General features: G+C 65.3%; 48 protein-coding genes and 3 pseudogenes (2 of these 51 running past the window's edge). 31 read left to right on the top strand and 20 right to left on the bottom strand.

Features of this window, described 5'->3' with window-relative positions:
- Together ACFLEY_RS38220 and ACFLEY_RS38215 are read left to right on the top strand one after the other, a co-directional pair.
- Window positions 1-2,041: the 3' portion of an ABC transporter permease gene (locus ACFLEY_RS38220; RefSeq protein WP_211433665.1), read on the top strand. Its footprint begins 323 nt before the window's first position; the window shows 2,041 of its 2,364 coding nt (coding positions 324-2,364); its start codon lies beyond the left edge, outside the window; its stop codon occupies window positions 2,039-2,041.
- A 2-nt stretch (window positions 2,042-2,043) separates the two neighbouring features.
- A complete protein-coding gene (locus ACFLEY_RS38215) occupies window positions 2,044-3,282 on the top strand; it encodes an efflux RND transporter periplasmic adaptor subunit (protein WP_060908964.1) in 1,239 nt (412 codons plus the stop codon).
- A gap of 171 nt (window positions 3,283-3,453) precedes the next feature.
- On the opposite strand, the gene ACFLEY_RS38210 is transcribed toward ACFLEY_RS38215, so the two are convergent.
- Together ACFLEY_RS38210 and ACFLEY_RS38205 are read right to left on the bottom strand one after the other, a co-directional pair.
- Window positions 3,454-5,748 (bottom strand): MHYT domain-containing protein, encoded by a 2,295-nt coding sequence (locus ACFLEY_RS38210; protein WP_060912715.1) that lies wholly within the window; start codon window positions 5,746-5,748, stop codon window positions 3,454-3,456.
- A gap of 189 nt (window positions 5,749-5,937) precedes the next feature.
- Window positions 5,938-6,501, bottom strand: a complete 564-nt coding sequence (locus ACFLEY_RS38205; RefSeq protein ID WP_011090707.1) for a TetR/AcrR family transcriptional regulator — start codon at window positions 6,499-6,501, stop codon at window positions 5,938-5,940.
- A gap of 116 nt (window positions 6,502-6,617) precedes the next feature.
- Here ACFLEY_RS38205 and ACFLEY_RS38200 point away from each other — a divergent pair, with 116 nt between their 5' ends.
- The 3 genes from ACFLEY_RS38200 to ACFLEY_RS38190 all read left to right on the top strand — a co-directional run bounded on the left by ACFLEY_RS38200 (window position 6,618) and on the right by ACFLEY_RS38190 (window position 9,275).
- Window positions 6,618-7,274, top strand: coding sequence for a glutathione S-transferase (locus ACFLEY_RS38200; RefSeq protein ID WP_396604371.1), 657 nt, complete (start codon window positions 6,618-6,620; stop codon window positions 7,272-7,274).
- A gap of 257 nt (window positions 7,275-7,531) precedes the next feature.
- Window positions 7,532-8,218 (top strand): class I SAM-dependent methyltransferase, encoded by a 687-nt coding sequence (locus tag ACFLEY_RS38195; protein ID WP_211433666.1) that lies wholly within the window; start codon window positions 7,532-7,534, stop codon window positions 8,216-8,218.
- 13 nt (window positions 8,219-8,231) lie between these two features.
- Window positions 8,232-9,275 carry a zinc-binding dehydrogenase gene (locus ACFLEY_RS38190; protein WP_060908962.1) on the top strand — a complete coding sequence of 348 codons (1,044 nt, stop codon included), beginning with the start codon at window positions 8,232-8,234 and terminating at the stop codon, window positions 9,273-9,275.
- A 37-nt stretch (window positions 9,276-9,312) separates the two neighbouring features.
- Here the strand turns inward: ACFLEY_RS38190 and ACFLEY_RS38185 are convergent, their stop codons facing one another.
- From ACFLEY_RS38185 to ACFLEY_RS38165, 5 genes are all read right to left on the bottom strand, one after another.
- Complete coding sequence (locus ACFLEY_RS38185) at window positions 9,313-9,441, bottom strand: hypothetical protein (RefSeq protein WP_257787567.1); 129 nt, start codon at window positions 9,439-9,441, stop codon at window positions 9,313-9,315.
- A gap of 99 nt (window positions 9,442-9,540) precedes the next feature.
- Entirely contained in the window at window positions 9,541-10,569 is a 1,029-nt protein-coding gene (locus tag ACFLEY_RS38180; protein WP_082755496.1) for an alpha/beta hydrolase, read from the bottom strand.
- A 267-nt stretch (window positions 10,570-10,836) separates the two neighbouring features.
- A complete protein-coding gene (locus tag ACFLEY_RS38175) occupies window positions 10,837-11,859 on the bottom strand; it encodes an LLM class flavin-dependent oxidoreductase (RefSeq protein ID WP_060908961.1) in 1,023 nt (340 codons plus the stop codon).
- Between the two features lie 183 nt (window positions 11,860-12,042).
- The gene (locus ACFLEY_RS38170; RefSeq protein ID WP_060908960.1) at window positions 12,043-12,504 is read right to left on the bottom strand and encodes a hypothetical protein; all 462 of its coding nucleotides are present in this window, start codon (window positions 12,502-12,504) and stop codon (window positions 12,043-12,045) included.
- Between the two features lie 85 nt (window positions 12,505-12,589).
- Window positions 12,590-12,739: a hypothetical protein gene (locus tag ACFLEY_RS38165; RefSeq protein WP_162494168.1), complete on the bottom strand. Its 150-nt coding sequence runs from the start codon at window positions 12,737-12,739 to the stop codon at window positions 12,590-12,592.
- A gap of 273 nt (window positions 12,740-13,012) precedes the next feature.
- On the opposite strand from ACFLEY_RS38165, the gene ACFLEY_RS38160 reads away from it, so the two are divergent.
- Entirely contained in the window at window positions 13,013-13,633 is a 621-nt protein-coding gene (locus ACFLEY_RS38160) for a DUF2865 domain-containing protein (protein ID WP_211433667.1), read from the top strand.
- Window positions 13,634-13,856: 223 nt separating this feature from the next.
- On the opposite strand, the gene ACFLEY_RS38155 is transcribed toward ACFLEY_RS38160, so the two are convergent.
- The 3 genes from ACFLEY_RS38155 to ACFLEY_RS38145 all read right to left on the bottom strand — a co-directional run bounded on the left by ACFLEY_RS38155 (window position 13,857) and on the right by ACFLEY_RS38145 (window position 17,446).
- Window positions 13,857-14,540, bottom strand: a complete 684-nt coding sequence (locus ACFLEY_RS38155) for a class I SAM-dependent methyltransferase (RefSeq protein ID WP_396604370.1) — start codon at window positions 14,538-14,540, stop codon at window positions 13,857-13,859.
- 26 nt (window positions 14,541-14,566) lie between these two features.
- The gene (locus ACFLEY_RS38150; protein WP_060908958.1) at window positions 14,567-15,025 is read right to left on the bottom strand and encodes an Rrf2 family transcriptional regulator; all 459 of its coding nucleotides are present in this window, start codon (window positions 15,023-15,025) and stop codon (window positions 14,567-14,569) included.
- A gap of 399 nt (window positions 15,026-15,424) precedes the next feature.
- Window positions 15,425-17,446 carry a YgiQ family radical SAM protein gene (locus tag ACFLEY_RS38145; protein ID WP_060908957.1) on the bottom strand — a complete coding sequence of 674 codons (2,022 nt, stop codon included), beginning with the start codon at window positions 17,444-17,446 and terminating at the stop codon, window positions 15,425-15,427.
- A 296-nt stretch (window positions 17,447-17,742) separates the two neighbouring features.
- Here ACFLEY_RS38145 and ACFLEY_RS38140 point away from each other — a divergent pair, with 296 nt between their 5' ends.
- A complete protein-coding gene (locus ACFLEY_RS38140) occupies window positions 17,743-17,907 on the top strand; it encodes a hypothetical protein (protein WP_171901136.1) in 165 nt (54 codons plus the stop codon).
- Between the two features lie 6 nt (window positions 17,908-17,913).
- Here the strand turns inward: ACFLEY_RS38140 and ACFLEY_RS38135 are convergent, their stop codons facing one another.
- Complete coding sequence (locus tag ACFLEY_RS38135) at window positions 17,914-18,594, bottom strand: GntR family transcriptional regulator (protein WP_060912713.1); 681 nt, start codon at window positions 18,592-18,594, stop codon at window positions 17,914-17,916.
- 26 nt (window positions 18,595-18,620) lie between these two features.
- Window positions 18,621-20,033, bottom strand: a complete 1,413-nt coding sequence (locus tag ACFLEY_RS38130; RefSeq protein WP_060908956.1) for an FAD-binding oxidoreductase — start codon at window positions 20,031-20,033, stop codon at window positions 18,621-18,623.
- Window positions 20,034-20,211: 178 nt separating this feature from the next.
- Between ACFLEY_RS38130 and ACFLEY_RS38125 the strand changes: the two genes are divergently transcribed.
- The 10 genes and pseudogenes from ACFLEY_RS38125 (at window position 20,212) to ACFLEY_RS38080 (ending at window position 33,397) form a co-directional block, all read left to right on the top strand.
- Window positions 20,212-20,472, top strand: coding sequence for a dihydrodipicolinate synthase family protein (locus tag ACFLEY_RS38125; protein ID WP_396604369.1), 261 nt, complete (start codon window positions 20,212-20,214; stop codon window positions 20,470-20,472).
- Window positions 20,473-20,509: 37 nt separating this feature from the next.
- Window positions 20,510-21,639, top strand: a protein-coding gene (locus ACFLEY_RS38120; protein ID WP_129557681.1) for an IS3-like element ISRj2 family transposase whose coding sequence is annotated in 2 segments (ribosomal slippage) — window positions 20,510-20,762 and window positions 20,762-21,639 — 1,131 coding nt in all. Because the reading frame shifts where the segments join, the coding sequence is not laid out codon by codon here.
- Between the two features lie 143 nt (window positions 21,640-21,782).
- A pseudogene (locus tag ACFLEY_RS38115) lies at window positions 21,783-22,463 on the top strand (dihydrodipicolinate synthase family protein); the annotation flags it as partial.
- Between the two features lie 213 nt (window positions 22,464-22,676).
- On the top strand, window positions 22,677-24,998 hold the full coding sequence (locus ACFLEY_RS38110; protein WP_060908955.1) for a TonB-dependent siderophore receptor: 2,322 nt from the start codon (window positions 22,677-22,679) through the stop codon (window positions 24,996-24,998).
- A 2-nt stretch (window positions 24,999-25,000) separates the two neighbouring features.
- The gene (locus ACFLEY_RS38105; protein WP_060908954.1) at window positions 25,001-26,197 is read left to right on the top strand and encodes a PepSY domain-containing protein; all 1,197 of its coding nucleotides are present in this window, start codon (window positions 25,001-25,003) and stop codon (window positions 26,195-26,197) included.
- A 75-nt stretch (window positions 26,198-26,272) separates the two neighbouring features.
- Window positions 26,273-27,506: pseudogene (locus tag ACFLEY_RS38100) on the top strand (rhodanese-like domain-containing protein).
- A gap of 297 nt (window positions 27,507-27,803) precedes the next feature.
- On the top strand, window positions 27,804-29,048 hold the full coding sequence (serA, locus tag ACFLEY_RS38095) for a phosphoglycerate dehydrogenase (protein ID WP_028175507.1): 1,245 nt from the start codon (window positions 27,804-27,806) through the stop codon (window positions 29,046-29,048).
- Window positions 29,049-29,159: 111 nt separating this feature from the next.
- Window positions 29,160-30,179, top strand: a complete 1,020-nt coding sequence (locus tag ACFLEY_RS38090) for a patatin-like phospholipase family protein (RefSeq protein WP_038966094.1) — start codon at window positions 29,160-29,162, stop codon at window positions 30,177-30,179.
- A 3-nt stretch (window positions 30,180-30,182) separates the two neighbouring features.
- On the top strand, window positions 30,183-31,637 hold the full coding sequence (locus ACFLEY_RS38085) for a GntP family permease (protein ID WP_060908952.1): 1,455 nt from the start codon (window positions 30,183-30,185) through the stop codon (window positions 31,635-31,637).
- A gap of 98 nt (window positions 31,638-31,735) precedes the next feature.
- A complete protein-coding gene (locus ACFLEY_RS38080) occupies window positions 31,736-33,397 on the top strand; it encodes a tannase/feruloyl esterase family alpha/beta hydrolase (protein WP_060912711.1) in 1,662 nt (553 codons plus the stop codon).
- A gap of 60 nt (window positions 33,398-33,457) precedes the next feature.
- Here ACFLEY_RS38080 and ACFLEY_RS38075 read toward each other — a convergent pair whose 3' ends face one another.
- Window positions 33,458-33,985: an Hsp20/alpha crystallin family protein gene (locus tag ACFLEY_RS38075; RefSeq protein ID WP_028175511.1), complete on the bottom strand. Its 528-nt coding sequence runs from the start codon at window positions 33,983-33,985 to the stop codon at window positions 33,458-33,460.
- A 212-nt stretch (window positions 33,986-34,197) separates the two neighbouring features.
- Here ACFLEY_RS38075 and ACFLEY_RS38070 point away from each other — a divergent pair, with 212 nt between their 5' ends.
- A complete protein-coding gene (locus ACFLEY_RS38070; RefSeq protein WP_074077605.1) occupies window positions 34,198-34,677 on the top strand; it encodes a host attachment protein in 480 nt (159 codons plus the stop codon).
- 18 nt (window positions 34,678-34,695) lie between these two features.
- Here ACFLEY_RS38070 and ACFLEY_RS38065 read toward each other — a convergent pair whose 3' ends face one another.
- Window positions 34,696-36,309, bottom strand: a complete 1,614-nt coding sequence (locus tag ACFLEY_RS38065) for an MDR family MFS transporter (protein WP_060908951.1) — start codon at window positions 36,307-36,309, stop codon at window positions 34,696-34,698.
- Window positions 36,257-37,504 carry an HlyD family secretion protein gene (locus ACFLEY_RS38060; RefSeq protein WP_060908950.1) on the bottom strand — a complete coding sequence of 416 codons (1,248 nt, stop codon included), beginning with the start codon at window positions 37,502-37,504 and terminating at the stop codon, window positions 36,257-36,259. Before ACFLEY_RS38060 ends, ACFLEY_RS38065 begins: the two co-directional genes overlap by 53 nt.
- Before the next feature lie 91 nt (window positions 37,505-37,595).
- Between ACFLEY_RS38060 and ACFLEY_RS38055 the strand changes: the two genes are divergently transcribed.
- From ACFLEY_RS38055 to ACFLEY_RS38025, 7 genes are all read left to right on the top strand, one after another.
- Window positions 37,596-38,249, top strand: a complete 654-nt coding sequence (locus tag ACFLEY_RS38055; protein ID WP_060908949.1) for a TetR/AcrR family transcriptional regulator — start codon at window positions 37,596-37,598, stop codon at window positions 38,247-38,249.
- A 51-nt stretch (window positions 38,250-38,300) separates the two neighbouring features.
- A complete protein-coding gene (locus tag ACFLEY_RS38050; protein WP_060908948.1) occupies window positions 38,301-38,774 on the top strand; it encodes a MarR family winged helix-turn-helix transcriptional regulator in 474 nt (157 codons plus the stop codon).
- A gap of 12 nt (window positions 38,775-38,786) precedes the next feature.
- Window positions 38,787-39,557, top strand: coding sequence for an enoyl-CoA hydratase (locus ACFLEY_RS38045; protein ID WP_060908947.1), 771 nt, complete (start codon window positions 38,787-38,789; stop codon window positions 39,555-39,557).
- Window positions 39,558-39,680: 123 nt separating this feature from the next.
- Window positions 39,681-41,762: a methyl-accepting chemotaxis protein gene (locus ACFLEY_RS38040; protein WP_060908946.1), complete on the top strand. Its 2,082-nt coding sequence runs from the start codon at window positions 39,681-39,683 to the stop codon at window positions 41,760-41,762.
- A gap of 124 nt (window positions 41,763-41,886) precedes the next feature.
- The gene (locus ACFLEY_RS38035; protein WP_211433668.1) at window positions 41,887-42,828 is read left to right on the top strand and encodes a dihydrodipicolinate synthase family protein; all 942 of its coding nucleotides are present in this window, start codon (window positions 41,887-41,889) and stop codon (window positions 42,826-42,828) included.
- A gap of 375 nt (window positions 42,829-43,203) precedes the next feature.
- On the top strand, window positions 43,204-44,604 hold the full coding sequence (locus tag ACFLEY_RS38030) for a selenium-binding protein SBP56-related protein (protein ID WP_060908945.1): 1,401 nt from the start codon (window positions 43,204-43,206) through the stop codon (window positions 44,602-44,604).
- 83 nt (window positions 44,605-44,687) lie between these two features.
- Window positions 44,688-45,278 (top strand): hypothetical protein, encoded by a 591-nt coding sequence (locus ACFLEY_RS38025; protein ID WP_082755489.1) that lies wholly within the window; start codon window positions 44,688-44,690, stop codon window positions 45,276-45,278.
- A 3-nt stretch (window positions 45,279-45,281) separates the two neighbouring features.
- On the opposite strand, the gene ACFLEY_RS38020 is transcribed toward ACFLEY_RS38025, so the two are convergent.
- The 3 genes and pseudogenes from ACFLEY_RS38020 to ACFLEY_RS38010 form a co-directional block, all read right to left on the bottom strand.
- Window positions 45,282-45,980: a DUF1045 domain-containing protein gene (locus tag ACFLEY_RS38020; RefSeq protein ID WP_060908943.1), complete on the bottom strand. Its 699-nt coding sequence runs from the start codon at window positions 45,978-45,980 to the stop codon at window positions 45,282-45,284.
- An 18-nt stretch (window positions 45,981-45,998) separates the two neighbouring features.
- Window positions 45,999-47,191: pseudogene (locus tag ACFLEY_RS38015) on the bottom strand (alpha-D-ribose 1-methylphosphonate 5-triphosphate diphosphatase).
- The gene (locus ACFLEY_RS38010; RefSeq protein WP_060912709.1) at window positions 47,188-47,847 is read right to left on the bottom strand and encodes a chloramphenicol acetyltransferase; all 660 of its coding nucleotides are present in this window, start codon (window positions 47,845-47,847) and stop codon (window positions 47,188-47,190) included. Before ACFLEY_RS38010 ends, ACFLEY_RS38015 begins: the two are co-directional and overlap by 4 nt.
- Before the next feature lie 188 nt (window positions 47,848-48,035).
- On the opposite strand from ACFLEY_RS38010, the gene phnC reads away from it, so the two are divergent.
- The 4 genes from phnC (at window position 48,036) to phnE (ACFLEY_RS37990) (ending at window position 51,650) form a co-directional block, all read left to right on the top strand.
- On the top strand, window positions 48,036-48,845 hold the full coding sequence (gene phnC / locus ACFLEY_RS38005; protein WP_011090670.1) for a phosphonate ABC transporter ATP-binding protein: 810 nt from the start codon (window positions 48,036-48,038) through the stop codon (window positions 48,843-48,845).
- Between the two features lie 64 nt (window positions 48,846-48,909).
- Window positions 48,910-49,845: a phosphonate ABC transporter substrate-binding protein gene (phnD, locus tag ACFLEY_RS38000; protein WP_060908941.1), complete on the top strand. Its 936-nt coding sequence runs from the start codon at window positions 48,910-48,912 to the stop codon at window positions 49,843-49,845.
- Between the two features lie 75 nt (window positions 49,846-49,920).
- Window positions 49,921-50,805, top strand: coding sequence for a phosphonate ABC transporter, permease protein PhnE (gene phnE, locus ACFLEY_RS37995; protein ID WP_060908940.1), 885 nt, complete (start codon window positions 49,921-49,923; stop codon window positions 50,803-50,805).
- The gene (gene phnE / locus ACFLEY_RS37990) at window positions 50,802-51,650 is read left to right on the top strand and encodes a phosphonate ABC transporter, permease protein PhnE (RefSeq protein ID WP_396604368.1); all 849 of its coding nucleotides are present in this window, start codon (window positions 50,802-50,804) and stop codon (window positions 51,648-51,650) included. Before phnE (ACFLEY_RS37995) ends, phnE (ACFLEY_RS37990) begins: the two co-directional genes overlap by 4 nt.
- A gap of 62 nt (window positions 51,651-51,712) precedes the next feature.
- Here phnE (ACFLEY_RS37990) and ACFLEY_RS37985 read toward each other — a convergent pair whose 3' ends face one another.
- Window positions 51,713-53,272, bottom strand: a complete 1,560-nt coding sequence (locus ACFLEY_RS37985) for a winged helix-turn-helix domain-containing protein (protein ID WP_211433669.1) — start codon at window positions 53,270-53,272, stop codon at window positions 51,713-51,715.
- A 508-nt stretch (window positions 53,273-53,780) separates the two neighbouring features.
- Here ACFLEY_RS37985 and pcaB point away from each other — a divergent pair.
- Together pcaB and ACFLEY_RS37975 are read left to right on the top strand one after the other, a co-directional pair.
- Window positions 53,781-55,142 carry a 3-carboxy-cis,cis-muconate cycloisomerase gene (gene pcaB / locus ACFLEY_RS37980; protein ID WP_011090665.1) on the top strand — a complete coding sequence of 454 codons (1,362 nt, stop codon included), beginning with the start codon at window positions 53,781-53,783 and terminating at the stop codon, window positions 55,140-55,142.
- A gap of 113 nt (window positions 55,143-55,255) precedes the next feature.
- Entirely contained in the window at window positions 55,256-56,512 is a 1,257-nt protein-coding gene (locus tag ACFLEY_RS37975; protein WP_060908937.1) for an aminopeptidase, read from the top strand.
- A 60-nt stretch (window positions 56,513-56,572) separates the two neighbouring features.
- Here ACFLEY_RS37975 and ACFLEY_RS37970 read toward each other — a convergent pair whose 3' ends face one another.
- Window positions 56,573-56,989, bottom strand: partial view of a hypothetical protein gene (locus ACFLEY_RS37970; protein WP_060912708.1) — the 3' portion only. 138 nt of this gene lie beyond the right edge of the window; the window shows 417 of its 555 coding nt (coding positions 139-555); its start codon lies off the right edge, out of view — the gene reads right to left on this strand; the stop codon is at window positions 56,573-56,575.

Below are 56,989 nucleotides of genomic sequence, written 5' to 3'. Positions count from 1 at the left end.
CCTACCTGACAACGCCGAGCCGCACCTCAATCGGCTGTACATCCGTTCTGGACGGCTTCCGGAGCCGGGGCGGACAGAGGAGGTCGTCGTCAACGAGCCGTTCGCGCGGGCGCATGGGTTCTCCGAAGGGGCGCGGTTCTCGGCCATTCTGAACGGCAAGAAGCGTGAGCTCGTCATCGTCGGCACGGCCCTGTCCCCCGAGTTCGTTTACACCGTCGGCCCGGGCGACCTGATGCCGGACGACCGCCGCTTCGCCATCGTCTGGATGTCGGAGAAGGCGCTCGCAGGCGTCTACGATCTCGACGGCGCCTTTTCGGCAGTTTCGGTCAAGCTGCAGCCCGGCGCCGCCGAGCGCGAGGTCATCTTGCAGCTGGATGCCTTGCTCGATCCCTACGGCGGCCAGGCGGCCCACGGGCGGAAGGACCAGACCTCGCACGCCTGGCTCGATCATGAACTCGACATGCTCAACAACATGAGCCGCACGCTGCCGCCGATCTTCCTTCTGGTATCCGCGTTCCTGGTCAATCTCACCCTCAGCCGGCTGGTCGCTCTGGAGCGCGAGCAGATCGGCCTCCTGAAGGCATTGGGCTACACGGACGGCAGCATCGTTCTGCACTATTTCAAGTTCGTCGCCATGATCGTGGCGGCGGGAATCGTCCTGGGCAGCATCGTCGGGACCTTACTGGGACTGCGCGTCACGGGGCTGTTCGGCGACTTCTTCCACTTCCCGTTCCTGGTGTTCGCGAAGGCGCCGGATCTGTATGTGATCGCCGGCGCGCTCAGCGCTGCCGCCGCGGCGATCGGCGCGTTGCGGGCGCTGCGCGAAGTCGTGAAGCTGGCGCCCGCAGTCGCCATGCAACCGCCGGCCCCTCCGGTGTACCGGCGGCTGCTCCCGGCGAGCATTCAGCTCGACGAAGTCGTGTCGCAGCCGACGCTGATGATGATCCGCAACATCGCGCGACACCCGGTCCGGGCCGCGTTCACGGCGCTTGGGATGGCGCTGGCCACCGCGATCCTGGTCGTCTCGCTGTTTACCCGGGACACGATGGAGCAACTGATCGACGTGACCTACTTCCTCGCCGACCGGCAGGACGCGACCATCGGTTTCGCGGAGAAGCGGATCGAGAACGTCGTGGAGCAGGTGAACCGGCTGCCCGGCGTTCTCGCCGCCGAGCCGTTCCGCGAGGTGCCCGTCCGGATCCGCCATGGCAACGTCGAGCGCCGGATCACGATCAGCGGCCGGCCCGCCGGTGCCGACCTGAGGCGCATCATCGACGTCGACCTCCGGCCGGTCGCGCTTCCGGAGACCGGCCTCGCGATCTCCGGCATGCTCGGCCACATCCTTGGGGTCGCGGCCGGCGATACCGTCGAGCTCGATCTGCTCGAAGGCGCCCGACGTACCGTCACGATGCCGATCGTGGCGACCGTCGAGGACTATTTCGGCATCAGGGGCATGATGGATATCGACGCACTTCGGCAGGTCATGCGCGAGGCCCCGGTCGTCACCAGCGTCAACCTCAGCCTCGACGAGAACCGGAAGGAGGACTTCTACGCGGCCGTGAAGTCCATGCCGACGGTCGCCGGTGTGGCGCTGCAGCGCGTCTCGCTCGCGAACTTCCGCAAGACCGTCGCGCTACTCATCACCACGATGGCGAGCATCTACACCGGGCTCGCCGCCGTGATCGCGTTCGGCGTCGTCTACAACAACGCCCGGATCTCGCTGTCGGAGCGGGCGCGGGAATTGGCGAGCCTGCGCGTCCTCGGCTTCACGCGCGGCGAGGTTCTGCGCATCCTCCTGCTTGAGCTCGCCATCCTGACGCTGGTCGCCCAGCCGCCCGGGTGGGCGATGGGCTACGGGCTCGCGTGGGTCATGAAGACGAACCTGGCCGGAGAACTGATGCGCGTCCGCCTTGTCGTCGAGCATTCGACCTACGTCTTCGCCACGTCCGTGGTGGTGCTGGCCGCTGTCGCCTCCGCGGTGGTCATCCGCGAACGCATCGATAAACTGGACCTCGTGGCGGTCCTCAAGACGCGAGACTAGCCATGTCGGCAAACTGGACCAAACGTATCATCGGTGCTGCGGCCCTGGCCGGGATCGCGGGCGGACTGGCGTGGTTCGCATGGCCCCGGCCGGTTCTGGTCGATCTCGCGACCGTCGCGAAAGGCCCGATCGAAGTCACGGCGGACGACGACGGCAAGACGCGCGTCCGCCACGTCTACACCGTCTCGGCGCCCATCGCAGGCAAGGTCCTGAGGATTTCGCATCCGTTCGGCGAGCAGGGGCCGTCGCTTCACGTCGGCGACGAGGTCGTCGCCAACCAGACCGTCATCGCCTTGATGCAGCCGACACTGCCGGGCTTCATCGACGTGCGCTCCCGCGACCAGCTTCAGGCGGAAGTTGCGGCCGCGGACGCAGCCATCCAGCAACAGGAAGCCGAGGTACAGCGGATCGGAGCGGCGCTGGACTTTTCCAGGACCGAGTTCCAGCGGGCGCAGACGCTGTTGCGGACGCAGTCCACCTCGGCCCAGGCCTTCGATAAGGCGAAGTTCGACGTAGCCACGAACGAGGCCGCCTTGGCGAGCGCCAAGGCTCAGGTCGACATGCGGCGTGCGGTACGCACCAGCCTGGCTGCCCGGTTGATGGATCCAGCCAACGCTGCCCCGTCGGCGGAGCCGACCTGTTGCGTCCGGGTACTCGCGCCGGCGAGCGGACGGGTGCTGAAGATCGTCCAGGACAGCGAGGCGACGGTCCTGCCAGGGACGCCGCTAGTCGATATCGGCAACCCGCTCGATCTGGAGGTCGTGGCCGACCTGCTCTCGACCGACGCCGTGCAGATCAAGGTTGGCGCGCCCGTCCGGATCGACGGCTGGGGCGGGCCCTCGATCAAGGGCAAGGTCGTGCGCGTGGACCCCGCAGGCTTCCTGAAGGTGTCGGCGCTAGGCATTGAGGAGCAGCGGGTACGGGTGACGATCGATTTCGTGGATCCGCCCGAAGTGTGGTCCCAGCTTGGCCACGACTACCGGGTGGTCGTCCATGTGACCACCTGGAGCGCCACCGATGCATTGACCATCCCGGTGAGCGCCTTGTTCCGAAAAGGTGACCAGTGGGCCGTTTTTGCCGACGAGAATGGACATGCCCGGCTCGAGCCGATCCAGATCGGTCACCGCAATAAACACGTGGCTGAGGTGATCTCTGGACTGGCTGTCGGCGATCGGGTCGTAGTGCATCCGAGCGATCGGATTGTGAGTGGCGGGAGAATCGGACGGCGGGAGGTGCCCTGAGCTCGTGCCTTGATACCTCGTGTGGCCGCAGCCGAGCGGTCTCCGTGCTTCAGAAGGCTGGCGCCATCTGCAGTGGGTCGTGTTTGGGGGCGCCATAAGTTGTATGGTCACTTCAATAACATACGAGTTCGCAGTCTTATTCTGGATGGCGCGCCGTTCATCATCAGGCAATCATGCGCTCTTCGGCCGAAACGCGACGACGGATCCGGCCGGCTCTTCCTCGCCCATCGCCGCCTCGATCGCCTTCGCAAGTGCGGCCTGGTCGAACGGCTTTGCCAGGCGCGGCAGGCTGGATCGCGTGTCGCTCGGGAGGTCCGCGTATCCCGTGCTGAGGAGGATGACCGTCTCCGGGCGCTCCGCAGCGATGGCGTTGGCAAGCTGCAGGCCGGTCATGCCGGGCATGGCATAGTCGGTCACGACCAGGTCGATGGTGCGCGTGCGGCGGAGCAAGGCCAGCGCCTCATCGCCCGAGCGCGCCTCGACCACGACGTGCCCGAGATCCTCCAGCATCGCTGCCGTGTTCTCGAGCACCAGGAGGTCGTCGTCGACGACGAGCACGGAAAGCTGCCGGCTGGGCCGGGCTACGGCTGCCGGAGCCGCTATGCGCAGGTCCGGCACCGCGGTCTCCTCGGCGATCGGCAGCCAGATGTCGGCCGTCGTGCCCTCTCCGGGACGGCTCTTCAAGACGAGCCTGCCGCCGGACTGCTCGGCAAGTCCGTGGACCATCGACAGGCCGAGCCCGGTGCCCTTGCCGACGCCCTTGGTCGTGAAGAACGGCTCCTGGGCGTGCTTGAGGATCTCCTCGCTCATGCCGCAGCCCGTGTCGCTCACCGAGAGCACGACATAGCCGCTGCTCGAAAGGCCGCCTTCGCCCTGCTCCTCGCGTGCGGCGATGGTGATCTGGCCGCCGTCCGGCATCGCATCGCGCGCGTTGACCGCTAGGTTGAGGATCGCCAGTTCGAGCTGGTTCGCGTCGACCTTCACCTTCGGCAGATGCATCGGGAACCGCGTCTCGACACCAATCCCGGCCTCGAATTTCAGCAATGACGTCATGCCGCGCACCAACTCGCGGACATCGACGACCGCCGGCCTGAGATCCTGCTTGCGCGCGAAAGCGAGCATGCGCTGGGTCAGGGAGGCGCCGCGCACCGCGCCCTGCATCGCGTTCTCCACCAGGCGCTGGATCTTCGGATCGTCCGTCGGCAGGCGCTTCTTCAGCAGTTCGAGGCTGCCGAGAACGGCCGCGAGCAGGTTGTTGAAGTCGTGGGCCACGCCGCCGGTGAGCTGGCCGATGGTCTCCATCTTCTGCGACATCATCAATGCTTCGCGCGCGCGGTCCAGCGCTTCCTGCGCCCGTCTCCGTTCGCTGACGTCGCGCACGATCTTCGCAAAGCCGGCGATTGCGCCGCTGTCGTTCCGGACCGCGACGATCGTTGCCTCCGCCCAGAAGCGGCTGCGGTCCTTGCGCACCCGCCAGCCTTCTATGGCGGACTTCCCCTCCCGCTCGGCTTCAACGAGCGCGCGCGCGGGCGCCCCGGCCGCGCAATCTTCCTCGGTGTGAAAAATGGTGTAGCTCGTCCCGACGATGTCGTCGCCATAGCCCATCAGCCGGCGCGCGCCGAGATTCCAGTTGCCCACGCGCCCGTCCGGATCGAGCATGAAGATCGCGTGGTCCGCGATGCCTTCGACAAGCAGCCGAAAGCGTTCTTCGCTGCGCCTCAGTGCGGCGGCCTCGCGTTGGGCGCGCTCAGCCGATGCCCTGTCATAGACGGCCGCCGCGATGCCGATGCTCAGGATCATGATGGTGATGCCGGCGAGCAGGAACGCGAGCGGCGCCTGACCGACGCCGAGATGGCCTGCCGGCCGGGCCATGGCGCTGGTCGGCAGGAACATGGCGCCTTCCATCGCGGCATAGTGCATGCCGGAGATCGCAAGGCCCATCACCAGGCCCGCGAACAGCCGCTGCACCGCGTTGGTGTTGCGAAAGGCGAGCCAGAGCGCCACGATCGAGGCGCTGATCGCGATCAGGATCGAGAGCACGACCCATCGGGGATCGTATTGGATGAGGGCCGCCATCCGCATCGCGGCCATGCCGGTATAGTGCATGCCGGAGATGCCAAGTCCCATCGCGAAGCCGGATGCAAGCAGCGCCTGCGGGCGTCGTCCGACAACGGCAAAGGCGGCAGCGGCGACGACGATCGGAATGACGAGCGAGAGCAGAGTCAGGAATGGATCGTAGGAGATTTCGATTCCAGGCAGGCTGAAGGCCAGCATGCCGACGAAATGCATCGACCAGATGCCGCCGCCCATGGCGATCGCCGCGGCGACCAGCCAGGATCGGCGGGCCCTTCCCGAAGCAGCTCGCATTCGGGTCGCCAGGTCCAGCGCCGTATAGGAGGCGAGGGCCGCGATCAGAATCGATAGCGCGACCAGAACGGGATCGTGAGAAGCCGCATGATGATGCATTTCGGCCAACGCTAGCCGAAGTTGCGTTCGGGCTTACGCATGAGGTCCTCCCCGACACCGAAATCGTCAGCGGCACCAAGATGGGCGCCGCAGGCGTCCACGACGTTCGAATCGGCCGCCATGGTGCACGCAATCCTGCGGTGCCGCCACTCTCATGGTGTCATCGCCCCGGCTCGCGGGAACCATCCGTCAGGCCGGCAGCAGACCGGCCGCGCGGTAGCTGTCGATCAAGGTGTCGTAGAGCGACAGATCCGAGCGGCTCCGCGCCAGGAGCTGGGCGCCGCCGATCGCGGCGAAGATCGCCCGGGCGCGCCGTTCGCTCTCCCCGGAACTGCTCGGAGCCGCAGCGGCCAGGACCTTGCTCAGCCAGGCGACATTCACATCGGCAAAGGCCTGCACCTCCCGCTTCACCGCGTCCGGCAGGTCGTCATGCTCGGCAGCCATGAAGCTGCACAGGCACATGCGGTTGCCGTTCTCGAGTGCCTTGCGAAAGACGTCGGGATAGCGGTGCAGGCAGCGCAGGGGATCCGGGGTCTCGGCCAGCATGGCTTCGAGCGCCGCCGCGGTGTCCTCCCAGTAGCGCCTGGCGACCGCTGCGCCGAGATCGGCCTTGCTCGGGAAATGATAGTGGATGCTCGCGGCCTTGATGCCGACCTCAGCGGCGAGATCGCGGAAGTTCAGGCCGCCATAGCCGTGCGCCTGTGCGGTGCGTCTGGCGGCCGCCAGGATGGCTTCCCGTGCGCTGGTACTCATGTCGCCGCCTCACCGCTTCGTTATCTACCAAGTGACAGATAGGCTTTGACCGCCGGGTTTTGAAGGCTATAAATGTCTACCAAGTGGCAGGTAGAGAGAAGCAAAGAGGTTTATCGATGAAGATTCATGATTGGGCCACCGGCCCTTACCCGGCCCGCGTTCGCATCGCCATCGCCGAGAAGAATCTGCGGCCGCGCGTCACGTTCGTGTCGGTCAACCTGTGGAAGGGCGAGCACAAGAAACCCGAGTTCCTCGCCAAGAACTACTCGGGCACGCTGCCGGTGCTCGAGCTCGACGACGGCACCTTCATCGGCGAATGCACCGCCATCACCGAATATCTCGACGCGCTCGACGGCGCTCCCGTGCTCACCGGCAGGACGCCGCGCGAAAAGGGCGTGATCCACATGATGAGCAAGCGCGGCGAGCTGGAGCTGCTCGACGCGATCAGCGTGTACTTTCATCACGCAACGCCGGGGCTTGGGCCCGAGGTCGAGATCTATCAGAACGCCGAGTGGGGCCTGCGTCAGCGCAACAAGGCCGTCAGAGGCATGCATTACTTCAACGGCATTCTGAAGCAGCAGCCATTCGTCGCCGGCGAGGCCTTCTCGATGGCCGACATCACGGTCATCGGCGGCTTGATCTTTGCGGAGCTCCTGAAGCTGCCGGTGCCTGCGGAGTGCGAGGCACTTCGCGCCTGGTACGCCCGGATGCAGGAGCGCCCCAGCGTCAAGAACCGGGTGACGATGTCGGAGCCGGCCGAAGCGTCCGCCTGACATCGGGTCCGCGCTACCCGCGAATGCCTGCAGAAGCAGGCGGGTCCGAACTTGTCCCATCGATGAAGCTCTCAGTGAAGCGGAGGAATCCCTCGATCCTTGACCGGCTGACGCCGGCCGTGCGCATCTGCACGTTGTGGATGGGGCTGCCGCACCATCATTGATCTGAAACAACGATCACCTGCAGCATTAGATGCTAGGGTGATTCGCAGGTCACGTCGCAAGGCTCCCCAGGCCGGTCAAGACAATCTCAGCGCGTGATGGAATCCGAGGACTTGATGGGACGACTACTGAATATCGTGACGCCACTGCATACTGCGACCAAGCGCGACTACATGGGGCGCATGAACGACGACAAGATCGGCTGCTCGCTGAAGGCGCGGGAATACGAGGCCGATTATTGGGATGGCGACCGCCGTTTCGGCTATGGCGGCTACCGCTTCATCGACGGGCGCTGGGCTCCGGTCGCCAAGGCGCTGATCGAGACCTATGACCTGAAGGATGGGTCCAGCGTGCTCGACGTCGGCTGCGGCAAGGGCTTCCTGCTGTACGAGATGCAAAAGATCCTGCCGGGCTTGAAGGTCGTCGGCTTCGATATCTCCAAGCACGGTCTTGCAAATTCGCATGAGCAGGTGAGGCCGTATTTGTTCAACTATCGCGCCCAGGACGTCTATCCCTATGGCGACGACAGTTTCGACCTCGTCATCTCGCTCGGCACTCTGCACAATCTCAGGCTCTACGAGCTCGATGCGGCGCTCAAGGAGATCGAGCGGGTCGGCAAGAACAAATACGTCATGGTCGAGGGCTACCGGACCATTGCCGAGCTGCACAACCTCGAATGCTGGGCGCTGACGGCGGAGTCCATCCTGCACACCTCCGAATGGATCTGGCTCTACGGGAAGCTCGGTTACACCGGCGATTACGAATTCATCTATTTCGAGTGACCGGGCTCAGCTCATGGACATCAAGACTGCCAAGGCAGCGATTCTCGTCGAGTCCGGCAAGCCGCTGATCGTCGACGAGTTCACCTTGCCCGATACGCTCGAACACGGCCAGGTGCTCGCGCACGTGCACACCTCGAGCATCTGCGGCGCACAGATCAACGAGATCGACGCCGTCAAGGGCGTCGACAAGTTCCTGCCGCACCTTTTGGGGCACGAAGCGCTGGCGACCATCATCGAAACCGGACCCGGCGTCGTCTCGTGCAAGCAGGGCGACACCGTCGTCATGCATTGGCGGCCGGGCAAGGGCGTGCAGTCCAATACGCCGGTCTATTCCTGGCACGGCAAGCGCCTCAACGCGGGCTGGGTCACCACCTTCAACGAATATGCCGTGGTGTCGGAAAATCGCGTCACGCCTGTTCCCTCCTCGATCGATCGCACGAGCGCGCCGCTGCTCGGCTGCGCGGTGACGACCGCGCTCGGCGTCGTCAACAACGACGCGCAGGTCGCGATCGGCGAAGCCGTCGTCGTGTTCGGCGTCGGCGGCGTCGGGCTGAACATCGTGCAATTCGCCGCGATGGTCGGCGCCCATCCGGTCGTTGCGATCGACCGCCTCGACAACAAGCTGGAGATGGCGAGGCAGTTCGGCGCCACCCACACCATCAACTCCGAGACGGTGAAGGATGTCGCCGCCGAGGTTCGGTCCATCACGGGGGCTGACGGGCCCGACAAGGTCGTCGAGACCACCGGCGTCAGCCGTTTGATCGAGCTCGCCTACGAGGTCACCGCGAAGAAGGGCCGCTGTATCCTTGTCGGTGTTCCCCGCGACAAGGTCGAGATCTACACGCTGCCGCTGCACTTCGAGAAGGTGCTGAAGGGTTCGGAAGGCGGGCAGTGCCAGCCGGCGCGCGACATCCCGCGTCTCGTCCGGCTCGACGAAGCCGGCAAGGTCAGTTACCGCGGGATCGTGACCCACGAGTTCGCGCTCGATGACATCAACGACGCGCTGGATTTGATGCGCAGCGGCACGTCAGGGCGGATCTTGCTAAACATCAGCTGAACGCCGCGGCCGATGCCGATCACACCAACGACTGGTCCTACCCGGTCATCTGGTGGCGAGGCGCGGATGGCGTTGACAAGGCCGTGGCGAGCGCGGGTTGCACCGGCCGCCGGCCGATCATCAGCGACAGCACGGCCGCGACGATCCCCGTTGCGCCCGCGATCATGAAGGCCTGCAGATAGTCTCCCTGCGCCGAGCGCGTGAAGCCGGCGAAGAAGTCGGCGCGTCCATCGGGAAGTTCACGATGCGCCGCAAGGGCACGCTCTTACGCGGCCGTACTGTCGATCGAACGGCGGATCTCCCGCTGCACTTCCGCGCTCGATAGAAACAGATCGTGATTGATGATGCTCCAGCCTTCCTGGGAAGCATCGACCACGCGCACGCCGAGTCGCTGGATGACAGCCTTCTCGGCGGCGCCGACCCTGGTCATTCCACCCGCGATTTGTCCCGACAGAGCCAGAGCGCGATCGTTCGTCGCGGCGATCACGGTGATCTTGCCGGCAAGCGGACCGATGCGGTGGATCGCCGACGTGAACACGTCCATGTCGATATCGGGTGCGGCAAACACGACCGTCCCGATCCTGCTCGTGACGGTGTCGCCGTATCGCGCATAGAGCTGACGCAGGCTCTCGAGCGTCAGCATGGTCCCCATGCTGTGCGCAACGATGTGCACGCGGCCGCCGCCTGACGTCGACACGAGGGAAGAGAGCACGCGTTCGAAATCGTCGCGGGACCACATCGCACTGTCCCGGTCATAGGCATAGTCGAACAATCCTGCCTTGGAGGGCCAGGAGAACACCATGGTCCGGCCGCGGAACTTGATCCCATCGGAGAGATGGGCGGCGTCGAGCGCGGCCGTCTCGAATGTCTGCTTGAAGCCGTGCACATAGATCAGCACGTCTCCTCCCGCGCCGCCCTGCGCAAGGAGATCGCCAATTTCGGCTTGCACCGGTTCGACCTGATCTAGGCGCCAATCGCCCAGTCCGACCGAGGCGAGGGAAAGTCGGCTCTCGTCCGGCGCCACCAGCCTTGCCCGCGCGACCGTCATTGCGGTCGCCCGCTCCGGCCCGAACCAGGGTTTCGTGCGGCCGCCCTTCACGGGCTTTCGTGTGGTGGCGACGAGCAGTGTGGGATCAACGGAAAGGGACGACGCGTCGTAGCGCGCGCCGGTCGCGCCCAAGCCTGCGCATCCGCCCAGCGCGAGAGTGCTGCCTGCCGAGACAAGCCCGCGCAGGAGCGCGCGGCGCGAAAAGGAATGATGAGAGTCGCGTTGTAGAAGATGTCGGACGATCACGCGGAACCTTTGGGAACTATGCCCACCATAGCGCCGCCCCGCCTAGCTCCCTGAACGACAATGGGGGCGAGAAGACGGCGGAGCAGCGTCCTGGCAGGTCGCGTGTCATGGCGTCCGTTCGCCGGTCTGCGAGCGATGCGACGAAGTTCCAACGCCTGGGTGGCGGTTGCCCATCAATGATGAGCCGACACGCCCTTGACGCATTGGGTCAACAGATCAACGGTGGCGAATTGGCCGACATGTGATGCACTGCTTTCGCCAGATCTCTCAGCGCCAGCCGAGCGCAGGCGCAACGTGTGTCAGGATCGCCTCGATCGCATGCGCGCAGTAGGCCACGCCCAGCTGGTTCGGGATCGTCAGCAGCAAGGTGTCAGCCTCCGCGATCGCCTCATCCTGCCGCAGCTGCTCGATCAGCACATCCGGCTCGGCCGCATAGGAGCGGCCGAAGATCGCCCGCGTCTGCGGATCGATGAAGCCGATCTGGTCTTCGCCTCCGCGCTCCCCGCCGAAATAGGCGCGGTCGCGATCGTTCATCAGCGCGAAGATGCTGCGGCTGACGGACACGCGCGGCTCGCGAGCGTGGCCGGCTTCCTTCCACGCGGCACGATAGGCGCGGATTTGCGCGGCCTGCTGCACATGGAAGGCCTCGCCGGTCTCGTCGTTCTTCAGCGTCGAGCTTTGCAAATTCATGCCGAGCTTCGCCGCCCACACGGCGGTCGCGTTGGAGCCGGCGCCCCACCAGATCCGTTCGCGCAGGCCGGCGGCATGCGGCTCGAGGCGCAGCAGCCCCGGCGGGTTCGGAAACATCGGCTGCGGATTGGGCTCGGCAAAGCCTTCGCCGCGGAGCAGGTCGAGAAAGACCTCGGCATGGCGGCGGCCCATGTCGGCATCGCTCTGGCCGTCGGCCGGCCGGTATCCGAAATAGCGCCAGCCGTCGATCACCTGCTCCGGCGAGCCGCGGCTGATGCCGAGCTGCAGCCGGCCGCCGGCGATGAGATCGGCGGAGCCCGCGTCCTCCACCATGTAGAGCGGGTTCTCGTAGCGCATGTCGATCACGGCGGTGCCGATCTCGATTGTGCTGGTCCTGGCGCCGACCGCGGCAAGCAGCGGAAAGGGCGAGGCCAGCTGGCGCGCGAAGTGATGCACACGGAAATAGGCGCCGTCCGCGCCGAGCTGTTCGGCCGCAACCGCAAGCTCGATCGATTGCAGCAGTGTGTCCGCCGCCGAGCGCGTCTGCGACTGCGGCGAGGGCGTCCAGTGTCCGAAGGACAGAAATCCGATCTTTTTCATGGGGGCAACATATGGATGATCGGAAGAGTTTGCGAGACGTCGATCGGAGGAAAGATGGCAATACGGGGTGTGCACCCGTAAGCCCCCTTTGGGGAAACTGATTAGGCGCGGTCTGGACTGCTGCCCGATAGCGGGCCACGAACTCGGATCGCTCAACTTCAATCGGCCACCCGAGAAGCGTCCTCAGATGTCGCAACCGGTCAAATTCAATGCCTTGCGCAAGCCACCAAACGCCTTGAGCCGACAGGGCTCCGCATTGCTTGCGGCCTTTGAGCGCTGGAAGTTGGCAGTTCGCTTGACAGCGGTTGCCTTCGGCTTGGGACGTTCAGCGGTCGCGATCTTTTTCGGATTGTGCCGATGACGGACGATCGGCTCCGGCTCGGACGAGCCAATATGGGCGTCTTCTGGCGGAGCAACGCGGTCTTCCACCGAAGCAGTCTGTGTCGGCATCGCGCTGCTCACAGCGGCAACGTCGAGGCGGTCAGCCTTCGCCAGGGCGTCGCGTGAAGCAGAAGTGCCCGCGTCCTGCTCGGCAAGCGGCTGCACGATCGCGGCCGCGCGACGCGGTGGCGCTCTCAGCTCCATTGCCGACAGCATTCCTACACTCAACAGGATGAGGAGGCCCAACAACGCCATTCTCAGCATAATGCGCCTCTGACCCAGATTCGTGCCGCTGAAAATTCTCCGCGCCAATGAGGCAACTTGTCGACGGCTGCCGACTCGCGACAAATCATTTGCCGACAGGGTTAACGTCGGTGATGCTCCCGCATGTGCCGGTAATGCCGCCGCTCACGTCGGCTTCCGCGAGCAGACCGTACTTGGTCACGCGAAAATGGTCTGTCAGTGGCCCCGAGCCGAGCGCCACATGAGCGATCGTCATGTCTGCGGTTTGAGGGAGGCCGGACACCGCCTGACAGATTGGACGACCGCTGCTTTTGACCCGAACCGGACTTCGGTCGGTTTCAACGCGGCGCGAACTCCGGGGGATCACGGCTCCCACGGCGTCCCATAACGGCCGAAATGTGGCGCTTGCCGTGCCCACTCGCCTATTTCTTTCCCCTTCTGCGCCCAGCTTAGAGCGCGTTTCGTATCCACGATTGCCGCAAGCGCTCTTTGTGCTGAAGAGAGTTCGTTGAGTCCGGTGGAGCAAGCGATGCGTACCGAATCGTGCTTTCAGCGCAAGCTGCGCCGCATGCTTGTTGCTGTCGCCGTCGTTGGCCCCGTGGCGCTGACGCCCGAAATGAGTGCGGCCGAAGGCTTGCTTGATTTCTTTTTCGGTGGTGGCCAGAAGCAACAGCAGCAGACCTCGTCTTTTGATCCGCAATCACCACCGCCGCGGCCGGTCGTCGTAAGCGCGGGACCTGCCTTCTGCGTGCGCAGTTGCGACGGCAAATATTTTCCGCTGATGCGCGGCGCGGCCTCGCCGGCGCAGATGTGTAAGGCCTTCTGTCCGGCAAGCCCGACCAAAGTTTTCTTCGGCTCCAGCATTGACAGAGCCTATGCCGCAACCGGCGAACGCTACGCCGATAGCGAAAACGCCTTTGCCTATCGGAAGGCGCTGCGCGCCGATTGCACTTGCAACGGCCAAAGCCCCGCCGGTCTTGCATCAGTCGATCTCGCGATGGACGGCTCGTTACGCTCGGGCGACGCGGTCGCCACCGCTGACGGGCTCGTCGCTTATTCCGGCATACGGGTCGGTAACGACCAGAACCCGGATTTCACGCCGCTTCCGGCGGCGACCATCACGCGGAAGCCGGTGCCCGCGCGCGACTAGCGCGTAGATGCGGATTGATGTTGCAATCAATGTCCGACGTTCACCTCTTGCAGAGCTTCTTCCGTTGTTGGCCCTTTGCCGACTCGCAGGAGCGTACTGGCCATGTCTGGTTTTGAAGGCAGAACGGACACCGCCTCATTCGCGGGCTAAGGGATCATGTCTGCACGTCCCGGCGGGTCCCGGCTTTGCATGAATGCGCGCCGTGTCGACGAAGCGTGACGTCTCAGGCGTATGCCACCCAGCCGCGGAAGGTGAATCCGGCGTAGAACAGGGTCGGCTCGGAGAAGCCAGCGTTCCGCAGAATTGCCTCATCCTGCGCGGGCGTGAGGATCTCCAGATGGTTGGTGACGGCGTCGCGCGCGGCAGCCGCCTTGTCCGGCTCGACGCCGGATGCGGCCAGGAACGCCGAATATCGCGATAGCCACAGCGGCCGCTCATCGTCGCGATCAGGGATGCTGAAATGAGCGATCACGAAGGGCGCGCCCGGCTTGAGGCGGCGGCGGATTTCGGAGGCAATGCGACGCCGTTCCGCGGCATCGACGATGTGCAGGGTCAACAGGCACGTGGCGCCGTCGAACGGCCCCTCCGGGGCAGCGTCGACATAGCCCCGGTGGAGATGCGCGCGCGAAGCGAGCGGGCCCAACGTTTGCCGCGCGAGATCGAGCATCGCCGCCGAGGGGTCCACACCGTCGATGGTCCAGCGCGGCTGCGCCTGCGCAAAGGCTCTCAACTCCAGGCCGCCACCAGCGCCGAGGGCGAGGATTCGCGCGTCTTCACGCGCGCGCTCGGCCAGCAGGATCGCCGCCATGGACAGCATGGAATTGTAGCCGGGAACGAACCGCGGCGGCCCTTCCGTGTATTTCGCCACTGCTTGCGGATCGGAGAACATGGCTTGAATGTCGGTCATGAGGTTGCCTTGCTGAACGGAGCCGATCACGCGTGATGCGGGCTGATGTCGCGGACCTTGCGGGCCCCGAGGCGCTTGCGCAGATCATCGCCCAGCATCGCCAGCGTCACTGCACCGAGGCGCGACAGCAGCAGCGCCTCGGCATCTTGAAAGGTCCGATCCAGGGCGGCATTGACGGCCTGCTCGACGAGACAGCCCGGCGCCTCGGTCCGGCTGCCCATGGCCAGAAGCGGGGGATTGCCGAGCGCGGTGTAGACGTCGCGCAGCGTCACCTTCGACAGGTCGCAGGCCAGCGTCCAGCCGCCGCCATGCCCCTTCTCGGAGCGGACGTAACCGAGGTCCCTGAGGCCCGCCATGATGCGCCGGATCACCACCGGGTTGGTGTCCATCGCCTTCGCCAGGGTCTCGGACGTGAAGGGGCCAGGCTGCTGCGCCATGTGGAGAAGGACATGGAGCACGCCGGATAGACGGCTGTCTCGTTTCATGTAACTTCATATGTTACATGATGGCGCCGAGGTCAAGGGGTCTCGGTGTGTGCGGTACGGAGCGAGCGCTCATCGCCCGGCGTGTAGATTGGATTCCAATCGATGGACTGGTTCGACTATCGTTTGGAGCATGATCCGCACAGCGCGTCGAACAGGCGCGAAAAAGCTCGCGCGCGGGACGCTGTGTGAAGCTTGACGATATCGATACGGAGTGGCGCCGGAGGCTTGCTCATCCCAGGCACCCGACGATGCCATCCTGCTCCTGTCTTGCCCGACGGGTCAACATCGGCGCAAAGCGCGTAAGCCATTGATCCCGCTCATGCAGGCTACTGTGCATGGGGTTGTTTTCAAATTTTCTATTTTGAAGGCAGGCCGGACCGGACCTCATCCGGCTCTTGCCTACTTCATCACCCGCAGACCCTTGGTCGTGAACCGCTGTGTCTTGCCGCCGGGACGCACGGGCCGCCGTGTGCCGGCGGCCTTGCCGGTGCCGGGCGGCTGGTGCGCGGGGACGAGCTGGTCGGGGCGGGAGCCGATCAGGTCGGCGCGGCCCATCGCTTTCAGCGCCTCGCGCAGCACGGGCCAGTTGTCGGGGTCGTGGTAGCGCAGGAACGCCTTGTGCAGGCGGCGCTGCCGCAGGCCCTTGATGGCCTCGACCTTGTCGCTGCCGCCGTGACGCACGCCGCGCAGCGGATTGACGCCGGTGTGATACATCGCGGTCGCGGTCGCCATCGGTGAGGGCAGGAAGGTCTGCACCTGGTCGGCGCGATAGCGGTTCTTCTTGAGCCAGAGCGCGAGGTTCATCATGTCCTCGTCGGTCGTGCCCGGATGCGCCGCGATGAAATACGGGATCAGGTAATATTTCTTGCCGGCCTGCTCGGCCGCGGCATCGAACATCCGCTTGAACTGGTTGTAGGCGCCGATGCCCGGCTTCATCATCTTGTCGAGCGGGCCGCGCTCGGTATGCTCCGGCGCGATCTTCAGATAACCGCCGACGTGATGGGTGACGAGCTCCTTGATGTATTCCGGGCTCTCCACCGCGAGGTCGTAGCGCACGCCGGAGGCGACCATCACCTTCTTGATGCCCTTGGTCTCGCGCACCTTGCGATAGAGCCGGATCAAATCGTCATGCGACGTGTTGAGGTTCGGGCAGATCTCCGGGAAGACGCAGGACGGCCGCCGGCACGCCGCCTCGACCTTCGGGTCCTTGCATGCCATCCGGTACATGTTGGCGGTGGGGCCGCCGATATCGGAGATCACGCCGGTGAAGCCCGGCGTCTTGTCACGGATCTTCTCGATCTCGCGCAGAATAGAACCCTCGGAGCGATTCTGGATGATGCGCCCCTCATGCTCGGTGATCGAGCAGAAGGTGCAGCCGCCGAAACAGCCGCGCATGATCGTCACGGAGAATTTGATCATGTCCCACGCCGGGATCTTGGCATCTCCGTAGGACGGATGCGGCGCGCGCGCGTAAGGAAGATCGTAGACCGCGTCCATCTCGTCGCTGGTCAGCGGGATCGGCGGCGGGTTGAGCCAGAGATCGCGGTCGCCATGACGCTGCACCAGCGGCCGCGCATTGCCGGGATTGCTCTCCCGGTGCAGCACGCGTGACGCACGCGCATAGGCTTCCTTGTCCTGCTCGACCTGCTCCAGCGCCGGCAGCCGGATCACGGTCGGGCCTTTCGTCCGCGATGCGCCCTCGTCGGCGGAGTCGAGATCGTCGGCGTGCAGTTCGCTGTAATCCTCGGGCACGCGGCGGAACAGCGCGACGCCCCTGATGTCGTCGAGCTCGCGCGGTGCCTCGCCGGCGGCAAGACGGTTCGCCACTTCGACGACGGCGCGCTCGGCATTGCCGTAGAGCAGCAGATCTGCCTTGGCGTCGGCCAGCACCGAGCGGCGCACCTTGTCGGACCAGTAGTCGTAATGGGCGATCCGGCGTAGCGAGGCCTCGATGCCGCCGAGCACGACCGGCACGTCCTTGAACGCCTCGCGGCAGCGCTGGGCGTAGACGATGGTGCAGCGGTCCGGCCGCTTGCCGCCTTCGCCGCCCGCCGTATAGGCGTCGTCATGGCGCAGGCGGCGGTCCGCGGTGTAGCGGTTCACCATGGAGTCCATGTTGCCGCCGGTGACGCCGAAGAACACCTTTGGCTTGCCTAACGCCCTAAACGGCTCGGCCGAATGCCAGTCCGGCTGCGCGATGATGCCGACCCGGAAGCCTTGCGCCTCCAGCAGCCGGCCGATGATCGCCATGCCGAAACTCGGATGGTCGACATAGGCATCGCCCGTCACCAGCACGATGTCGCAGGCATCCCAGCCGAGCGCGTCCATCTCGGCGCGGCTTATCGGGAGAAACGGCGCCGGCTTGCGCGGGCGGGCCTGGGCCATCAGAGGCTTTTCGGCGGCGATGATCTGGGTGTCCATGGCGCATACGCATAGGACTCCGGAGGCGCGAATACAACCGATCGCTGGGCTGTCTTCGACGATTCCGGTTCCCGCGTGGCGCGCAATTCGGCAACGCCAGTCGCGCGGAAGCTTCTGACGGCGGTCAGCTTGCGCCGCCCCGCGTTGCGGTTCATTTGCAGGAACCAACCGCCCCCGCGAACATTCTGATGAAGGCACCGGCGCGAGCTCTGCTCGCGCGCGCCGCGACGATCCCGGCGCCAGTGCCCGCAACCGGATTTTTGCCTTGATGCTCGCTTCGGGGCGATGGGGGACTTGTGAGTACGGTCATAGAGAACTTGCTGGCGCGGAAGCAGAAGCTCGTAGAGGAGCTCGAGACGGCGCAAACCGTCGAGGACCGCGACAGGATCGAGCATCAGCTCGAGCAGATCAACACCGCGCTGGATTTCCTGGACAGGCCTGGTCCGAAGGACGGGCGGTAGAACCGCTCACTCCACTTTCAACGCCTCCACTTTCAAGGCCTTGGCGTAGACCACGCCCGAATTGGTGATGTGCGTGGTCATCAGCGCTTCGAAAGCCGCAAACGCGCCGCGCGCGAACAGGTCCAGCAGCTTGCGGTGCTCGTCGAAGGACGTGCGGGTGCGCACGTCGATCGGCGAGGTCAGATTGGTGCGCAGCGCCGCGACGCGGCCCGAGACGAGCTGGTAGGATTCGACGAGGTAGCGGTTGCCGCAATGGGTGAACAGCGCCTCGTGGAACGCGGCATCGGCGCGGCCATAGGCGATGTTGTCGCGGGCCGCGACCGCCGGCTCCATCGCCGCGATCGCCTCGCTCATCGTCGCGACCGCACCGTCGCGATCGTGGCGGAAGGCGAGTTCTGCGGCCTTGGGCTCCAGCGCGATCCTGAAAGTGCAGAGCGCGGCGATGTCGTCCGCGCTCGGGGTGAAGACAAAACTGCCGACCTGCGGGCGGATCACCACGAGCCCCTGCGCCTGCAACTGGCCCATCGCCTCGCGCACCGGCGTCCGGCTGACGCCGAAGGAATTCGCCACCATCTCCTCGGAGATCGCCGCGCCGAGCGCGAACTCGCCGTCGATGATCGCCTGCCGCAGCCGCTGCATCACCCGCTGCGACAGCGATTTCGGCGTATCGAGCTTCAATGATCTCATCGGCGCTCCCATCACCGTGCAGCCGGTCAGATCACCTTGCCGGGATTGAGCAGATGATCGGGATCGAGCGCGGCCTTCAGCGTCCGCATCAGCGCGATCTCCGCCTCGCTCCTGGCATGGCCCAGCCATTTCTTCTTCAGCGTGCCGATGCCGTGCTCGGCGGAGACGCTGCCGCCCATCTCGCGCACGAGACCGTAGATGATCGCGTCCATCTCTTCCTTCGGCTGCTGCTCGACGGAAAGCCCGGTGACCCAGGACACGAGGTGCAGATTGCCGTCGCCGATATGGCCGTAATAGACGCTCTCGCAGCCCTTGATGCCGTCGGCGAGTGCGGCCTTGCAGCGCGTGACGAACTCGTCCATCCGCTTAACCGCAAGTCCGATGTCGTAGGAGATGTGCGGGCCCAGCACCTGGCCGAACTCGGCGCAGATGTCGCGCACCCGCCAGAAGGCTTGCGTCTGCGCCAGCGATTGCGCGACGGCGGCATCGGCCAAGAGCCCGCGCTCCATCAATTCCTCGAGCCAGCTCTGGAAGCGTGGCGCATCCAGGCTTTCGTCGGTGCCCTGCGCTTCCACCAGCACGTAGAGTCCGTGGCCCGCGGCGACCGGCGGCTTCACGCCGGCGCGCGTCGTGATCACGTCCCAATAATCCGGCCACATCACCTCGAACGCCGACAGCAGCGGGCCGAGCCCGCTGCGCGCGGCATCCAGCAGTGCGATCACCGCGGCGTAATCCTTCAGCGCGCAGAGCGCTGCCATGGTCGAGCGCGGCTTCGGGAACAGTTTCAGCACCACGCGGGTGATGATGCCGAGCGTGCCTTCCGAGCCGATGAAGAGATGCTTCAGGTCGTAGCCGGCATTGTTCTTCATCAGCTTGTTGAGATTGGTGATGATGGTGCCGTCGGGCAGCACCACCTCCAGGCCGAGCACCAGTTCGCGCGTCATGCCGTAGCGGATCACGCGGTTGCCGCCGGCATTGGTGGAGAGATTGCCGCCGATCGCGCAGGAGCCGCGCGAGCCGAGGTCGAGCGGAAAGAAGAAGCCGGCCTCGTCCGCGGCCTTCTGGATCGTCTCCAGCGGCGTGCCCGCCTTCACCGTCATCGTCATCGACGCGCGATCGATCTCCTCGATGCCGGTCATGCGCTCGAGCGAAATCGCGACCCAGCCTGCTTCAGGCGAGGCACCGCGGCACAGCCCGGTCAATCCGCCCTGCGGCATGAACGGCAGATGCGCCTTGCGGCAGGTCAGAATCGCATCGGTAACGCCCTGCGCATCGAGCGGACGGATCACCGCCCGCGGCGTTTGCGGCAGGCTCGCGCTCCAGTCGTTGCAATTGCGCGCAGGCACATCGGTGCCGGTCAGCACGGCGGCCGCGCCGAGCTTGTCGCGCAAGGCCGCGAGCAATTGGTCGGGACGCTCCACAGGGGTCACCATGTCCATGCAAGACCTCCTCAAAATCTGGCCGCGTCTGTCGCGCGCCTGCTGCGCGACGGGGATTTGCGTCTGTCTTGTATGTAAGGTACAAGGTGAAAAGTAAAGCAAAAACAAGTCTCCACTCAGCCCGGAAGATCGTTAGGGATCAGAGGCTTAGTCCGAGACCGCAGCAAAGGGTGGTGTGATGATGGAGGCAATTCGCGGGTTCTGGGTGGCGTCGGCGACGCCGCTGGCGACCGACGGTGGCGTGGATCACGCCCGGCTCGCCGCCCACGCCAAGCAACTCTTCAGCAAAGGCGTCGACGGTGTCGTGCTGTTCGGCACCACCGGCGAGGGTACCTCCTTCAACGTCGCCGAACGCGTCGCGACCATCGAAGCCATGCTCAAGGCCGGGAGAGCTGGCCCCGCAAATTCGGACAGTAGCTTGAGTGGATTTTCTGCCTGACAGCGGCGAGGATTCTTGCTGCGAATCAGGAGCGAAGATGACGAAGAAGAGCCGCCGGACGCATTCTCCGGCATTCAAGGCGAAGGTTGCTTTGGCTGCGGTCAAAGGCGACAAGACACTGGCGGAGCTGGCGCAGCTGTTTGATGTTCATCCGAACCAGATCACGATCTGGAAAAACCAGCTCCTGGAAGGCGCCGCCGGCGTGTTTGGGCATGACAAGACATCGGCCGAGACGCCGGTCGATTTGAAGGCGTTACATGCCAAGCTCGGCGAGCTGGCGTTGGAAAACGATTTTTTGTCCGGCGCGCTCACCAAGGCGGGCCTGCTGAGCGCAAAGCGATGATCGACCGCGATCATGATCTTTCTATCGTGCGCCAGGCGAAGGTCCTGAAGCTGGCTCGCAGCACGGTCTACTATGAACCTCGGCCAGTTTCGGCCGAGGACCTTGCCTTGATGCGTCGGCTCGATGAGCTGCATCTCGATTATCCCTTCGCGGGAGCGCGTATGCTGCGATCGTTGCTGCGGCGGGAGGGCGTATACGCCGGTCGCCGCCACATCGCGACGCTGATGAAGCGCATGGGGATCGAGGCGGTCTATCGTCGCCCGAACACGAGCAAGCCGGCTCCGGGTCACAAGATCTACCCGTACCTGTTGCGCGGATTGAAGATCGAGCGGCCCGACCATGCGTGGGCAATGGACATCACCTACATTCCGATGCGGCGTGGCTTCGTCTATCTCGCGGCGGTCGTCGATGTGTTCAGCCGACGGGTCCTGGCCCATCGCGTCTCGATCACAATGGAGGCGGCCTTCTGCGTCGAAGCGGTCCAGGAGGCGTTGGCGAAGCACGGCAGGCCCGAGATTTTCAACACGGATCAGGGCAGCCAGTTCACCAGCCTCGAGTTCACCGATGTGCTGCTGGACGCGAAGATCGCCATCAGCATGGACGGCAAGGGCGCCTGGCGCGACAACGTGTTTGTCGAGCGGCTCTGGCGCACGGTCAAATACGAAGAAGTTTATCTCCGCGCCTACGACAGCGTGTCCGAGGCGCGAGCGTCAATTGCCAAGTATCTGGCCTTCTACAATCAGGGACGCCCTCACTCGAGCCTTGACGGGCGCACGCCCGACGAGGCTTACTTCGGCACGCAAGCTATGGTGATGGCCGCATGACCGTCGCCGACGGTTTTGTCGTCGCTCTGGTCGGGCTACGCCCTCCCGACGCAACGACAAAACCGTAAAGCCCCGCGTTCAGCATAACCCGGCAGGAATCCACTTAAATCCAGCGGGGCGCTGTCCAAACAACCGGGGCCAGCTCTGGCGTCGCGCCGGCGCGCATCGGAATCGGCGGTGGATTTCCCGCCATCAGCGACAGCATCGCGCTGACGCGCGCCGTGCTCGGCCTCGGCCTGCGGCACGTGCTGCTGTTGCCGCCTTACTTCGACCGCAGCGTCACGCCCGAGGGTATCGAGGATGCCTTCGCTGCGATCGTCGACGGCGTTGCCGACGATCGCCTGCGTGCCTATCTCTATCACATCCCGCAGATCTCAGGCGTTGCGATCCCGACCACTGTCGCCGCGAGCCTGCGCAAGCGCTACGGCAAGGTGGTTGCAGGCCTGAAAGACTCTAGCGGCGACTTCAAGCAGTTCCAGGCGTTCCGCGCAGCTAGCCCGGAGCTCGCCATCACCGTCGGCAACGAAGCCGACATCGCCCGCGCCATCGCCGCCGGCGGCGCCGGCACCATCTGCGGCATGGCGAATGTTGCGCCGGAGCTGGTCAAGGCGATGATCGACGGCAAGGATGTCGAAGCACGCATGCAGGCCGCGATCGACGTCGTGGTGAAGACGCCATCCTTCCTCGCAACGCTGAAGGCGATCCTTGCGGCGCAGACGGGCGATGCAGCGTGGCTGCGCGTGCGCCCGCCGCTCCGGGCCTTGTCGGACGGCACTGCGTCCAAGCGGAAGCTCGACGAACTGATGGCTCCTGCCGTCGTGTGAAATCCCGCAACGTTGCGACAAGCCGCCGCGGATTTCGCGCGCAGCGTGTCGCGATCGGCGCGAGAGCAATCCTTGATTGCTGTTCCGCGTCCATCCGCGCTTAGAACCATTCAACACTAGAGGGATTCAAGCCCGCCTACGGTTCTCTTCATTCGCAACGGCTGTTAGACGCGCCAGCTTCAATGCTGTGTCTGACTTGGAAGTGAATCGAAAGTGCGTGCTCATCTGGGTGGCCGCGTCAGCGGTCATCGAATTCGTGCCGGCGGGAGCCGTGCAGGTCTTCTCATCGGAGCAGCCGTGCTGCTCGCCGAATATCCCTCCAACACGACGAGCGCGCAGGCGCAATCGGCCCTGCCGCCGGTGACGGTGGAGGCGCCGGCACAGCGGCCGAAGCCGGCGCGTGCATCGGAGGAGACTTCACGCCGCACCCAGACCGCCGCGCGCCAACGCAATCGCAATGCCGCGCCGGCAGCGCCGACAATATCCGAGCGCGCGGCCGCGGAGGCCGCCGCGCAGCAAGCCGCCAAGCTCGGCTACCGTGCGATGCCGAGTGCGACCACGCTGCGCAGCGGCGCCTCGCCGCTCGATACCTCGCAGGCCGTCAACATCGTTCCCGAGCAGGTGTTGAAGGACCAGCTCCCGCGCAACATCGACGACGCGCTGATCAATATCAGCGGCATCACCCAGACTAACACGCTCGCCGGCAGCCAGGACGCGGTGATCCGCCGCGGCTTCGGAGACAACCGCGACGGCTCGATCATGCGCAATGGCATGCCGCTGGTGCAGGGCCGCAGTTTCAACTCCGCGGTCGAAAGCGTCGAGGTGCTGAAAGGGCCCGCCTCGCTGCTCTACGGCATCATGGACCCCGGCGGCATCGTCAACACCATCAGCAAGCGCCCCGAGCTCTACCAGCACGGCTCGGTGACGCTGCTCGGCTCGGCCTTCAGTGCCTCCAAGACCGGCGCCGACGGCCTGCTCGATGTCACCGGTCCGATCGGCGACCAGGGCCTTGCCTATCGCTTCATTGGCTACGGCGTCAGCGAGGATTACTGGCGCAATTTCGGCCGTCACCGCGAGATGCTGGTCGCGCCGTCGCTGGCCTGGTACGGCCAGGACACCACGGTCCAGCTCAACTACGAGCATCGCGAGTTCATCTATCCGTTCGATCGCGGCACCGCATTCAATCCGGTGACGAAAGCGCCGCTGGCAGTTCCAGCCGACCGCCGGCTCGACGAGCCCTTCAACAACACATGGGGCACCTCCGACCTGATGCAGGCGTCGGTCGAGCACCGCTTCAACCAGGATTGGAAGCTCTACGCAGGCTATAGCTACAACACCGAAACCTTCAGCGCCAACCAGCTCCGCATCACCGGCATCAACTTCACGACGGGTGCCGAGACGCGCAGCAATGACGGCACAGGGAGCTCGCTCAGCAATGTCAGCTACGGAACGTCCTACATCTCCGGTGGCTTCTGGCTCGGCAACATGCGCAATGACGTGGTGTTCGGCGGCGACGGCCAGTATCGCACTATCTACCGCGACGTTCTGATCCGGCAGGCAACTCCCGCCTTCAATGTCTACAATCCCGTCTACGGGCTGATCGGGCCGGGGACGACGGCCTCGAACAGCGACAGCGCCCAGACTGACAAGCTCGGCCAATGGTCGTTATTCTTCCAGGACACGCTGCATCTGACCGAACGGTTCGCGCTGGTCGGCGGCGTGCGCTACATGGACTACGACCAGATCGCCGGCCGTGGAAAGCCGTTCGTCACCAACACCAACGTGTCCCAGGACAAGGTGCTTCCGCTCGGCGGCGCCATTTTCAAGCTGACCGACCAGGTCTCGCTTTATGCGAGCTATACCGAGTCATTGAAGCCGAACTCGACCATTGCCCCGATCGGCGTCACGATCGACTCCAACGTCGCGCCAGAAGAAGGCGTGTCATACGAGACTGGCGTGAAGTTCGATCTGAACAAGCGCATCTCCGGTACGCTTGCGCTCTACGATCTCGACAAGAAGAACGTGCAGACGACGAAGACGAACAGCGCGGGCGTGGTGGAGCTCCACACCGTCGGCCGTGCCCACTCGCGCGGCATCGAGTTGGACGTCACCGGCAGGCTCACCGACAGCTGGGCCTTGATCGGCAGCTATGGCTACACCGATGCGCGGGTGACGGCGTCCGAAGATCCGACGCTCTACGGCAAGAAGCTGCAGAACGTCGCGCTGAACACGGCCTCGCTCTATCTGGTCTATGATTTTGGCACAGCCTTGCCGGGTCAGCTCCGGCTCGGTGGCGGCGCGCGCTATGTCGGCGACCGTCCCGGCGATTCGACCAACACCTTCTTCCTGCCGTCCTATGTCGTCGCGGACATTTTCGCGACTTACGAGACCAAGTACGAGCAGTTCCCGGTCGTCTATCAGTTCAACGTCAAGAACCTATTCGACACCGTCTATTATCCTTCTGCCGTCAACAATCTGAACGTCGCCATTGGCGATGCTCGCCGTGTCTCTCTGTCGGCGACGGTGAAGTTCTAACGATGGCAGCGCGGCTGGGGCACACCATCAAGGCCGTCCTGCGCCAGGTCCACTCCATCGCGGGCCTCGCGCTCGCGCTGCTGCTGTCCCTAATCGCGCTGACCGGCGCGATCATGAGCTTTGAGGACGAGATCGTCGACCATCTGAACGCCGGCATCATGCAGGTCTTGCCGCGGTCCACGCCGGCGCTGATGCCGGACGAACTGGTCGCGCGGCTGAAGGCGGCGCAGGCTTTCGGCAAGGTCTCGGCCGTCACTCTGTCGAGCGATCCGGCCGCGGCGGTGCATGTCCGCTTTGGCCGCGATGAGCAGGGCGGGCGGCCGGCTTCGCTCTATCTCGACCCCTACGACGCGCGCGTGCTGGGTTCGCCGCGGGGCGAGGAATTTTTCGCGACCGTGCGCAGGCTGCATCGCTGGTTGCTCATCCCCGGCGATGCCAAAGGCTGGGGGCGCCAGGTCACCGGCGTGGCCGCGCTCGGCCTGATCGTCATGCTGGTTTCGGGTCTCGTGCTGCGCTGGCCGCGCCGTGCCGGCAGCGTGAAGATGTGGCTGAAGCCCAATCTCGGACTCAGCGGACGCGGTCTGCACCGAACGCTGCATGCGGTGGTCGGCACCTGGGTTCTTCCGATCTATCTGGTGATGACGCTCACCGGGCTCTGGTACTCGTTCGATTGGTACAAGGACGGCGTCGCCTGGCTGCTGTCGCGCCCGCATGTGGCAGCCGCGAAGATGCAGCCCAAGATGCCTGCAAAGGCGCCGCGCGTGGCGGCCGTTTCCGAGCCGGCCCGGCCGATCGGATTCGACCAGGCATGGACTACGTTCAAGCGCGAGGAGGGCGACCGCTTCTCCAGGGCCCTGCTGACGCTGCCCGCCGGCCCCGGCACGGCGATACGGATCCGGTCGTGGGGCAAGGATTCGACGCTCGAGGCCACGCGCGACGAATTCCGCGTTGATGCCGCTACCGGTCAATTGGTCGCCGCGGATCGCTACGCCGACAAGACCTTCGGCGAGAAGATCATCGCGGCCGTGTACGACATCCATCGTGGTGCGATCCTGGGGTGGCCGGGCAAGCTCGCGTTCATGATTGCCGCGGCCTTGATGCCGCTGTTCGCGATCACCGGTCTCCTGCTCTACCTGTCGCGCCGCAGGTTGCGGCGTCCTGCGCAGCCGCCGCTCGGGCGCCTCGTTCCCGGCGAGTGAGCTGCGCCGGAAAGACTAGCCAACTCGCCTGCGATCGTTCAAAAGCCCATGGCCTGTCCTCTCAAGGTTCACGCCATGAAGCTTTCGACCGTCACCCCCGCCGATATCCGCCGCGCGCTGCTGCTGCGCGAGGAGATCGCGCTGCTCGATCTCAGATACGAGGCCGCCTTCGCCACCGGCCATCCGCTGTTCGCGGCCAACATGGCCGCGGACCGGATCGCGATTGAGGCCGAGGTGAGACTGCCGCGCAAGGACGTTGCGGTTGTGCTCTATGATGACGGGGAGGGTTTGGTCGCGGCGGGCGCAGAGCGCCTTGCGGCGCTCGGCTACAGCAATGTCCGTGCGCTCGATGGCGGGCTGAGGGCCTGGCGCGATGCGGGCTATCAGGTGTTCGAGGACGTCAATTCCTATTCGAAAGCGTTCGGCGAGCTGGTCGAGGCGCGACGTCACACGCCGTCATTCAGCGCTGACGAAGTGGCAAAACTGATCGCGGACAAGGCCAACATCGCGATCCCTCGACGTCCGCCGCTTCGACGAATATGCGACCATGAACATTCCGGGCTCGGTCAGCGTGCCCGGCGCGGAACTTGTGCTGCGGGCAGGCCAGGCCGCGCCCGATCCCGGCACCACCATCATCGTCAATTGTGCCGGCCGCACCCGCTCGATCATCGGCACCCAGTCGCTGATCAATGCCGGCGTGCCCAACAAGGTGCGGGCGTTGCGCAACGGCACCATCGGCTGGACGCTGGCGCGGCATGCGCTCAACCACGGCGCCGACAGGCGCGGCGCGATCGGGCCGTTCGAGGGCGGCCCGGCCAATGCCCGCGACGTCGCCTATCGCGCCGGCGTCCGCCACATCGGCGCAGGCGAGGCGGCGACGCTCGCGGCGCAGACCGATCGCACGCTCTACCGCTTCGACGTGCGCGATGCGGAGGAATACGCGGCCGGCCACCTTCCGGGCTTCCGCCATTATCCCGGCGGCCAGCTTGTCCAGGAGACCGACATGGCCGCACCGGTGCGCGGCGCACGCATCCTCCTGACCGACGACAAGGGCGTCCGCGCTGACATGACGGCATCCTGGCTCGCGCAGATGGGCTGGGAGGTGTACGTGCTCGAAGGCGGCTATGACGGCGCGCTGGAGGTCGGTCCGCCGCTCGTGCTGCCGAAGCCGGATCCGGCGCACCGCTATCGCCGTCCCTATGAGGGGACCGATGTCGCGGAAGGTGCGATGCAGGCCTATCTCGACTGGGAGTATGGCCTCGTCGAACAACTCCGCCGCGATGGAACGCACGGGTTTTATGTGATTTGAGGCGCAGCGGCCGCAAGTGCTTCTCGACGCGAGTGATCCTCTCTCACCGTCACCCTGAGGTGGCCGCTTCTTAGCGGCCCTTGAATGGCGACGGCCGGGCTGCATCCGGGCCGTTCATCCTTCGAGGCTCGCCCTGCGGTGCATCCGCACCACAGGCCTCGCACCTCAGGATGATGGGGCTGGTAGAGAAATTGCCTCTCCCGCTCCCGCCATCTTCTCCCCGTATCCAACCCCTATTGTGCTGTGCACCGTCCGCGGTTTATGAGCTGCGGCAAAGCCGCCATTTTAGGAGATTCTATGCCAGCCCCAGGCCAAAGCCCTGAGCGGAGCGCGAAGGCGCTGCTGCTCGAAGGCGTCAATGACAGTGCCGTGGACCTGTTCCGGAGCGCGGGCTTTGCCAATGTCGAGCGGCTGACCAAGGCGCTGGACGGCGAGGCGCTGCGCCAGGCGCTCAAGGGCGTGTCGTTGCTCGGCATCCGCTCGCGCACCCAGATTACCGACGACGTGCTGGCGGCCGCCGATCAGCTCCTTGCGGTCGGCTGCTTCAGCGTCGGCACCAACCAGGTCGATCTGCTGGCGGCGCGCAAGCGCGGTATTCCCGTCTTCAACGCCCCGTTCTCCAACACGCGCAGCGTCGCCGAACTCGTGATCGGCGAGATCGTGATGCTGCTGCGGCAGATTTTCCCGCGCTCGGTCTCGGCCCATGACGGCGGCTGGGACAAGTCCGCGACCGGCAGCCGCGAGGTGCGCGGCCGCACCCTCGGCATCATCGGCTACGGCAATATCGGCTCGCAGCTCTCGACGCTGGCCGAGGCCATGGGCATGCGCGTGATCTATTACGACCGCACCGACAAGCTCCGCCACGGCAACACCGAACCGGTCGAGAAGCTCGAGGAGCTGCTGGCGCAGAGTGACGTCGTCAGCCTGCACGTGCCGGAGACGCCGGAGACATCAGGCATGATCGGCGAGAAGGAGCTGCGGGCGATGAAGCCGGGCTCCTTCCTGATCAACAACAGCCGCGGCACCGTGGTCGATCTCGATGCGCTGGCGCGCGCCTTGCGCGACGGTCACATCGCCGGTGCCGCCATCGACGTGTTTCCGGTCGAGCCGTCGTCGAATTCCGATCGTTTCAAGAGCCCGGTGCAGGGCCTCGGCAACGTCATCCTTACCCCGCATATCGGCGGCTCGACCGAGGAGGCGCAGGAGCGCATCGGCGGCGAGGTCGCGCGCAAGCTGGTCGACTATTTCATCACCGGCTCGACCATGGGTGCGGTGAACTTCCCGGAGGTGCAGTTGCATCTGCGTCCCTCCGGCGCGCGCTTCAGCCATGTCCATCGCAACGTGCCGGGCATGCTGCGGCGGCTCAACGAGGTCTTCCTCCAGCGCGACATCAACATCGCGGCGCAATATCTGGAGACCGCCGGCGACCTCGGCTACGTCGTGCTCGATGCCGATCTCGGCGGCCAGGATTCGGGCGAATTGCTCCAGCAGATCCGCGCTCTCGACGGCACGGTCGGCGCAAGGCTGGTATTCGAGCACTAAACGGCCCCACGTTCCGGTTGCATCTTTTGGCAACTGCTCTCACACTGCGCTCGAATTCGACGTGGTCAAAAATCGCGTCGAATTTGAGCTTCAGTTGCGTGAGTGTCCGCCATGGAACGGGACGCCGTACTGATTGATCTCGCGCTTCAGGGCGGCGGTTCGCACGGCGCCTTCGCTTGGGGCGTGCTCGACCGCCTGCTGGAAGAGAGATGGCTCACGATCGCCGCGATCTCCGGAACCTCCGCAGGCGCGATGAATGCGGCGGTGCTGGCGGATGGCTGGACGGCCGGCGGCGCCGAGGGCGCGCGCGAGGCGCTCGAACAATACTGGCGCCGCGTCTCCAGGGCCGCTGCCTTCAGTCCGCTGCAACGCTCGCCGCTCGACCGGCTGATGGGACGCTGGACCCTCGATACGTCGCCCTTCTACATCCTCACCGATCTGATGTCGCGCGTGCTGTCGCCCTACGACCTCAATCCAACCGGCTACAATCCGCTGCGCGCGGTGCTGGCCGAGAGCATCGATTTCGAACGCCTCGTGCGTTCGCCGATCCAGCTGTTCATCACCGCGACGCGGGTGCGCACCGGACGCGGCCGCATCTTCCGCAACGCGGAGATCACGGCGGATGTGCTGCTGGCATCGGCCTGCCTGCCGACCATGTTCCGTGCCATCGAGATCGACGGCGAGCCCTATTGGGACGGCGGCTTCGCCGGCAATCCGACAATCACGCCGCTGGTTCGCGAGAGCGACGCGCACGACACCATCCTCGTCCAGATCAATCCGACCGAGCGGCCGGAGGAACCGCGGACAGCGGCTGAAATCCTCAACAGGCTGAACGAAATCTCGTTCAACTCGCCGCTGATGAAGGAACTGCGGATGATCGCGCTGCTGCGCCAGGCGGCCGACCCCGGCAGCGGCGAAGGCGCGCGCTGGGCGAAGATGCGGACGCACCGGATCAAGAGCGACATGCTGACGAAGTTCGGCGCGTCGTCGAAACTCAACGCGGAATGGGAATTCGTCTCGATGCTGCGCGCCGAAGGGCGCATGGCCGCGGACGCGTTTCTCGCCGAGCATGGGGCCGACATCGGCCGGCAATCGACCGCCGATCTCGACGTCCTCCTGACGGAGTGCTGAGACATGGGTCTCCTCGGCCTCCTCGTCGGGCTCGGCCTGCTTGTCCTGTTTGCCTTTCGCGGCTGGAGCGTGCTTCTGCTCGCGCCGTTCGCGGCACTCGTTGCTGCCCTGTTCGGCGGCGAACCGTTGCTTGCGAACCTGACGCAAGTCTTCATGGTGAATGCTGCGGGATTTCTGGCGCAGTTCTTCCCGATCTTTCTGCTTGGTGCCGTCTTCGGCAAGTTGATGGATGACAGCGGCGCGGTGACGTCGGTCGCCGGCTTCATGGCGGAGCGCCTTGGCGAGCGGCGCGTGATCCTGGCGGTCGTTCTCGCCGGCGCGCTGGTCACCTATGGCGGCGTCAGCCTGTTCGTCGCGTTCTTCGTCATCGTTCCCATGGCCCGTTCGCTGTTTCGCGCGGCTTCGATCCCGCGCCGCCTGATCCCGGCCGCGATCGTGCTGGGAACGTCGACCTTCACGATGTCGGCCCTGCCAGGCACGCCGTCGATCCAGAATGCGATCCCGATGCCGTTCTTCGGGACGACGCCGTTCGCCGCACCGGGCCTCGGCATCACCGCCTCCCTCATCATGCTTGGTGCGGGGTTGTGGTGGCTGCATCGCGCCGAGGCAGCAGCCCGCCGCGCCGGAGAAGGCTATGGCGACGATGCCGACGGCTTGATCGAGCAGGCCGCCGCCGACGAACTCGTGCGCGAGCGCGCAACGACCGCGCGCGAGTTCGATCCGGCTGAACTACAACACGGTCATCGCAGCGACCGGCCTTCGCCTGTGCTGAACGCCATCGCGCCGCTGGTCGTCGTCGTCACCGTGAATCTGGTGATGTCGCTGGTGGTGCTGCCGCGACTCGATGTCAGCTATCTCGCCGAGCAGCGTTTTGGCGAAACGTCGCTCGCGGCCGTCGCGGGCGTGTGGTCGGTCGCGGTGGCGCTGGCGGCGGCCATCGTCACGACCATCGCGCTGAACCGAGCCCGCCTGCCGGCGCTGCGGCAGACCATGGACGCCGGGGCCAATGCGTCAGTGCTGCCCGCATTCAGTGTCGCCAGCCTCGTCGGATTCGGTGCGGTCGTCGCCTCGCTGCCGGCGTTCACGATCGTGCGCGACTGGGTGCTCGCGATCGAAGGTGGTCCGCTGGTCTCGCTCGCCGTCGCGACCAACATCCTGGCCGCGCTGACCGGTTCGGCATCGGGCGGGCTGACCATCGCGCTCGAAGCGCTCGGCCCGACCTATGTCGAGCTCGCCGCACGCACCGGGATCGAGCTCTCGCTGATGCATCGAGTCGCGGTGATCGGCTCGGGGACGCTGGACATCCTGCCGCACAATGGCGCGGTGGTCAGCCTGCTCGCGATCTGCGGCCTGACGCACCGTGACAGCTATTTCGACATCGTCATGGTCGGCATCGTGACGTCGCTGCTGGCGCTGGTCGCCGTGATCGCGCTGGGCAGCGCGTTCGGATCGTTCTGATCAAAATGCGGACGTGAGCGATTGACGGAACGTTGAAGGTTGCATTCAATGCGGCCAACTGGCCAAATCCAACAAACAGCGAACGCCGGGTGGAAACGATGACGCGAAAGAGAGCGAAGCTGTGCGCATGGCTCGTGGGCGCGGCGGCGGCGATGGGCGCGAGCAGCGCGTCGGCGGTGACGCTGGTGGAGGATGCCGACACGGTCTGCAAGGGGCTCGTCGGCGGCGTCGATGCCGTGAAGATCGATTCTGCGACGTTGCAGGCGCCGTCGCAACTCGCTGTTGCGGAGCGCGGCCCGACACCATCGGGGCGCATCACGCCGGCCAATCCCGGCTTCTGCAAGGTGCTCGGCCATATCGATCCCGTCGATCCCAAGGCGCCGCCGATCAAGTTTCAGGTCAACCTGCCGGTCGAATGGAACGGCCGCTCGGTGCAATATGGCGGCGGCGGCTTCAACGGCGTGCTGATCACCGGCCTTTCGCTGCCGCCGGCCTATCCATTCGACAAGCCCTCGCCGCTCGCGCGCGGCTTCGTCACCTACGGTACCGATTCCGGCCATGAGTCCAGGCCGGGCGAGCCGCCGCAGGTGTTCGCGCTGAATGACGAAGCCTTCGAGAACTTCGCCCATCGTGCCTACAAAAAGGTTCGCGACGTTGCCGTCGCGCTGATGCAGCGCGCCTACGGCAGGACGCCCGAGAAGATGTACTTCATGGGCTCGTCCGAGGGCGGTCGCGAAGGCCTCACCATGGCGCAGCGCTACCCGGATGATTTCGACGGGATCTTTGCCCGCGTGCCTGTCATCAACTGGGTCGGCCTCCAGCATGCCGGCACGCGTTCGGGCCTCGTGACCATGGGCGACGGCTGGATCAACCCGGCGCAAGTCAAGCTCGTCGGCGATGCCGTGCGCGCGGCGTGCGACAAGGCCGACGGTTCCGTCGATGCGCTGGTGCAGGATCCCGTATCCTGCAAGGCGGCGTTCAAGGTCGAGACGCTGCGCTGTGCCGGCGGCCAGAGCGGGGATCAGTGTCTGACCGATGCGCAGATCAAGGCGGTCAACACGCTGCATGCGACCTACAAATTCCCGTTCGCGCTCGCCAACGGCCTCGACGACTATCCGGGCTGGGGCGTGTCGGGTGAGGATACGCCGGCTGCCGGTCCGACCGGCGGCTGGGTCGCGTGGTGGCTCGGCACCGCGCCGCCGGCGCAGCCGCCCGCGCCCAACAACGGCATCGCCTGGATCTACGGCGCCGGCGGCATCCGGTATGTGTTCGCGCGAGATCCCAATCTCGACGTCACGACCTACAAGCCGGAGGCGCACAAGGCGCGGTTGCTCGAGGTCTCCAGCCTGATGGACTCGACCGACCCCGATCTCAGCCGCTTTCGCGCCCGCGGCGGCCGGCTGATCATGCTCGAGCACATGGCCGATTATGCGCAGAATCCCTATGCCGGCATCCGCTATTTCGAAAGCGTCGAGCGCCTGATGGGCTCGGCGACGACGGAGTTGTTCGCAAGGCTCTACACCGCGCCTGGCGTCGACTATGTCGGTTCCGGCGCGCCGGCCAATGTCGACATGCTGAGCGTGCTGGTCGACTGGGTCGAGAACGGCAAGGCGCCCGGCGACCTGGAGGTCACCGAGCAAAAGGTCGAAGGGCCGTTGTTCGCGGTGACGCGGGCGCTGCCGCTGTGCCGCTGGCCGGCCTGGCCGCATTACAAGGCGGGTGCGGTGACGGAGGCGTCGAGCTATTTCTGCGCGCAGTGAGATCAGCGCAAATCCCGCGAGGCCGCTGCGCCTTGGCGGCCTCGCGCCGATGCCTGGGGGTCAGGCCGCCTTGACCTCGATCTTCTTGGCGGGCTTCTGCGCTTCCGCCGTCTTCGGCAGCGTCACTTTAAGCACGCCGTTTCTGAACGACGCTTCGATCTTGTCGGCTTCGACATCCTTGGGGAGGCCGAAGTGGCGTTCAAAGGATCCATAGCGTCGCTCGGAGACGTAATAGTCCTTCTGCTTCTCCTCCCTCTCGAATTTCTTCTCGCCCTTGATGATGAGCCCGTCATTGGCGACGTTCACCTCGATGTCCTTCTCGTCCATTCCGGGCAATTCGGCCGTGATCTCATAGGCCTTGTCGCTTTCGGTGACATCGACGGCCGGTGTGCTCACGAGCTTCTGTGCCAAATTGCGCTCGAAGCCGGCGAGCGAACGGAACGGGCGGCGCCAGAAATCGTCAGTGCCGAAATCCTCGAACAGCCGATCGACTTCCTTGCGGAGCGCCTCGAACGGTCGCCACGTTTCGCCGCCAAATGCGGGTTCGTTAGTTTTCTTGGTGACGGGGAGCTTGGTTTCGTTTGCCATGATCTCTCTCCTTCAGAGATAGAGCTCGTTCAATGCGCCAAACCTCCATCGGTGCTTACAGCCTGTCCTTGATTTGTCTCAAATTCGGAAGCGCGGCCGCAGTGGCCAGGATGCGAGCTCGGGCATGCAGACATCGGTAAGTATTGCGGACCGTTTTTCGGCGACTGACTCGCATTGATTTGAGTTAACCTCGTTGGCAAACGAGAGTTTGAATGTTCGGCTGGCAACGCCGGAGCATCGATATGAGGCTGCTGAACATCCCTCACAACGCGCTCGTGTTTGTTGGCGACGGCCGCAAGGCCCTGTTCCTGCGCAACGACGGCAATCCGTTGCATCCAAGTCTGAAGATGGAGCAAGTGCACGAGGATGAGAATCCGCCCACGCGTGAGCAGGGCACCGATCGTCCGGGCCGCTTGAATAGCCCAATGGGACAGAGAACCGCGGTCGAGGCCGCCGACTGGCACCATCTCGAGCAGCATCGCTTCGCGCGGCGCGTGGCAGGCGCAATGGAACAGCTCGTTCGCGAGCGCGACGTGAAGGCGCTTGTTGTCGTGGCCCCCCCGCGAACGCTGGCCGATCTGCGCGAAGCCCTTCATGCCGACGTCAAGGCGCGCATCATCGCCGAGGTCCACAAGGATCTCACCAGGCATCCGATCGACGAGATCGCGCAGCATCTGACGGCAGAGCACTGAGGACGTCAACGGAACGGCTCAATGCGCCGGCCCACCCGCCGCCTTCACCCGCCGCGTCAGCAGGACCGCGATCGCGGCGAGCACCAGCACGACGCCGATCACCGCAAAGGTGTCGGAATAGCCCATCACCAGCGCCTGGCGCTTCACGGTCTTGCCGAGCGCGATGATGGCCTGCTCGCGCGCGGCATGGGGGTCGGGCACGCCGTGCGCGATGAAGTAGTCCGTCATCTGCGCGATGCGGCTGCGGACCTCCTCGCGGCCGAGCGTGACCGACTGGCCGATGATGTTGGAGTGGAATTGCTCGCGCTTGGTGATGATGGTGGCAAGCGTCGCGGTGCCGATAGTGCCGCCAAGGTTGCGGAACATGTTGCTGATGCCGGAGGCTGCGGCCGCATCCTGCGGTGCGATGCCGCCCGTCAGCACAGAGGTCAGCGGCGTCAGTACCATCGCCTGCCCCACGGCGCGCACGATGTTCGGGATCCAGAGCTGGTCGCCGGCATAGTCCGGCGACATCGCCGTGTTCATGAAGCAGCTGTAGGCGAAGATCAGAAGGCCGGTGATCGCGATGTAGCGCGTGTCGAAGCGCTGCATCAGTTTCGGGATCAGCGGGATCAGCACGAGCTGCGGCAGGCCGGTCCAGGCCAGCACGTTGCCGATCTGCTCGGCGTTATAGCCCTGCGCCTGGCCGAGATAGGCGGGCAGAATGTAGACCGAGCCGAACAGCGCGAAGCCGACCATGGTCATCGCGACGGTGCCGAAGCCGAAATTGCGCTGAGCGAGGAGGCGCAGCCGGATCAGCGGCTTCTCGATCGTGAGCTCGATCGTGACGAACAGCGTCAGGCTGACGGTCGCGATCACCGCGAGCTTGACGATGAAGGGCGAGGAGAACCAGTCGTCCTTGTTGCCTTCCTCCAGCACCGCTTGCAGCGCCGACAGTCCGATCGCCATGGTGACGATGCCGGCCCAGTCGCCCTCCTTCAGGAGGCCGAGCTGCATCTTCTGCTTCTCCAGCGTCAGATAGAGCGCCGCCACCATCACCGCGGTCGGGATCACGTTGACGAAGAAGATGGTGCGCCAGCCGTAGGTCTCGGTGAGATAGCCGCCGATGGTCGGGCCGATCGCCGGGGCGAAGGTCACGGACAGCGCAAAGATCGCGAGCCCCACCGGCTGCTGCGGCTTCGGCAGCTTGGTCAGCACCAGCGTGAACGCCATCGGGATCAGCACGCCGCCGGCAAAACCTTGCAGGCCGCGCATCGCGATCATCGACGGCAGATCGTGCGTGAAGGCGCAGGCGACCGAGAAGGCGGCGAACAGCGACGCGCTCGCCAGCATGTAGCGGCGGAACGAGAACACGCGGCTCAAATAGTCGGTCAGCGGGATCACGATGATCTCGCCGATTAGATACGACGTCGAGATCCAGGAGCCGTTGTCCGCGCCGGTGCCGATGCCGCCCTCGATGTTGAGCAGCGAGGCGTTGGTGATCTGGATGTTCAGGATCGCCATGAACGAGCCGATCATGGCGGCGAGCACGGCGATCCAGGTCGCGGCGCTCGCGCGGGCGGGATCGGCGACGGCGCGATCAGGCGTCGCGGCCGGTGCTGCTTGCGTCGAAATTGAAAGGCTGTTTGACATGGCACGACCCTCCGGAGACGAGCTTCGCTTTGGGCGCGGCGGCCGCATTCGCGGCCGGCGCGGTCGAACGTGTTGCAATGGTCGGGATCACGGACATGCCGGGCCGGAGCGCAATCGCGGGGCCATGCGCGGCGTCGAGCGCGATCCTGACCGGGATGCGCTGCACCACCTTGGTGAAATTGCCGGTGGCGTTGTCGGGCGGCAGCAGCGCGAATTCCTGGCCGCTGGCGGGTGCGATGGAATCGACGCGGCCGTGCACGATCTGGCCCGGGAACATGTCGACCTCGATGTCGACGGCCTGTCCCGCCTGCACGTGGGTGAGCTGCGTCTCCTTGAAATTGGCGACGACATAGGCGCCATCAGTCGGCACGATCGACATCAGCTGCGTTCCCGCCTGCACGAACTGGCCGACGCGCAAGGAGCGGTTGCCGACGACGCCGTCGATCGGCGAGATCACGGTGGTGTAGCCGAGGTTCAGCTCGGCCTGGTGCTGCACGGCTTCCGCGCCCGCGGCCGCCGCCTTGGCCTGCACGATCTCGGCCTTGAGCAGGTCGACCTGCTTGAGAGCGGAGGCGAGGTTGGCGGTGTCGCGTTCGAGCGTCGCCTGCGCCGAGGCGATGCGCGATTGCGCCTGCTGCGCATTCTGCACGCTGCCGGAGCCGGTCGCGGCGAGATCGGTGTAGCGCTTGTTGTCCTGAGCGGCGAAGGTGAGGGCGGCCTGGTCGACGTCGAGCGTGGCGCGCGCGGCCTTGATCACCGCCTGCTGAACCTCGAGCTGCGCTTCCTTGCTGGCGATCGTCGCGTTCGCCGCCTGCACATCGGCCCTGGCCTGGTCGAGCGCGACGCGGAAGTCGCGGTCGTCGATCCGGGCCAGCACCTGACCGGCCTTCACATGCTCGTTATCGGCGACCAGGACCCGGTTGAGATAGCCGCTGACCTTCGGCGCGATCGTGGTGTTGTCGGCCTTCACATAGGCGTCATCGGTGGAGACGAGGTACTGGCCGACGGTCCAGTAGTCGTAGCCGTACCAGCTGGCGCTGGCCAGCGCGACGGCTGCGGCTCCAATCAGCAACAGCTTGCGAAAATTGAGCTTTTTCCGGCTTGCCTGGACCGGCGCGGCGGGCAGGACGCCCTCCAGGGCGGTCGTTGGAAGGGCGGTCTGGGCGGCAGCAGTCGGGGTGGTGTGGACGGTCATGGCCGGCTCCCCTGAATTAGGAAACTTGATAATTTCCAAAATGCGATTAGCTTTGGAATTGTCAATGGAATGACAGGCATCATTTAAAGACATGGCTCAGGCAAAATCGGAAAACGAATGCCGCCCCCGCGGGCGGCCGCAACTGCGCAGCGACGCAGAGACGAAGGGAATCGTTCTCGAGGCCGCGCGGCAGGCTTTTGCCGGCGACGGCTATGCGGCGACCAGCACCGAGGAGCTGGCGCGCCGCGCCGGAATCTCGACCAAGACGCTCTATCGTCTGTTTCCCGGCAAGGCCGCGCTGTTCGAGGCGATGTGCGCCGACAGGCTCGAGCGGCTGCTCTCCGCGGTCGATCTCCAGGCGAGCGACGAGGTCGACATCGAAAAGGGCCTGCGCGCCGCGCTGCTGGCCTGCGCGGATCTTGCGCTCGATCCGGAAGTCGTAGCGTTGCAGCGCATGGTGCTGCAGGAATCGGCCGCATTCCCGGAGCTTGCAGCCCATTTCTACAAGAACGGCATCTCCCGCACCGTCACGGCGCTTGCCGGCTGGCTGCGTGCCCAGGTGAAGAAGAAGCGCATCGCGCTCGATGACGTCGAGGAGGCCGCCGGGATGCTGATCGGCATGGTCGCGTCGGCGCCGCAGCGTGCGGCGATCTATGGCGGGTTGGCGCTGCCGTCACGCAAGGACATCGAGCGGCGCGTCAAGACCTGCGCGGCGCTGTTTCTGGACGGCTGTCGCGCTGCCTAGTCCCGGCAGCGGCCCTTTGACAATCCGGTCGGCCTCGGCTATCTATTTCGCATGCGAAATAAAGACGCCGCAACGAGGCATCACCGGCTGATCTACCTGCTCAACGTCGCACAACGCCGGTTGCAGCGCTGGATGGCTGCGCAGCCCGAGAGCGAGGTAACGCCGGCGCAGGCGGGGCTGTTGTTCATCCTCGGCAGGCAGGACGGCGTCCTGATGGGAGAGGCGGGCGCGGCGCTGGATATGGGGCCGGCCGGGATTTCCGGCCTCGTCGACCGCACCGCAGCCGCAAGGCTGATCGAGCGGCGGGCCGATTGCGAGGACGGACGCGCCTGGCGCGTGTGGCTGACGCCGAAGGGGCGTACCGTGCTGGCGCAGGCGAAAACCTCGGCGGCGGAGATCAACGCGGCGCTGACGGACGGATTTACCAGCGCCGAGATCGACATCGTCGCGCGCTGGCTGTCGAGCATTCAGGACAAGTTTCCAAGAGACCCTTCACGAGACCCTGCAAGAGATCCAGAGGAATAAGAGGAGAGCCCAATGACCGAGCACGTCCGGATCGAGAACAACGGTGGAATTCTCACGCTGACGCTGGCGCGCCCCGACAAGAAGAACGCGCTGACCGATGCGATGTACGGCAAGCTCGCGGATGCAATCGAATCCGCCGAATTCGATCCGTCCGCCCGCGTGATCCTGATCCGCGGCGAGGGCGACATGTTCACCGCCGGCAACGATGTCGGAGAGTTCGCGGCCGTTGCGAGCGGAAAGTCGGAAGGCAGCCGCAACGTCATACGCTTCATCCAGTCGCTGGCGCGCTGCACGCGGCCGCTGGTTGCGGCCGTGCAGGGCCGCGCCGTCGGCGTCGGCACCACGATGCTGCTGCATTGCGACCTCGTCGTGCTCGCCGACAACGCGCAATTGTCCACGCCCTTCGTCAGCCTCGCGCTGGTGCCGGAAGCCGCCTCCAGCCTGCTGATGCCGGCACGCATCGGCTATGCCCGCGCCTACGAGATGTTTGCGCTGGGTGAGACGGTGCCGGCGAAGGCTGCGCTGGAATGGGGGCTCGCCAACCGCGTTGTGCCGCTCGACAAGCTCGACGCCGAGGCCCTCGCGCTGGCGCAGCGTCTCGCCCGCCAACCGGCCGGCGCGCTCACCGCCACCAAGAAGCTGATGCGTAACGGCGAGGCGCTAGTCGCGCAGATGCAGGCGGAGGGCGAGCAGTTCGCGCAGCGCCTGCGGACCGCGGAGGCGCGCGAAGCGTTCACGGCGTTTGCCGAGCGCCGGGCGCCCGATTTCACGAAAGTCGCGTAAAGAGCGGCGGGCCGTCCGAATGGGTGCAGGCGGAGCCGGCTCAAATCGACTAAAACCTTAACGAAACATTGGCAGGTTGCGATGCAAGGTGGCCACTCGTTGAAGAGTAGGCCCCTTGACCTTATGGCAATGTTTAAGAAATCGGTAAGCTCGCTTCTTCTGACCTTGATGGCCCTGCTTGCGGCCGGCGCGCTGGCCAGCACGGCGATCCAGATGGTCGGGGCCTTCGGCCGTTACAGCGACAGTCTCGAAACCGCGCGGCTTGCCGCCGCCGACAAGACCATCTTCCACGGCGTGCTGTCGCTGCGCAACAATCGCGGCGATGCCCAGAGCGCGCTGCTCGGCGAGGACGAGCCGCGCGCCAAGTTGGGAGCCGCGGAGAAGGCCGAGCAGGCCGGCTATGAATCCATCGCTTCGGCGCTCTCCACGATCGAATTCGACCGGCGCGACGAGCTCGCGAATACGCTAAAGCAGCGCTGGAACGAAGCCGCGCCGCAGTTCGAGTTGTTCTACGACGAAGCCAAGCGTCCGCGGGCCGAGCGCAAGATGGAGCGTACCAATGTCTGGTACGATGCCGTCACCAAGGTCATCGACACCGCGAACCTCGCCTCCACCGCGGTGTCAAACCGCGCCTGGATGAACGATCCCTACATCGCCCGCATGATTCAGGTTCGCCGCTTTGCCTGGCAGGTGCGCGACCGTTATGGGGTCCATTGTTCGTCGCTGCGCTCGAACGTCAACAGCAGCAAGCCGCTCGACGACGTTCAGAAGCGGTCGGTGGCGCAATGGGATGGCACGATCGCCTCTGGCTGGGCGGGGATGGCCGAGTTGCTGGCTGCGCCCGGCGTGACGGCGGAGCTGGTTACGGCAGCGTCGGACGCGAAGGCCAAGACCGATGGCGTCCTGAAGCAGATCGGAGAGCTCACCAGGAATTTTGACGGCAGCGGCAAGCCCGCGATGCCCGCCTCGGAATGGAATGCGCTGTGCCAGTCGCCGTTCGCGTCGATCGTCGCAGTCGCGAACACGGCGCTGGACCAGTCGATCGCGCGCGCCGAGGCCGTTCAGGCCAAGGCCCTCACCAATCTCGTCGTGCAGTCGCTCGCCTTCCTTGTGGCGCTCGCGGTGACCTTGGCCGGCGTCTATGTGGTGCGCACGCGCCTCATGCGTCCAGTGCGCGCCATTCTGGATGCCATCGCCCGCATCGGCGCGCGAGATTATGCGACACCGGTTCCGCAATCCCGGTATCCCGACGAGTTCGGCACCATGGCGGCTGCGCTCGAGAGCCTGCGCGAGAGCGCCGCGACCGCGGAGCGTCTCGGTCAGGAACGTGAATCGCAGCAGGCGCTCCAGCTTGCCCGCTCCGGCACCGTCGATGCCGCCTGCCGCAGCTTCGACGACACCGTGCAGGCCGTCATTCACAGCGTTGCCGCGTCGGCGCGGGAGCTCGATGCGACGGCGACCGATGTGCGTACGCTGGTCTCGGAATCCAGCAGCCAGACCGCGGCGGTCGCCTCCTCTGCCGAGCAGGCCACCAACAATCTCGAGACCATCGCTGCCGCGACCGAGGAGCTCTCGGCCTCCGTCGGCGAGATTTCCGCGCAGGTGCAGTCGAGCGCGCGCGAGGCCCGCGAGGCCGTGTCGCAGGCCGAGCGGACCAACGCCACGGTCGAAATCCTCGACCAGACCGCAAGCCGCATCGGCGAGGTCGTGAAGATGATCAACGCCATTGCCGGCCAGACCAATTTGCTTGCGCTGAACGCCACCATCGAGGCCGCACGCGCGGGCGAGGCCGGCCGCGGCTTTGCCGTGGTCGCCGGCGAGGTCAAGAGTCTCGCCGCGCAGACCGCGACGGCCACCGAAGAGATCTCCCGCCAGGTCGAGGAGATCCAGGGCGCGACCGGTCAGGCGGTAACCGCCATCCGTTCCATCGGCGGCGCCATCAGCGGCATCGACGAGAAGATGACCGCGATTGCGGCCGCCGTCGAACAGCAGCGGGCGGCCACCACCGAGATCTCGCGCAACTTCCAGCAGGCCGCGCAAGGCACCCGTGAGGTGACCGACACCATCGGCAGCGTCGCCAAGCTCAATCAGGAAACCGGCAACGCCGGCACGGTGCTGTCGGAATCCGTGAAGAAGATGTCGGCAGACGCCGATCGCCTCCGCGTCGCGGTCGAAGGTTTCCTCGGCGCGGTGAAGACCGCTTAACTTTCACATCCCTGTTCCAACGGAACGCGGATCGGCATTGCCGCCGATCCGCGCCCCGAGTACATCTGTCGTGCCGCGAGAGTGCGGCGTTAGATGTGCAGGAATATCAGGGATGGAGAGTTCGATGCCGGTTACGCCCCACCACAAGGCCCAGCGCCCCTATCGCGGCGTGTTCCCGGTCGCGCCCACCATCTTCGACGAGCGCGGCGAGCTCGACCTTGAGGGCCAGCGCCGCTGCATCGATTTCATGATCGATGCAGGCTCGAATGGCCTCTGCATCCTCGCCAATTTCTCCGAGCAGTTCGTGCTCACCGACGCCGAGCGCGAAACCGTGATGCATGCGGTGCTGGAGCATGTCGCGGGCCGGGTTCCCGTCATCGTCACCACGACCCATTTTAGCTCGGCCGTCTGTGCGGCGCGCAGCAAGCAGGCCGAAGCGGCCGGTGCCGCCATGGTGATGGTCATGCCGCCCTATCACGGCGCGACGTTTCGCGTGCCGGAGAAGGGCATCGTCGAATTCTTCAAGGTGCTCTCCGGCGCGATCAATATTCCCATCATGATCCAGGACGCGCCGGTGGCCGGCACGCCGCTGTCGGTCGAGCTGCTCGCCCGGCTGTCGCGCGACTTCTCCAACATCCGCTATTTCAAGATCGAGGTGCCGGGCGCCGCGGCAAAGCTCCGCAGCCTGATCGAGGCGGGCGGCAAGGATATCGAGGGCCCGTGGGACGGCGAGGAGGCGATCACGCTGCTCGCCGATCTCGACGCCGGCGCCACCGGCGCCATGACCGGCGGCGGCTATCCCGACGGCATCCGTCAGATCATCGATCCCTATTTCGCCGGCAAGCGCGAGGAAGCGAAAGCCGCCTATGAGCGCTGGCTGCCGCTGATCAACTACGAGAACCGCCAATGCGGCCTGATCGCCTGCAAGGCCATGATGCAGGCCGGCGGCGTGATCAAATCGGACGCCGTGCGCCATCCGCTCCAGCCGCTGCATCCCGCGACGCGCGCGGGGCTGCTGGAGCTGGCGAAGGAGCGGGATGCCCTGGCGCTGCGGTGGGGGAAGTAGCGGCCAATTCCCCAGTCGTCGTCCCGGCGAAGGCCGGGACCCATACCGCGTGATCTATCGGTGAACGCAGGTGTTGGTACCGCGGGAAGACTTTTACTACTAGCCTTCGCCAAACCGCTCCCTGGGGGTATGGGTCCCGGCCTTCGCCGGGACGACACCGAGTGTGAGGGGCCCTGGCCTGATCCCGCCGGCTTCCATTTGGCGGAAGGCGTCGAATTGGCGCGGCTCGGGCCGTTTCCCGCAGCCCGGCGATGACATATTGTAGGCTCGCCAACGAAGCCCGCGGAGCAGCTCAAGACATCGCGCACCAGTTCTTCATTATGCCGCTGTCCCGAGCCAGATTGGCGCGAACCGACAGAACAGGGAGGCAGTGCCATGACGATGAGGCCGGATCCCACCTTTCACGCATCGCCCAAGCTTGCGATGGAAGCACCTGCGGAGAACTTTGCCTATACGTTGCTGCTCAGTCCGGATTTCTCAAAGCCGGATGCTCTTGCGGTCATCGACGTCAAGCCGGGATCGCCGACCTATGGCCAGATCATCCACACCGTGACGATGCCCAACAAAGGCGACGAGTTTCATCACTTCGGCTGGAATGCCTGCTCTTCCGCCTTGTCGCCGCTCGCCGGACACGCCTTCATCGAGCGGCGCTATCTCATCATCCCCGGGCTGCGCTCGTCGCGGATCTACATCATCGATACCAAGCCCGATCCGACCAAAGCCAAGATCCACAAGATCATCGAACCGGAGGAAGTCTTCAAGAAGACCGGCTACTCGCGCCCGCACACCATCCATTGCGGGCCGGACGGCATCTATGTCAGCACGCTGGGCGGCGGCGGCAAGGACGGCACCAACGGACCTCCGGGCGTCTTCATCATGGATTGCGAGACGTTCGAGGTCCTTGGACGATGGGAGATCGACCGTGGCCCGCAGACGCTGCATTATGACTTCTGGTGGAATCTGCCGCGCGACTACATGGTGACGAGCGAATGGGCATTGCCGCCGCAGTTCGAGAACGGGATCGTTCCGGAAGATCTGCTGTCGAACAAATATGGCCATCGTCTCCACTTCTGGGACCTTCGCGCCCGTCGCAACGTCCAGACCATCGACCTCGGCGCCAATCATCAGATGGCGCTGGAGGTGCGGCCCGCGCACGATCCGGTTCGCGAATACGGCTTCGTTGGCGTTGTGGTCGACACCACCAACCTCGAAGCATCGATCTGGACCTGGTGGCGCGAAGGCGGAAAATTCCATGCCGAGAAGACGGCGACGATCCCTCCCGAACCTGCGCCAAAGGAGAAGCTCCCGCCGCTGCTGCAGGGATTTGGCGCCGTGCCGCCGCTGGTGACCGACATAGACCTGTCGATGGATGACCGGTTCCTCTATGTCTCGTGCTGGGGCACGGGTGAAATGCGCCAGTACGATGTGAGTGATCCGCGAAAGCCGAAGCTTGCGGGCTCGGTCCACATCGGCGGCATCGCGCGCCGCACCCCCCATCCGAACGGCAAGGCATTTGCCGCCGGTCCGCAGATGGTCGAGATCAGCCGCGACGGCAGGCGCGTGTACTGGACCAATTCGCTCTATTCCACCTGGGACGATCAGTTCTATCCCGACGGGGTTCCGGGCGTGGAAGTCATGGCCAATGTCGGCGGCAACGGCGGCCTCGAGCTCGACAAGGACTATTTCGTGAGCTTCCCCGACGGATATCGTGCGCACCAGATCAGGCTCGAGGGCGGCGATTGTTCGACGGATTCCTTTTGCTACCCGTCGGTCTAGATGGGGCGCACGCGAGCCCGGCGCTTGGCTGGCTTTGGCTCGCTCTTGTTGCGAGCGGTCTCTACCACGGGGTCAACCCGGGAATGGGATGGCCGCTCGCTGTTTCGGCCGGGCTCATGGACAAGAGCCCACGCGCGCTGTTCCGCGCGTTGTGGGCCCTGGCGGCCGGACATCTCCTGGCAACATTTCTCGTGCTGCTGCCATTCGCGTTCCTGCTCGTGCTGGCCGAGTGGCAGCGTTCGATCCAGATCAGTGCGAGCCTTCTCGTCATCGGCTTCGGTGTCTATCGGCTGATCGAGCACCGCCATCCCCGCGCGCTGGCACGAATTCCGCCAACGCAATTGGCGCTCTGGTCATTCGCCGTTGCCATTGCCCACGGCGCGGCCTTGATGCTCGTGCCGATCTATCTCGGGCTCTGCCAGGCCCTCGAGCTCGATGCCGGCCATGAGGCGGGCGCGCTGATGAAGGCAAGTCTCGGGATGGCGGTGCTGGTGTCCCTGGTGCACGTTGCCGCCATGGTCAGCGCCGGCGGATCTCTGGCGTGGCTGGTCTACCGCTATCTGGGATTGAGGTTCGTCTCGCGCAGCTGGTTCAATCTGGATGCAGTCTGGGCGACCAGCCTCGTTCTGGTTGGCGCGGTGGCGCTCGCCTTCAATCTTGCGAGCTGGCGCTGAGGTCTACCGCGCCAAAGCCCACTCGCCGATGATGCGGAAGCGCGCCTTGGTCTCGTCCTGCCTGAACAGGGCGAGGCGGTCGATCGCCAGCGTGCCCAGACGAAGCGACGCGAACCGCGTCCGCAACATCTCCAGGATCGGTCCGCGGCGCTCTGCATCCAGCCGCCCAGTCAGGGTCATGTGGAAGCGAAATTCTTCCATGACGTAGGGGTAACCCCAGCGGTCGAGATACTCGCGCTGCCGCTCGCTCAGCTTCTCCGGCCTGCGCCGCGCGCGGTCCTCCGCGGTGAGGGCGGCGCGGAAGGAATCGAACTCACGGGCGCAATCGGCGGCGAGCTGCTGGAGCGCATCGACCGGCTCGGCCGGGATGACGGCAATGAAGCCGCTGATGGTGTCGACGATCGGGCGGATGGCCGGGACCGGCCGCGCCGTTTCGGCGAATGTCGCGCAGGCCGCCATAAGCTCCGCCTCGGTGCTGCCGGGCGTCAGCGCCATCGGCGCCTTCAGCGTGGCATGGAAGCCGTATTTGCGGGGATCGGCGGAGACGTCACGCCAGTCCGGTGCAACGTGCAGCGCCTCGGGCGGAAACGGCACCTCGTCGCCGGTGTAGGCATCGTAGCCGAGCAGCTTGGCGCCGAAGCGGGTCAGCGCGCTGTCGGCGCCGGCGGCAAAATAGATCGCGTAGCGGGGAAAACCTGTCATCGCCTCAGCATAGCCAATTTATGCCGCGACGACAGCCTCGCGCGGCGCCGCCGCCGCGCTGAGCAGTCGCGTCGCATCGGTGAGATGCACGAGCTTTCCGCCTGATATCACCGCGACGAGCCGCGGCCGCAGCGGCACGGTGTCGTCGACCAGCAGGATGTCGGCGCGGCGTCCTTCGGCGAGGATGCCGCGGTCGGCAAGGCCGGTCGCGCGCGCAGGCCCCGCGGAGACCAGGCTCCAGGCCTCCGTCAGCGGCAGCACGCCATCGGCGGCGAGGCGGAACGCGGCGAGCAGTTGCGCGGGATAGTAATAGTCCGACGCCAGCACCGAGCAGAGCCCCTTTGCGATCATGTCGGATGCCCGGGTCCAGCCGGTGTGGCTGCCGCCGCGCACGACGTTCGGCGCGCCGTAGACGATGGCATCGCCGTGGCTCGCTGCCGCCCGCGCCGTCTCCTCGTTGATCGGAAACTCGGCGATGTCAGCGCCGAGCTCGCGAGACTCCCGGCGCATCGCGGGTGTCGCATCGTCATGCGAGAGCATCCGCACGTCTGCCGCGCGGGCAGAAGCAGCGAGCCGCGACACGGAGGCCGGCACGTCGGCGGGCGCGAGATCACGCGGTCGACCAGCCCGTCAAAATCCTCGCTGGACAAGCCAGTGCGCTCCACCATGCGGTTGCGCTTGCGCGGCTTGGCCATGTCGGCGACGGTGCCGTCCATGTGGTCGTTGAAGGCAAACAGGTCGACGCGGCCCTCGGCGAGCCACTGGCTGATCTCGGCCTCGGCATCGAGATTGTAGGTCTCGTGCCGCAGATGGAAGCGGGTGTCGGCAGCGAATTGCGGACGCTGCCGCTCGATCGCCTCCATCAGGCCGCGCGCATTGTCGGCGCTGCGCAGGCCCGGTTCCCACGAGCAGGTCGTGGCGTGAAACACCGTGGTGATGCCGTTGCTGATCGCCTGGCGGTCGCTGTCCGCGAGCGCGACGTCGATCGGGAAGTCCACGCCGGCGCGCGGCATCATCTGCCGCTCGAAGGCATCGCCATGCAGATCGACGATTCCCGGCAACACCAGCAGATTGCGCGCATCGATCGCGAGCCGAGCCCGGCCACGGGCGGCATCGACCCGTGCGATGTCCGTTCCGGCCACGCTGAGTGACGTCTCGACCAACTCGGTGCCGATCAGGGCCCGGCCGCCCTCAAGGAAAATGTCTGTCACGCGACCGCGCTTCGTTTGCTGGCAGGGGAGTGTGCCCGTGCTTCATACGTGGAGAGAAAATCTTCAATCCCGAGCCTGCGGAAATCGGGCAGGGCTTCACGCAATTTGTCGTGATCCCAGTCCCACCAGGCGAGCCGCGCAAGCCGTCCGGCGATCTCTTCCGAGAAGCGCCGCCTTACGATCCGCGCGGGATTGCCGGCGACGATGGTGTAGGCGGGCACGTCCTTGGTGACGATGGCGCCGGCCGCGATCACCGCGCCGGCGCCGATGTTACGGCCGGGCAGCACGATCGCGCCATGGCCGATCCAGACGTCGTGGCCGATATGGACGTGATGCTGGCGCCGCCAGTCGAAGAACTCCGTGTCGTCGCTCTCGCCGGGGAAGTAGGCGCTGGAACGATAGGTGAAGTGCGCCTGCGTCGCGCGATGCATCGGATGATTGCCGGGGTTGATACGCGTCATCGCCGCGATCGAGCAGAATTTCCCGATCGTGGTGTAGGTGATCTGTGAATCGTTCACGACATAGGAGTAATCGCCCATCGTCACGTCATGCAGGATCGTGCGCGCGCCGACCTCGGTATAGGCGCCGAGCCGGGTCTCGTGCAGCTTGGCCGAGGGATCGATGGTCGGTTGGAATGAAAGGGCTTTGCCGGCCATGTCGTATCCGAAGCGTGAGGGCGGGCGTTCCTCTTCGAGCGGCTCGATGACAATGTCATGACGCAGCGATGACAGGGGATGAGGTGTGTTGGATCGCCGCACCGCAACGTGCATGTCACAAACGTGCATGTCACACAAGTGTCAAGCGTCGGCGTTAGCGGTGGGTCCCAGCTACTCTGGAGCCCTGCATGCTGGTGGTTGAAGGTCTGACGTGCCGCTTTGGCGCAAAAGCCGCGGTGGACGACGCTTCGTTTCAAATTTCCCCCGGCGGATTCGTCGGTGTGATCGGACGATCCGGCGCCGGCAAGTCCACGCTGCTGCGGACCATCAACCGCCTGGTGACGCCGACGCAGGGCCGCATCCTGTTCGACGGCACCGACGTCACAGCGCTGCGCGGCAAGGAGCTGCGGCAGTGGCGGGCGCGCTCGGCGATGATCTTCCAGCAGTTCAACCTCGTCGGCCGGCTCGATGTTCTCACCAACGTCCTGATGGGGCGCCTCGCGACGATGCCGGCCTGGCGCTCGCTGTCGCAGACCTGGCCCGAACACGACAAGGCGCTGGCAATGTCCGCGCTCGAACAGTTCGATATCGCCGCGCTCGCCGCGCAGCGCGCCGACCAGCTCTCCGGTGGCCAGCAGCAGCGCGTCGCGATCGCCCGCGCGCTGGTGCAGCAGCCCGACATCATTCTCGCCGACGAGCCGATCGCTTCGCTCGACCCGCGCAACACCAAGATCGTGATGGATGCGCTGCTGCGCATCAACAAGCATTTCGGCATCACCGTGCTCTGCAACCTGCATTCGCTCGACTTGGCGCGCAGCTATTGCGACCGCCTGATCGGCATGGCGCAGGGCCGTGTCGTGTTCGACGGCGCACCGTCTGCGCTGACCGATCACGTCGCGCGCGAGCTCTACGATCTCGAAGCCACCGACGTCATGGGCGGCTCGCCCGTGCCGGCGCCCGAGGGCATTCCGGCGCTTGGAACGGCGGCCGCCGCCTGAGCCGCATCGCTTCTGTCGTTGCCAGTTTTTGCGTCAACCGACCCCAACCGATGAAGAGGGTATCATGATCACTCGCAGATTAGTTCTTGCCGGCGCCGCCGCGCTCGCATTCACGACCTCGGCCTCCGCCGACGACTGGAAAGCCAAATATCCCGAGCTGACCTTCGCGGTCATTCCGGCGGAAAACGCCTCGGGCGTGACCGAGCGCTGGGCGCCGTTCATGAGCTATCTCTCCAAGGAATTGGGCGTGAAGGTCACGCTGCGCATCGCCAATGACTACGCCGCCGTCATCGAAGGCCAGCGCGCCGGCAACATCCATATCGCCAGCTACGGCTCGGCCTCGTTCGCCCGCGCCCGCCTGACCGGCGTCAAGACCGACGCCTTTGCCAACGATATCAACGCCGACGGCTCGACCGGCTACTATTCGGTGTTCTTCGTCAAGGCGAGCAGCCCCTACAAGAGCATCGACCAGCTCAAGGGCAAGAACCTCGGCCTCGTCGACCCGAACTCGACGTCCGGCAACAACGTGCCGCGCTTCGAGCTCGACAAGATGGGAATCGCGGACGCCGACACCTATTTCAGCAAGGTCGTCTTCACCGGCAGCCATGAGAACGCGATCCTGGCGCTGGCGCAGGGCACGGTCGATGTCGCGGCCAACCAGTGGACCAGCGACGACGATTTGACGCTGGCGCAGATGCTGACCAAGGGCATGCTGAAGAATGCCGACGGCTCGCCGATGAAGAAGGACGATTTCCGCATCATCCACAAGTCGGCGCCGATCATCAACGGCCCCTATGCCTACAACTCCGACCTGCCGGAAGAGGCGAAGGCGGCGATCGCGAAGGCGTTCTTCGACGCGCCGGCCAAGGACAAGGCGGCCTTCGATCGCCTCCAGGACGGCCAGAAGAAGGGTTTTCATCCCGCCACCACCAAGGATTGGGACGGCACGATCGAGCTGATCAAGTTCGTCGATGCACTGCGTAAGAAGAAGGCGTCCTGAGTTTCGGGACGAGCTACTCGAGCCGGGTCGATGGACCCGGCTCTTTCTCTTTGATCGGCCACCTTTCCTGAACAGATGACCCTCGCGGTTTCGATCCTGCCCGAGCAGCAACTGGCTGCGCTGAACACCGCTTACAATCAGGCGGTCGCGCGCAGGCGGCTCCGTCTCTTGCTCGGAGTTGTGGTGTTTGCCGCCGCGCTGCTGCTCGCCGCGATCGGCGCCGAAGTGAACCTGCGCACCTTCTTCACCTATCTCGGCAACTTCGTCAGCTATTTCGATCGCATCCTCACGCTCGACAACGGCCAGCGGGTCTGGACCGATGTCGGCGAGTGGCTTTGGGGCTGGCGCAAATGGTTGAAGATGCTGGGTGAGACGCTGCTGATCAGCTATGTCGGCACACTGACCGGCGCGACCCTCGCCTTTGTCCTGAACTTCTTCGCGGCGGAAAACACCTCGCCCGCGCCCTGGCTGCGCTTTACGGTGCGGCGCCTGCTCGAATTCGCGCGCACCGTCCCGGGCATCGTCTTCGCGCTGATCTTCGTGATCGCCTTCGGGCTCGGGCCGATGGCTGGCGTGCTTGCGATCGCGATCCATTCCACCGGCGCGCTCGGAAAATTGTTCTCGGAGATCGTCGAGAACGCCGACATGAAGCCGGTCGAGGGTATCCGCTCGACCGGCGCGAGCTGGCTCTCCTGCATGCGCTTCGCCGTCGTGCCGCAGGTGACAGCGGGCTATGCCAGCTACGCGCTGCTGCGCTTCGAGATCAACATTCGCGAAGCCTCGGTGATGGGCTTTGTCGGTGCCGGCGGCATCGGCCAGGAGCTCGTCGTCGCCATCCGCAAATTCTACTATTCGGACGTCAGCGCGATCCTGCTCACCATCATCGTCACCGTCTTCGTCATCGACATCAGCACCGGCTGGCTGCGCGGCCGCCTGTTCGGCAGGGAGGCGCGGACGTGACGCGGCGGCAAGAGGTCGACACGCGAGAGCTTCGCGCGCGCTATCCTGACGTGTTCGACCGGCCCGCCTCGGCGCGGCTTGCGATGCCGGCGATGATCGTCGCGGCGTTCGCGGTCCTGGTGTACGGCCTCGTCGATCTCGACTTCTCGCCGTCGCGCTTCGTCGCAGGCCTCAGCCAGCTCGGCTGGATCAGCCTGATGATGATCCCCCCCGATCCCGGCTCCTCGCTGCCGATCTATCTGAAGGCGCTCGGCGAGACGCTGTCGATCGCCCTACTCGGCACGACGCTCGCCGCATTGTTCGCGCTGCCAGTCAGCCTGCTCGCCGCCCGCAACGTGGTGCCGTCAAACATCCTGCGCTTCCCGATCCGCCGTTTCCTCGACTCGATCCGCGGCGTCGATACGCTGATCTGGGCGCTTGTTTGGATCAATGTCGTCGGCCTGGGCCCCTTCGCCGGCGTGCTCGCCATCGCCGTGTCCGATTTCGGCGCCTTCGGCAAGTTGTTCTCGGAGGCGATCGAGGGCGCCGACCAGAAGCAGGTCGAAGGCATCCGCGCCTCCGGCGGCAGCGCACTGCACGAGATCCGCTTCGGCCTGTTGCCGCAGGTTCTGCCCGTGATTGCCGGCCAGGTGCTCTATTTCATCGAGTCCAACACCCGCTCGGCCACCATCATCGGCATCGTCGGCGCCGGCGGCATCGGCCTCCAGCTCGCCGAGCAGATCCGTGTGCTGGAATGGCAGAAGATGTCGTTCCTGATCCTGATGATCTTGGTCGCGGTCGCCGCGATCGATTTCATCTCGGGCAAGCTCCGTTTCGCGATCATCGGCCGGCGCGCGGTGGCTTAGGTTGTTCGCCTCCCTTCGCCCCTTGTGGGGGGAGGGCGCACTCTCGATGCTGCGCGAGAAGTCTACTCCATCCCCGCGCGCCGCAATCCTTCCAGATAATGCTCGCGGTCCTGCTCCAGCAGCATCGGCAGCTCGCTTGTGATCCAGGCGAGCGAGATGCCCGGCTGGGCGCGGCGCAAGCCTTCCAGCGCGGACGCGGCAAGGGCCGGATCACCCAGCATGCCGGCGGCCGCCGTCAGCACGCGATGTGCGCCGACGAAATCGGCGCGCTGCCGCATCGATTCCCGTGCCATCTGCAAGCTTGCCTCGTAATTGCGGCCGATGAACTGGGCATAGGCGGCGACCCCGCAATAGATCGCCGCGAGCGGATCGCGCGGGCTCAGCCGCAGCGCGCGGCGCGCGGCGGCATCGCCGTCCTGCCATCGTCCCGCGTAGCACAGCGTCACGCCGTAGAAGGCGTGCGCCATCGCGAAATTCGGATTGAGCCTCAAGGTCAGCTCGAACTCCGCCAGCGCGTCGTCGAAGCGGCGGCGGAACAGGTAGGTGTAGGCGAGGCCGTGATGGGCCCAGGCGTCGTCGCGATCGGCCTCCACCGCCGCAAGCGCCGCGCGTTCGGCGACCGGCACGGTCGCGGCCATGTCGGCCCAGCCCATATGCGCGCCGAAGATATGGCTGGTCGCGAGCAGGCCCAGCGCCTTGCCATAGGCGGGATCGATCGCGACGGCCTTCTCGAGCAGCCCTTGCGCGGCCGCATTGTCCTCGCGGGTGATGCGCCAGTAATGCGACAATGCGCGCATGACGAGGTCCCAGGCATCCAGGCTGCCCGGCGGCTTCTGCCCGGCGCGAAAGCTCTCGGCCGTATAGAGCTGCGGCTCGATCGCGGCGACGATCGCCTCGGTGATGTCGTCCTGCACGGCGAAGATGTCGGCAAGCTCGCGGTCGTAGCGTTCGGCCCAGAGATGGCTGCCGGTCGAGACGTCGTTGAGCTGGGCCGAGATGCGCACGCGCTCGCCGCTGCGCCGCACGCTGCCTTCGACCACGTAGCGCACGCCGAGCTCGCGCGCGACCTCGTGCATGTGCACGGCGCGGCCCTTGTAGACGAAGGAGGAGTTGCGCGCGACGACGAAGAACCAGCGCAGCTTCGACAGCGCGGTGATGATGTCCTCGCTGATGCCGTCGGAGAAATAGTCCTGCTCGCGGTCACCGCTCATATTGGTGAAGGGCAGCACGGCGATGGCGGGCCGGTCGGGCAGTGCGAGCGCCGTCTGCGGCGCCTGTATCCACCGGCCGGGTTCCGGCGCGGCCGCGGCGAGCTTGGTCTCGACGTCGCCGACGAAACGAAAACCCTTGCGCGCGATGGTTCGGATCAGCGCCTGGCTCGCGCCGTTGTCGCCGACCGCCTTGCGTGCCGCATTGATCCGGCTGGTCAGGGTGGATTCGGAGACGCTGCGCCCGTGCCAGATCTTGTCGATCAGCTCGTCCTTGCTGACCACCCGGTCGCGATTTTCCATGAGATGGACGACGAGGTCGAAAACCTGCGGTTCCACGGAAACGGGAACCTGCTCGCGGCTCAGCTCGCGCCGGTCGGTGTCCAGAAGGTGATCCCGGAACAGAAACTGCACGTCGAAAACTCAGACCTCACGACGACATCGGGGCAATGACAAAGCAAAACGGATTCCGGCCTAAGTCTGTGAGTCCACCGGGAGGCCGCTTGGTTCATCGCGATCGCAAGATGGCTGCCATGCCATTTGCGGGGAGGAATGCGGCCTCGACTGGAATGTGGCGGCTGGGGTCGGCTGTCGCAGGCCACGTACTCAATCTGATATCGCCGACCGCGCATCCCGTCACCCTGAGGTAGCCGCTTCTTCAGCGGCCCTCGAAGGGCGACGGCCCGCATCCCGGCCTGCCATCCTTCGAGGCTCTCCACGCGACGCGTCGCGTCGCATGGTTCGCACCTCCAGCGACAACCGCTTCGCGGTTGCGCGGGGATGACGGAGCCGATGGTTTGACGCGCGGCGGCGAGACCAATGCAAGACTCCGAATGTGTGATGACCCGGCATTGTCCATTGCCGAACGGCGCGGCCTGCGTAAGCTGCTTCCACACAAAACACCAACCATAAAGAAACGCCCATGCCCGCTCTCCACGCCTCGACCACCGTGCTCGACTCCATGCTGTTCCGCGACGCCTTCGGCACGCCTGAGATGCGCGAGGTGTTTTCCGATGTCGCGCTGGTTGCGCGCTATGCCGAGGTCGAGGTGGCGCTGGCGAAGGCGGAGGCCAAATGCGGCGTGATCCCGCAGGATGCCGCCGACCAGATCGCGGCGCGGACCGACGTTGCCGCGCTCGATTTCGACCTGCTCAGGCAGGAGACCGACATCGTCGGCTATCCGATCCTGCCCTTGGTGCACCAGATGGTGAAGCAATGCGGCGATGCCGGCCGTTACGTGCATTGGGGCGCGACCACGCAGGACATCATGGATACCGCCGTAGTGCTGCAATTGCGTGCCGCGCTCGAGATCGTCGAGCGCGACATCGCGGAGCTGCGAAAGATTCTCGCCGACCTCTCCAGGCGCCATCGCGATACGCCGATGGCGGGGCGCACTCATCTCCAGCAGGCGCTGCCGGTGACCTTCGGCTACAAGACCGCGATTTGGCTAGCGATGTTCGATCGCCACGCCGAGCGTCTGGCGCAATTGAAGCCGCGGGTCCTGGTGGGCGAGTTCGCCGGCGCTGCCGGCACGCTGGCCTCGCTCGGCGACAAGGGCTTTGAGGTGCAGGAGGCGCTGTGCGACGAGCTGAAGCTCGGCGTTCCCGCCTCGACCTGGCACGTCGCGCGCGACGGCTTTGCCGAGGCCGTGAACTTCCTCGCGCTCGTCACCGGCTCGCTCGGCAAGATCGCGCTCGACATCATGATCATGGCCTCGACCGAGTTCGCCGAGGTCTACGAGCCCTTCGTCAAGGGCCGTGGCGCCTCCTCGACCATGCCGCAGAAGCGCAACCCGATCTCCTCGGAACTGATGCTGGCGGCGTCCAAGGCGGTGCGCCAGCACGCGGGCCTGATGCTGGATGCGATGGTGCAGGATTTCGAGCGCGCCACCGGCCCCTGGCACGCCGAGTGGATGGCGATCCCCGAAAGCTTCGTGCTGGCCGCGGGGGCGCTGCACCAGGCGAGGTTCGCGCTCGCGGGCCTCATCGTCGACGAGGCGAAGATGAACGACAATCTCGCCATCAGCCGGGGCCTGATTGTGGCCGAAGCGGTCATGATGGGGCTCGCGCCCCAGATCGGGCGGCAGGAGGCGCATGACGTGGTCTATGACGCCTGCCGGCTCGCCAACGAGAAAGGTTTGACGCTGGCGGACGCGCTCTCGTCCGACTCGCGCGTCTCTGCCAGAATCGACCGCGCCACGATCGATGCGCTCACTTCACCGAAAAATTACCTCGGCCTTGCTCCCGCCATGGTCGACCGGGTGCTGAAATCGGCAACGCGTTGAAAACCAAGATGCGCGAAACTGCGTATCTTTCGTCGCCCCCAATACGCTCGTATACTTGTGTCTCGCGATGCTAGACTTAGATTGAGCGAGAGACTTTCGGCAGAGGACCCGGCATGACCGATCAACGCATCACCTCCACTCCTATCGATCCTGCGAAACTCGACCGGCTGGCCGAGGTGGCGGTGAAGGTGGGCCTGGGCTTGCGGCCGGGACAGGATCTGCTCCTGACGGCGCCGGCGATCGCGCTGCCGCTGGTGCGGCGGATCGCCGTTCATGCCTACAAGGCCGGCGCCGGTATCGTGACGCCGATCCTGTCGGACGAGGAGATGACGCTGGCGCGTTACCGCCACGGTCACGACAACAGTTTCGATCGCGCCGCCGGCTGGCTCTATGAGGGCATGGCCAAGGCATTCTCCGACAACACCGCGCGGCTCGCCATCGTCGGCGACAATCCGATGCTGCTGTCGGGCGAAGATCCCTCCAAGGTGGCGCGCGCCAGCAAGGCCAACTCGATGGCCTATCAGCCGGCACTGGAAAAGATCGTCAATTTCGACACCAACTGGAACATCATCGCCTATCCGAGCCCGTCCTGGGCCAGGCAGGTGTTCCCCAACGATCCCGACGACGTCGCGATCGGCAAGCTCGCGGATGCGATCTTCGCGGCCTCCCGCGTCGATCGCGAGGACGCGATGGCCAATTGGGCGAGCCACAATGCGGTGCTGCGTGAGCGCACCAACTGGCTCAACGGCCAGCGTTTCCGCGCGTTGCAGTACTCGGGCCCGGGCACCGACCTCACCATCGGCCTTGCCGACGGCCATGAATGGGAAGGCGGCGCCTCCCTGTCCAAGAACGGCATCAGCTGCAACGCCAACATCCCGACCGAAGAGGTCTTCACCACGCCGCATTGCCGCCGCGTCTATGGTCATGTCGTGAGCTCGAAGCCGCTGTCCTACCAGGGCACGCTGATCGACAACATCGCGGTGCGCTTCGAGGACGGCAGGATCGTCGACGCGAAGGCCTCGCGCGGCGCCGAGGTGCTGAACAAGGTGCTCGACACCGACGAGGGCGCGCGCCGTCTCGGCGAGGTGGCGCTGGTGCCACATTCCTCGCCGATCTCGCAGAGCGGGCTGTTGTTCTACAACACGCTGTTCGACGAGAACGCGGCCTCGCACATCGCGCTCGGCCAGTGCTATTCGAAATGCTTCGTCAACGGCGCCCAGCTCACGCCGCAGCAGATCGCCGCGCAAGGCGGCAACCAGAGCCTGATCCATATCGACTGGATGATCGGCTCGGCCGAGACCGACATCGACGGCATCCTCGCCGACGGCAGCAAGGTGCCGGTGTTCCGCAAGGGCGAGTGGGCGAAGTAGTTTGCTTCACCTCTTCCCGCTGGGGAGAGGTGAACGTCCTCGCAACAGTCTCTCCTGCCCTCATGCCGCCGCGTTGCGCAGCATCGGGTTGTTGTCGATGCTGAAGCGGTTGAACAGCGTCGTGAACGGGCTGCCGTCGGTGGCCCGCACGATGGCGTCGGAAGCAGCCACCGCCTCGTAGAGCGCACCGACCGGATCGTCCGGCTCGGGCAGGTCGAGGCCCTTGCGGATTTGCTCGCGGGCCTCGTTGATCTCATCCTCGTCGTCGAGGGTCGCCTCCAGTGCATCCGCCGCGCGCCGCATTTCCGCGAGGTCGCCGCCCGCGGAGAATTTGAGAATGTCGAGCCAGTAGGGCCGGACGACGACGAGCTGGATGAAGGCCTCGAACGTACCAGCGATAATTCCTGCGCGGCCCTCCGATGAGACGTAGAGCGCATTCTGCGACGGCAGCAGCACGAACGCGCCGCCGGAGCCGTC

The organism is Bradyrhizobium sp. YCK136, from assembly GCF_044570075.1.
GTDB classification, from domain to species: domain Bacteria; phylum Pseudomonadota; class Alphaproteobacteria; order Rhizobiales; family Xanthobacteraceae; genus Bradyrhizobium; species Bradyrhizobium diazoefficiens.
This window is presented reverse-complemented; position numbering and strand designations above follow the sequence as displayed.

Bases quoted from the DNA above. Each gene is read 5' to 3' on its own strand.
- ACFLEY_RS38215 (WP_060908964.1), top strand. From the start codon at position 2,044: ATGTCGGCAAACTGGACCAAACGTATCATCGGTGCTGCGGCCCTGGCC.
- ACFLEY_RS38210 (WP_060912715.1), bottom strand. From the start codon at position 5,748: ATGCATCATCATGCGGCTTCTCACGATCCCGTTCTGGTCGCGCTATCG.
- ACFLEY_RS38205 (WP_011090707.1), bottom strand. From the start codon at position 6,501: ATGAGTACCAGCGCACGGGAAGCCATCCTGGCGGCCGCCAGACGCACC.
- ACFLEY_RS38200 (WP_396604371.1), top strand. From the start codon at position 6,618: ATGAAGATTCATGATTGGGCCACCGGCCCTTACCCGGCCCGCGTTCGC.
- ACFLEY_RS38190 (WP_060908962.1), top strand. From the start codon at position 8,232: ATGGACATCAAGACTGCCAAGGCAGCGATTCTCGTCGAGTCCGGCAAG.
- ACFLEY_RS38185 (WP_257787567.1), bottom strand. From the start codon at position 9,441: ATGATCGCGGGCGCAACGGGGATCGTCGCGGCCGTGCTGTCGCTGATG.
- ACFLEY_RS38175 (WP_060908961.1), bottom strand. From the start codon at position 11,859: ATGAAAAAGATCGGATTTCTGTCCTTCGGACACTGGACGCCCTCGCCG.
- ACFLEY_RS38170 (WP_060908960.1), bottom strand. From the start codon at position 12,504: ATGCTGAGAATGGCGTTGTTGGGCCTCCTCATCCTGTTGAGTGTAGGA.
- ACFLEY_RS38165 (WP_162494168.1), bottom strand. From the start codon at position 12,739: ATGACGATCGCTCATGTGGCGCTCGGCTCGGGGCCACTGACAGACCAT.
- ACFLEY_RS38160 (WP_211433667.1), top strand. From the start codon at position 13,013: ATGCGTACCGAATCGTGCTTTCAGCGCAAGCTGCGCCGCATGCTTGTT.
- ACFLEY_RS38155 (WP_396604370.1), bottom strand. From the start codon at position 14,540: ATGACCGACATTCAAGCCATGTTCTCCGATCCGCAAGCAGTGGCGAAA.
- ACFLEY_RS38150 (WP_060908958.1), bottom strand. From the start codon at position 15,025: ATGAAACGAGACAGCCGTCTATCCGGCGTGCTCCATGTCCTTCTCCAC.
- ACFLEY_RS38145 (WP_060908957.1), bottom strand. From the start codon at position 17,446: ATGGACACCCAGATCATCGCCGCCGAAAAGCCTCTGATGGCCCAGGCC.
- ACFLEY_RS38135 (WP_060912713.1), bottom strand. From the start codon at position 18,594: ATGAGATCATTGAAGCTCGATACGCCGAAATCGCTGTCGCAGCGGGTG.
- ACFLEY_RS38130 (WP_060908956.1), bottom strand. From the start codon at position 20,033: ATGGACATGGTGACCCCTGTGGAGCGTCCCGACCAATTGCTCGCGGCC.
- ACFLEY_RS38125 (WP_396604369.1), top strand. From the start codon at position 20,212: ATGATGGAGGCAATTCGCGGGTTCTGGGTGGCGTCGGCGACGCCGCTG.
- ACFLEY_RS38105 (WP_060908954.1), top strand. From the start codon at position 25,001: ATGGCAGCGCGGCTGGGGCACACCATCAAGGCCGTCCTGCGCCAGGTC.
- serA (WP_028175507.1), top strand. From the start codon at position 27,804: ATGCCAGCCCCAGGCCAAAGCCCTGAGCGGAGCGCGAAGGCGCTGCTG.
- ACFLEY_RS38090 (WP_038966094.1), top strand. From the start codon at position 29,160: ATGGAACGGGACGCCGTACTGATTGATCTCGCGCTTCAGGGCGGCGGT.
- ACFLEY_RS38085 (WP_060908952.1), top strand. From the start codon at position 30,183: ATGGGTCTCCTCGGCCTCCTCGTCGGGCTCGGCCTGCTTGTCCTGTTT.
- ACFLEY_RS38080 (WP_060912711.1), top strand. From the start codon at position 31,736: ATGACGCGAAAGAGAGCGAAGCTGTGCGCATGGCTCGTGGGCGCGGCG.
- ACFLEY_RS38075 (WP_028175511.1), bottom strand. From the start codon at position 33,985: ATGGCAAACGAAACCAAGCTCCCCGTCACCAAGAAAACTAACGAACCC.
- ACFLEY_RS38070 (WP_074077605.1), top strand. From the start codon at position 34,198: ATGTTCGGCTGGCAACGCCGGAGCATCGATATGAGGCTGCTGAACATC.
- ACFLEY_RS38065 (WP_060908951.1), bottom strand. From the start codon at position 36,309: ATGTCAAACAGCCTTTCAATTTCGACGCAAGCAGCACCGGCCGCGACG.
- ACFLEY_RS38060 (WP_060908950.1), bottom strand. From the start codon at position 37,504: ATGACCGTCCACACCACCCCGACTGCTGCCGCCCAGACCGCCCTTCCA.
- ACFLEY_RS38055 (WP_060908949.1), top strand. From the start codon at position 37,596: ATGGCTCAGGCAAAATCGGAAAACGAATGCCGCCCCCGCGGGCGGCCG.
- ACFLEY_RS38050 (WP_060908948.1), top strand. From the start codon at position 38,301: ATGCGAAATAAAGACGCCGCAACGAGGCATCACCGGCTGATCTACCTG.
- ACFLEY_RS38045 (WP_060908947.1), top strand. From the start codon at position 38,787: ATGACCGAGCACGTCCGGATCGAGAACAACGGTGGAATTCTCACGCTG.
- ACFLEY_RS38040 (WP_060908946.1), top strand. From the start codon at position 39,681: ATGGCAATGTTTAAGAAATCGGTAAGCTCGCTTCTTCTGACCTTGATG.
- ACFLEY_RS38035 (WP_211433668.1), top strand. From the start codon at position 41,887: ATGCCGGTTACGCCCCACCACAAGGCCCAGCGCCCCTATCGCGGCGTG.
- ACFLEY_RS38030 (WP_060908945.1), top strand. From the start codon at position 43,204: ATGACGATGAGGCCGGATCCCACCTTTCACGCATCGCCCAAGCTTGCG.
- ACFLEY_RS38025 (WP_082755489.1), top strand. From the start codon at position 44,688: ATGGGATGGCCGCTCGCTGTTTCGGCCGGGCTCATGGACAAGAGCCCA.
- ACFLEY_RS38020 (WP_060908943.1), bottom strand. From the start codon at position 45,980: ATGACAGGTTTTCCCCGCTACGCGATCTATTTTGCCGCCGGCGCCGAC.
- ACFLEY_RS38010 (WP_060912709.1), bottom strand. From the start codon at position 47,847: ATGGCCGGCAAAGCCCTTTCATTCCAACCGACCATCGATCCCTCGGCC.
- phnC (WP_011090670.1), top strand. From the start codon at position 48,036: ATGCTGGTGGTTGAAGGTCTGACGTGCCGCTTTGGCGCAAAAGCCGCG.
- phnD (WP_060908941.1), top strand. From the start codon at position 48,910: ATGATCACTCGCAGATTAGTTCTTGCCGGCGCCGCCGCGCTCGCATTC.
- phnE (WP_060908940.1), top strand. From the start codon at position 49,921: ATGACCCTCGCGGTTTCGATCCTGCCCGAGCAGCAACTGGCTGCGCTG.
- pcaB (WP_011090665.1), top strand. From the start codon at position 53,781: ATGCCCGCTCTCCACGCCTCGACCACCGTGCTCGACTCCATGCTGTTC.
- ACFLEY_RS37975 (WP_060908937.1), top strand. From the start codon at position 55,256: ATGACCGATCAACGCATCACCTCCACTCCTATCGATCCTGCGAAACTC.